Annotated in this window: 49 protein-coding genes (2 of these 49 running past the window's edge); 26 read left to right on the top strand and 23 right to left on the bottom strand. The window is 60.2% G+C overall.

Annotated features, from left to right (window positions below):
• Positions 1-300, bottom strand: partial view of a CBS domain-containing protein gene (locus ABD687_RS04650; protein WP_264269387.1) — the 5' portion only. The gene continues 117 nt to the left of window position 1, outside the view; 300 of the gene's 417 nt are visible here — the first part of the coding sequence; it begins with the start codon at positions 298-300; its stop codon lies off the left edge, out of view.
• Between the two features lie 477 nt (positions 301-777).
• Here ABD687_RS04650 and ABD687_RS04645 point away from each other — a divergent pair, with 477 nt between their 5' ends.
• Positions 778-3,204, top strand: coding sequence for an ATP-dependent DNA ligase (locus ABD687_RS04645; RefSeq protein ID WP_310293161.1), 2,427 nt, complete (start codon positions 778-780; stop codon positions 3,202-3,204).
• Positions 3,205-3,223: 19 nt separating this feature from the next.
• Here the strand turns inward: ABD687_RS04645 and ABD687_RS04640 are convergent, their stop codons facing one another.
• The 11 genes from ABD687_RS04640 to ABD687_RS04590 all read right to left on the bottom strand — a co-directional run bounded on the left by ABD687_RS04640 (position 3,224) and on the right by ABD687_RS04590 (position 12,286).
• Complete coding sequence (locus ABD687_RS04640) at positions 3,224-4,141, bottom strand: carbohydrate ABC transporter permease (RefSeq protein WP_310293163.1); 918 nt, start codon at positions 4,139-4,141, stop codon at positions 3,224-3,226.
• Positions 4,134-5,003, bottom strand: a complete 870-nt coding sequence (locus tag ABD687_RS04635) for a carbohydrate ABC transporter permease (protein WP_310293540.1) — start codon at positions 5,001-5,003, stop codon at positions 4,134-4,136. Before ABD687_RS04635 ends, ABD687_RS04640 begins: the two co-directional genes overlap by 8 nt.
• 71 nt (positions 5,004-5,074) lie before the next feature.
• The gene (locus ABD687_RS04630; RefSeq protein ID WP_344760965.1) at positions 5,075-6,139 is read right to left on the bottom strand and encodes a type 2 periplasmic-binding domain-containing protein; all 1,065 of its coding nucleotides are present in this window, start codon (positions 6,137-6,139) and stop codon (positions 5,075-5,077) included.
• A gap of 51 nt (positions 6,140-6,190) precedes the next feature.
• The gene (locus ABD687_RS04625; RefSeq protein ID WP_344760964.1) at positions 6,191-6,457 is read right to left on the bottom strand and encodes a hypothetical protein; all 267 of its coding nucleotides are present in this window, start codon (positions 6,455-6,457) and stop codon (positions 6,191-6,193) included.
• Positions 6,458-6,801: 344 nt separating this feature from the next.
• Complete coding sequence (locus tag ABD687_RS04620) at positions 6,802-7,227, bottom strand: hypothetical protein (protein WP_310293166.1); 426 nt, start codon at positions 7,225-7,227, stop codon at positions 6,802-6,804.
• Positions 7,228-7,291: 64 nt separating this feature from the next.
• On the bottom strand, positions 7,292-7,633 hold the full coding sequence (locus ABD687_RS04615) for a lipopolysaccharide assembly protein LapA domain-containing protein (protein ID WP_264269392.1): 342 nt from the start codon (positions 7,631-7,633) through the stop codon (positions 7,292-7,294).
• Between the two features lie 133 nt (positions 7,634-7,766).
• On the bottom strand, positions 7,767-8,528 hold the full coding sequence (locus ABD687_RS04610) for a glycosyltransferase family 2 protein (protein ID WP_310293169.1): 762 nt from the start codon (positions 8,526-8,528) through the stop codon (positions 7,767-7,769).
• Positions 8,521-9,894: a PIG-L family deacetylase gene (locus ABD687_RS04605; protein WP_310293171.1), complete on the bottom strand. Its 1,374-nt coding sequence runs from the start codon at positions 9,892-9,894 to the stop codon at positions 8,521-8,523. Before ABD687_RS04605 ends, ABD687_RS04610 begins: the two co-directional genes overlap by 8 nt.
• Positions 9,888-11,027: an acyl-CoA dehydrogenase gene (locus tag ABD687_RS04600; protein WP_310293173.1), complete on the bottom strand. Its 1,140-nt coding sequence runs from the start codon at positions 11,025-11,027 to the stop codon at positions 9,888-9,890. The genes ABD687_RS04605 and ABD687_RS04600 overlap by 7 nt, the downstream gene beginning before the upstream one ends.
• 5 nt (positions 11,028-11,032) lie before the next feature.
• On the bottom strand, positions 11,033-11,710 hold the full coding sequence (locus ABD687_RS04595) for a DUF6766 family protein (protein ID WP_310293174.1): 678 nt from the start codon (positions 11,708-11,710) through the stop codon (positions 11,033-11,035).
• A gap of 315 nt (positions 11,711-12,025) precedes the next feature.
• The gene (locus ABD687_RS04590; RefSeq protein WP_264269442.1) at positions 12,026-12,286 is read right to left on the bottom strand and encodes a GlsB/YeaQ/YmgE family stress response membrane protein; all 261 of its coding nucleotides are present in this window, start codon (positions 12,284-12,286) and stop codon (positions 12,026-12,028) included.
• Positions 12,287-12,773: 487 nt separating this feature from the next.
• Here ABD687_RS04590 and ABD687_RS04585 point away from each other — a divergent pair, with 487 nt between their 5' ends.
• From ABD687_RS04585 to ABD687_RS04575, 3 genes are all read left to right on the top strand, one after another.
• On the top strand, positions 12,774-13,388 hold the full coding sequence (locus ABD687_RS04585; RefSeq protein ID WP_310293176.1) for a cysteine hydrolase family protein: 615 nt from the start codon (positions 12,774-12,776) through the stop codon (positions 13,386-13,388).
• 39 nt (positions 13,389-13,427) lie between these two features.
• Complete coding sequence (locus ABD687_RS04580; protein ID WP_264269398.1) at positions 13,428-13,691, top strand: hypothetical protein; 264 nt, start codon at positions 13,428-13,430, stop codon at positions 13,689-13,691.
• A gap of 79 nt (positions 13,692-13,770) precedes the next feature.
• Positions 13,771-14,133, top strand: a complete 363-nt coding sequence (locus ABD687_RS04575; RefSeq protein ID WP_310293178.1) for a hypothetical protein — start codon at positions 13,771-13,773, stop codon at positions 14,131-14,133.
• Between the two features lie 45 nt (positions 14,134-14,178).
• On the opposite strand, the gene ABD687_RS04570 is transcribed toward ABD687_RS04575, so the two are convergent.
• Positions 14,179-14,646 (bottom strand): hypothetical protein, encoded by a 468-nt coding sequence (locus ABD687_RS04570; protein WP_264269400.1) that lies wholly within the window; start codon positions 14,644-14,646, stop codon positions 14,179-14,181.
• Between the two features lie 117 nt (positions 14,647-14,763).
• Here ABD687_RS04570 and ilvD point away from each other — a divergent pair, with 117 nt between their 5' ends.
• From ilvD to ABD687_RS04545, 5 genes are all read left to right on the top strand, one after another.
• Entirely contained in the window at positions 14,764-16,467 is a 1,704-nt protein-coding gene (gene ilvD, locus ABD687_RS04565; protein WP_264269401.1) for a dihydroxy-acid dehydratase, read from the top strand.
• A gap of 283 nt (positions 16,468-16,750) precedes the next feature.
• Positions 16,751-18,628 (top strand): acetolactate synthase large subunit, encoded by a 1,878-nt coding sequence (locus ABD687_RS04560; protein WP_310293179.1) that lies wholly within the window; start codon positions 16,751-16,753, stop codon positions 18,626-18,628.
• A gap of 6 nt (positions 18,629-18,634) precedes the next feature.
• Positions 18,635-19,153 carry an acetolactate synthase small subunit gene (gene ilvN, locus ABD687_RS04555; protein WP_264269403.1) on the top strand — a complete coding sequence of 173 codons (519 nt, stop codon included), beginning with the start codon at positions 18,635-18,637 and terminating at the stop codon, positions 19,151-19,153.
• Between the two features lie 40 nt (positions 19,154-19,193).
• Positions 19,194-20,216: a ketol-acid reductoisomerase gene (gene ilvC / locus ABD687_RS04550; RefSeq protein ID WP_310293180.1), complete on the top strand. Its 1,023-nt coding sequence runs from the start codon at positions 19,194-19,196 to the stop codon at positions 20,214-20,216.
• A 314-nt stretch (positions 20,217-20,530) separates the two neighbouring features.
• A complete protein-coding gene (locus ABD687_RS04545) occupies positions 20,531-22,360 on the top strand; it encodes a thiamine pyrophosphate-requiring protein (protein ID WP_310293181.1) in 1,830 nt (609 codons plus the stop codon).
• A 129-nt stretch (positions 22,361-22,489) separates the two neighbouring features.
• On the opposite strand, the gene ABD687_RS04540 is transcribed toward ABD687_RS04545, so the two are convergent.
• Positions 22,490-22,789: a hypothetical protein gene (locus ABD687_RS04540; protein WP_302265847.1), complete on the bottom strand. Its 300-nt coding sequence runs from the start codon at positions 22,787-22,789 to the stop codon at positions 22,490-22,492.
• A gap of 342 nt (positions 22,790-23,131) precedes the next feature.
• Here ABD687_RS04540 and ABD687_RS04535 point away from each other — a divergent pair, with 342 nt between their 5' ends.
• The gene (locus ABD687_RS04535; RefSeq protein ID WP_310293185.1) at positions 23,132-23,848 is read left to right on the top strand and encodes a GAF and ANTAR domain-containing protein; all 717 of its coding nucleotides are present in this window, start codon (positions 23,132-23,134) and stop codon (positions 23,846-23,848) included.
• A 46-nt stretch (positions 23,849-23,894) separates the two neighbouring features.
• Here ABD687_RS04535 and ABD687_RS04530 read toward each other — a convergent pair whose 3' ends face one another.
• Both ABD687_RS04530 and ABD687_RS04525 read right to left on the bottom strand, forming a co-directional pair.
• Entirely contained in the window at positions 23,895-25,319 is a 1,425-nt protein-coding gene (locus ABD687_RS04530; protein WP_310293187.1) for a phytoene desaturase family protein, read from the bottom strand.
• Between the two features lie 23 nt (positions 25,320-25,342).
• Positions 25,343-25,846, bottom strand: coding sequence for a hypothetical protein (locus tag ABD687_RS04525; RefSeq protein ID WP_310293189.1), 504 nt, complete (start codon positions 25,844-25,846; stop codon positions 25,343-25,345).
• 403 nt (positions 25,847-26,249) lie between these two features.
• On the opposite strand from ABD687_RS04525, the gene ABD687_RS04520 reads away from it, so the two are divergent.
• The 7 genes from ABD687_RS04520 to ABD687_RS04490 all read left to right on the top strand — a co-directional run bounded on the left by ABD687_RS04520 (position 26,250) and on the right by ABD687_RS04490 (position 35,450).
• Entirely contained in the window at positions 26,250-28,406 is a 2,157-nt protein-coding gene (locus ABD687_RS04520) for an amylo-alpha-1,6-glucosidase (RefSeq protein ID WP_310293190.1), read from the top strand.
• Between the two features lie 20 nt (positions 28,407-28,426).
• Positions 28,427-29,470 carry a glycosyltransferase family 4 protein gene (locus ABD687_RS04515; protein ID WP_310293192.1) on the top strand — a complete coding sequence of 348 codons (1,044 nt, stop codon included), beginning with the start codon at positions 28,427-28,429 and terminating at the stop codon, positions 29,468-29,470.
• 88 nt (positions 29,471-29,558) lie between these two features.
• Positions 29,559-30,407 carry an HAD-IIB family hydrolase gene (locus tag ABD687_RS04510; RefSeq protein ID WP_310293548.1) on the top strand — a complete coding sequence of 283 codons (849 nt, stop codon included), beginning with the start codon at positions 29,559-29,561 and terminating at the stop codon, positions 30,405-30,407.
• 246 nt (positions 30,408-30,653) lie between these two features.
• The gene (locus ABD687_RS04505) at positions 30,654-31,151 is read left to right on the top strand and encodes a universal stress protein (protein WP_302265857.1); all 498 of its coding nucleotides are present in this window, start codon (positions 30,654-30,656) and stop codon (positions 31,149-31,151) included.
• A 154-nt stretch (positions 31,152-31,305) separates the two neighbouring features.
• A complete protein-coding gene (locus ABD687_RS04500) occupies positions 31,306-32,409 on the top strand; it encodes a GTP-binding protein (RefSeq protein WP_310293194.1) in 1,104 nt (367 codons plus the stop codon).
• A gap of 53 nt (positions 32,410-32,462) precedes the next feature.
• Positions 32,463-32,585: a type B 50S ribosomal protein L36 gene (ykgO, locus tag ABD687_RS04495; RefSeq protein WP_217391085.1), complete on the top strand. Its 123-nt coding sequence runs from the start codon at positions 32,463-32,465 to the stop codon at positions 32,583-32,585.
• 306 nt (positions 32,586-32,891) lie between these two features.
• The gene (locus ABD687_RS04490; protein WP_310293196.1) at positions 32,892-35,450 is read left to right on the top strand and encodes an SH3 domain-containing protein; all 2,559 of its coding nucleotides are present in this window, start codon (positions 32,892-32,894) and stop codon (positions 35,448-35,450) included.
• A 42-nt stretch (positions 35,451-35,492) separates the two neighbouring features.
• On the opposite strand, the gene ABD687_RS04485 is transcribed toward ABD687_RS04490, so the two are convergent.
• On the bottom strand, positions 35,493-35,729 hold the full coding sequence (locus tag ABD687_RS04485) for a hypothetical protein (RefSeq protein ID WP_310293198.1): 237 nt from the start codon (positions 35,727-35,729) through the stop codon (positions 35,493-35,495).
• 211 nt (positions 35,730-35,940) lie between these two features.
• Between ABD687_RS04485 and ABD687_RS04480 the strand changes: the two genes are divergently transcribed.
• From ABD687_RS04480 to ABD687_RS04460, 6 genes are all read left to right on the top strand, one after another.
• Positions 35,941-37,503, top strand: coding sequence for an ABC-F family ATP-binding cassette domain-containing protein (locus tag ABD687_RS04480; RefSeq protein ID WP_310293200.1), 1,563 nt, complete (start codon positions 35,941-35,943; stop codon positions 37,501-37,503).
• Positions 37,388-37,891, top strand: coding sequence for an acyl-CoA reductase (locus ABD687_RS20685; RefSeq protein WP_377700413.1), 504 nt, complete (start codon positions 37,388-37,390; stop codon positions 37,889-37,891). The genes ABD687_RS04480 and ABD687_RS20685 overlap by 116 nt, the downstream gene beginning before the upstream one ends.
• 267 nt (positions 37,892-38,158) lie before the next feature.
• Positions 38,159-39,754 (top strand): phosphoglycerate dehydrogenase, encoded by a 1,596-nt coding sequence (serA, locus tag ABD687_RS04475; RefSeq protein ID WP_310293202.1) that lies wholly within the window; start codon positions 38,159-38,161, stop codon positions 39,752-39,754.
• 296 nt (positions 39,755-40,050) lie between these two features.
• Positions 40,051-41,103, top strand: coding sequence for an NYN domain-containing protein (locus ABD687_RS04470; protein ID WP_310293204.1), 1,053 nt, complete (start codon positions 40,051-40,053; stop codon positions 41,101-41,103).
• A gap of 44 nt (positions 41,104-41,147) precedes the next feature.
• Positions 41,148-42,695: a methionine--tRNA ligase gene (gene metG, locus ABD687_RS04465; RefSeq protein WP_310293206.1), complete on the top strand. Its 1,548-nt coding sequence runs from the start codon at positions 41,148-41,150 to the stop codon at positions 42,693-42,695.
• 298 nt (positions 42,696-42,993) lie between these two features.
• On the top strand, positions 42,994-44,826 hold the full coding sequence (locus ABD687_RS04460; protein WP_310293208.1) for a hypothetical protein: 1,833 nt from the start codon (positions 42,994-42,996) through the stop codon (positions 44,824-44,826).
• A gap of 139 nt (positions 44,827-44,965) precedes the next feature.
• Here ABD687_RS04460 and ABD687_RS04455 read toward each other — a convergent pair whose 3' ends face one another.
• The 4 genes from ABD687_RS04455 to ABD687_RS04440 form a co-directional block, all read right to left on the bottom strand.
• Positions 44,966-45,214: a hypothetical protein gene (locus ABD687_RS04455; protein WP_310293210.1), complete on the bottom strand. Its 249-nt coding sequence runs from the start codon at positions 45,212-45,214 to the stop codon at positions 44,966-44,968.
• 214 nt (positions 45,215-45,428) lie between these two features.
• Entirely contained in the window at positions 45,429-45,596 is a 168-nt protein-coding gene (locus ABD687_RS04450) for a hypothetical protein (protein ID WP_310293211.1), read from the bottom strand.
• Positions 45,597-46,352: 756 nt separating this feature from the next.
• A complete protein-coding gene (locus ABD687_RS04445; RefSeq protein WP_310293213.1) occupies positions 46,353-46,628 on the bottom strand; it encodes a hypothetical protein in 276 nt (91 codons plus the stop codon).
• Positions 46,629-46,714: 86 nt separating this feature from the next.
• Positions 46,715-47,581, bottom strand: coding sequence for a glycosyltransferase (locus tag ABD687_RS04440; protein WP_310293215.1), 867 nt, complete (start codon positions 47,579-47,581; stop codon positions 46,715-46,717).
• Between the two features lie 150 nt (positions 47,582-47,731).
• On the opposite strand from ABD687_RS04440, the gene ABD687_RS04435 reads away from it, so the two are divergent.
• Positions 47,732-47,893, top strand: coding sequence for a hypothetical protein (locus tag ABD687_RS04435; protein ID WP_310293216.1), 162 nt, complete (start codon positions 47,732-47,734; stop codon positions 47,891-47,893).
• A 1,514-nt stretch (positions 47,894-49,407) separates the two neighbouring features.
• Here the strand turns inward: ABD687_RS04435 and ABD687_RS04430 are convergent.
• Both ABD687_RS04430 and ABD687_RS04425 read right to left on the bottom strand, forming a co-directional pair.
• Complete coding sequence (locus tag ABD687_RS04430) at positions 49,408-50,331, bottom strand: hypothetical protein (RefSeq protein WP_310293217.1); 924 nt, start codon at positions 50,329-50,331, stop codon at positions 49,408-49,410.
• A 426-nt stretch (positions 50,332-50,757) separates the two neighbouring features.
• Positions 50,758-51,483 carry a DUF6270 domain-containing protein gene (locus tag ABD687_RS04425; RefSeq protein WP_310293218.1) on the bottom strand — a complete coding sequence of 242 codons (726 nt, stop codon included), beginning with the start codon at positions 51,481-51,483 and terminating at the stop codon, positions 50,758-50,760.
• 1,093 nt (positions 51,484-52,576) lie between these two features.
• On the opposite strand from ABD687_RS04425, the gene ABD687_RS04420 reads away from it, so the two are divergent.
• Both ABD687_RS04420 and ABD687_RS04415 read left to right on the top strand, forming a co-directional pair.
• Positions 52,577-57,079, top strand: coding sequence for a glycosyltransferase (locus tag ABD687_RS04420; protein WP_310293220.1), 4,503 nt, complete (start codon positions 52,577-52,579; stop codon positions 57,077-57,079).
• Positions 57,080-57,196: 117 nt separating this feature from the next.
• A protein-coding gene (locus ABD687_RS04415) for a glycosyltransferase family protein (RefSeq protein ID WP_310293222.1) crosses the window boundary here: on the top strand, positions 57,197-57,671 show its 5' end (the start). It continues 1,439 nt past the right edge of the window; 475 of the gene's 1,914 nt are visible here — the first part of the coding sequence; the start codon lies at positions 57,197-57,199; its stop codon lies beyond the right edge, outside the window.

The following is a 57,671-nucleotide window of genomic DNA, read 5'->3' as shown; positions in this document are numbered from 1 at the left end:
CCTGACCTGGTGGGACTGCATGGTGGAGATGGCTTCCTCAATGCTGTCGTCGGCACCGATGGTCACTGGCTTGCCCTCGCCGAGTTCTCCGGCTCGGGTAGTGCGCGGGTCTCCGCCCTGGGCCACGCATTTGGTGACAATGTCCCTGTCGGAAATGATCCCCTTCAACCGGTTGTCCTCCCCACAAATCGGCAATGATCCGACATCGAGTTGAAGCATCTTGCGTGCTGCTTCTTCCAGCGTTTCGTTTTCCCCGATGCATTCGGCCGAGCCTGTCATGATTTCTCGTGCGGTTGCCATTGTTCCTCCTACGTGTTTGATTCCGTGTGTTGGTGATTGGGGCTGGCAACGGGGGAGTATCCCCTTTGTTGCCTTCGAGGGCTCGGCGCGGATCAATGGTTCAAGCACCCACCGGATTGTGCATCTTCACCAAGTCACCGGCAACCTTTGCGGAGTTCATGCTTCGTTCGCGCAAGGCCGCCGCAGCTTGCCGGACAAGCCGCCGCGACCCGGAAAGGTGGCGGATTGATGTGGTGGGTGGCTGGGCCAGAGACGAACCAACCCTCGGTGACCGGCCTGGCGGTGCCTGAGTACGACCGGTGTTCAACAGTTTCAACGCTACGCAGCACAGCGCGGCCATGTCTAGGGAATTGCACCCTGTCGACCGGCAAATGGCTATGGCTTGCCGCGAGGGGGAAACTTGCTTTGCCGGGGTACAAAGGCTGGCCATCGGGTCAGGGTCACGGCACAGTTGAAGGCAAGGGAAAGGAATTGCCCATGGCAACGCGTGCCAAGGAACAGACTGTCTCGGTGGCGGGCAGGCGGCTAAAGGTCAGCAATCTGGACAAGGTGCTCTATCCGGAGACCGGGACCACGAAGGGCGAAGTCATGCAATACTTCGCGGATGTGGCCACCGTCTTGATTCCGCAGGCGGCGTGGCGGCCGGCAACGCGCAAGCGCTGGGTCGACGGAGTCGGGACCGGGGAGAGGCCGGGCAAGGTGTTCTTCCGCAAGGACCTGGAGGACTCTGCCCCCGAATGGACCCCGCGCGCCAACATCACCCACAAGGACCATGTGAACACCTACCCTATGGTCAACGAACCCGCGGTGCTGGCGTGGTTCGCGCAGTTGGCTGCCCTCGAGGTCCATGTTCCGCAGTGGCGCTTTGACGAACACTTGAAGCCGATGAATCCGGACCGGATGGTGTTGGACCTGGATCCGGGGCCCGGCGCGGGACTGGCCGAATGCGCCGAGGTCGCCTTCCTGTGCCGGGAACTGCTCGAGGGCATGGATCTGGTCGCCTACCCGGTGACGTCCGGGTCCAAGGGCATCCACCTCTATGCCGCACTGGATGGGAAACACACCTCCGAACAAGTCTCGCTGGTGGCCAAGGAACTGGCGTCCCAATTGCAGCGCGAGCACCCGGACCTGGTGGTCGCCGACATGAAGAAGTCCCTGCGCGAAGGCAAGGTGTTGCTGGACTGGAGCCAGAACAGCGTCGCCAAGACCACCATCTGTCCATACTCGCTGCGCGGCCGAACACATCCCACCGTGGCAGCACCGCGGACCTGGGACGAGATCGGTCAACCCAGGCTGGCCCAACTCGACTTCCATGAGGTCTTGGAGCGTGTGCAGGATTCCATCGATCCTCTCGCAGCGCTGGGCAAGATCCCCGTGGCCACCCCTGACCGACTTGCAGAATACCGATCCAAGCGCGACCCGGACCAAACCCCCGAGCCGGTTCCGGCGCCCGCACCCCACCCGGCGGGACCCGGAAGCAGCTCCACGTTTGTCATCCAGGAACACCACGCACGGGCCTTGCACTGGGATTTCAGGATTGAGCATTCTGGCGTGTTGGTCTCCTGGGCCGTGCCCAAGGGCCCGCCGCTGGAACCCAAGAAGAACCGGCTTGCTGTCATGACGGAGGACCACCCGCTTGACTACGCCGAGTTCGAGGGCGAGATCCCGCGCGGGCAATACGGCGCCGGGACCGTCAAGCTCTGGGACTCCGGGGACTGCGAGATCGAGAAATGGCGGGAGGACTCCGAAGTGATTGCCGTGCTTCATGGCCGCCCGGACGGGGGACTGGGAGGGGTGCCGCGGCGCTACGCGCTGATCAACACGCCGGGGATGGGGGATGCGAAGAACTGGCTGTTGCAGCTGATGAAGGAGCAGCCCACGTCGCAGAAACCACCCGCACCCGATTCGGAAGCCCACGACGATGTACCCGATGCCCGGTCCGCCTCCGTGCCGGGGCCAATGCTCGCCCAGGCAGGAACCGAGGAAGACATCGATGCGGACGGGGCGTGGGCGTTTGAAATGAAATGGGACGGGTACCGCGCACTGGCCACGGTTGACGGATCCACGGCGACCCTGCGCAGCCGCAATGGCCAAGCCCTGGAGGGACGTTACCCCGAACTGCAGGAAATAGCGGGGCTGGCCCCGGACGGGGCCGTGTTGGACGGGGAAATAGTTGCACTTGACGCAGCTGGCCGACCCAGTTTCGGGTTGCTGCAAAGCCGCAACTCCGGCAACGGTGGGAAGAGCGCCAAATCGGCGCCGGTGCACTTGATGCTGTTCGACGCCCTGCGTTTGCCGAGCGCCAAGACCGGGAAACTGGAAGACCTCACGGACCGGTCCTACGCCGAGCGGCGCAAGTTGTTGATCTCCCAGGTACGCACGGGCAAGCACGTGCACATCCCCGAGGCCCATGACGGTTCCCTGCAAGAGGCGTTGGAAACCAGCACGGAACTCGGATTGGAAGGAGTCGTGGCCAAGCGGCTCGATGGCCGGTACCGACCCGGAAAGCGCTCGGGGGACTGGATGAAAGTCAAACACGAGCGCCACCAGGAAGTCGTGGTCATTGGTTGGCGTCATGGGAAGGGAAACCGCGCAGACACGGTGGGATCCTTATTGCTGGCAGTTCCCAAGGGAGGCGAATTGCATTATGCCGGGCGGGTGGGCACCGGATTCACCGACCGCCAATTGGAAGCGGCCCGGACCAAGCTGGAGAAGCTGCGGCGCAAGACACCGGCGGCCAAGGACGTTCCGCCCGTCGACAGCCATGACGCGGTATGGGTGTCGCCCAAGCTCGTCGGCGAAGTGCGCTATGGCGAGACGACCGGCGGCGGTAGGCTGCGCCATCCGGTCTGGCGCGGCTGGCGCGAGGATAAGGACCCCGGCCAGGTGGTCTGGGAAGCTTGATCCTCAAGCCGTCACCGGGCTACCCTTTTACCCCGGTGGTGGCCACCCCTTCAATGAAGTGGCGCTGACCCACAAAGAACAGCACGATCATCGGCAGCGTGGTGATGACGCTGGCGGTCACAATGAGTTCCCAATGCCAGTTTCCGGCGAAACCGAACTGGTCCACCATGGCCTTGAGGCCGCGGGGGACCGTAAACGTATCGGAATCGCGCAGATAGATCAACGGCCGCATCAGGTCGGTCCAAGCCGCCTGGGCTTCAAAGAGCAGGGTTACGATCAGCGCCGGCTTGCACAAGGGCAGGGCAAAATGGCGGAATAGCTGCCAGTCGTTGGCGCCGTCGGTGCGCGCAGCCTCGAAGATCTGACGGGGAAGCCCCAGGAAGAACTGCCGCAGCAAGAAGATGTAGAACGCGGAGCCGAAGAGGTTCCCTGCCCACAGCGGGGTGAGCGTGCCGACCTGGCCCAGCGCGTTCCATATCAGGAAGGTCGGGATCAAGGTCACGGCACCGGGAAGCATCATGGTGGCAAGCACAAGAAAGAAGAGGGCGTTGCGTCCGCGGAAACGGTAGTACGCGAATCCCCACGCAACCATGGAACTGCTCAGCGTCACGGCTACGGCCGCAAGCACGGTGACCAGTACCGTGTTGCCCATCCAAAGTGCCAACGGCGCGGCATTCCAGATTTCCACGTAGTTTTGCAGTGTGGGGGACCGGGGTATCAGCCGGTTGTCGAAGACCTCCGATTGCGGCTTGAATGAGGCCGAGACCAGCCAAATCAGCGGATAGACGAACACCGCCGTCGCGGCAACCATCGTGGTCAGCAGTAGTATCCGTGCGCGTAGCCGACGTCTGCCGCGGACAGCCTGCGGCGGTGTGCCGGAGGGAACCGGTGCCACGGGCGCGTCCGGGACTTGCTTCAACGTTGGGATGCTAGCCACCGTCTTCTCCTTCGTAAAAAACGAGTTTGCGGCCCACCACGTACTGAACGGCGGTGATCACCATGATGATGCCGAACAACAGCCAAGCCATGGCGGAGGCAAAGCCCATGTTGAGGAATTCGAAAGCCTGCCGGAAAAGATAGATGACGTAAAAGAGCGCGGCATCGTTGCTGTAGGTTCCGTTTCCGGCACCGAAATACGCGGTGTAGGCCTCGGTAAAGGACTGCAGGGCAGCAATGGTGTTGACGATGACCAAGAAGAACAACGTCCCGGAGATCATCGGCACAGTGACGGTGATGAACCGGCGCCAGGCTCCGGCGCCGTCCACGAGCGCCGCGTCATACAGGTCGCGCGGCACGTTGTTGAGGGCGGCCAGGAGGATGATGGTTGACCCGCCCAGCGTCCACAGGCTCATCAAGACCAGCCCGGGCTTGATCCAGGTGCTGTCGGTGGTCCAGTCCGGCCCGGGGATCCCGAAAATCCCCAACACCGCGTTGACAAGTCCGTCATGCCCGTTGAAGAGCAATAGCAATAGGATGCCGACAGCGACCGGTGGCGTCATGTTCGGCAGGTAGAACGCGGTCCGGAAGAAGCCGGTGGCGCGCTGTGCCCGCATAAGCAGCATGGCCAGCATAAGCGAGATGCCCACATGGAGGGGAACGGAAAGCGCGGTATAGAAGAGTGTGTTGCGCAGTGAAAGTACAACACGGGGGTCCTCCGCCAACTCCCTGTAGTTCTCCAGGCCGATGTAGTTCGGGTCGCTGAGCACGTCGTAGTCGGTCAGCGATAGGTAGCCGCTGTAGAGGATCGGCCACAGGGTGAAAACCAGGAAACCCAGGATCCACGGCGAAATGAAAAGCATGGCATTTCGTGTCTGCCGTCTGTTGCGCGAACGCAACGTGTAGGTGCGGGCGGTGGCCACGATGGGACCTCCTAGCCTTCGCTGTCGGCAGAGCCGGCATTCTCCAGCGTCTGCCAAGCCTCATCGAGTGCACGTTGCGCTTCCTCCTGTGCGCGGCCCAGCGATTCGGCGGGAGTCGCCTCGCCATTGAGCACCCGATTCACCGCGTCAAGCCAAGCTTGCTTGAACTGCGCGTCCGCCGGGCTCGCCGGCAACGAGAACGAGGCATCATTTGCCTCGTAGGAAGCGGCAACGGCCTCCTTCCACGGGGAATCCAGGTCTGTGGACGAATCAACATACTTGGTCTTGATTTCCTCGTCGGCCTTCTGGTTGGCGGTGAAGAGCCCGGTGAACGGCTTCCCGTCTTTTTCGCGCTGCGTCGCCCGCGCCTCGGCGGCCGCGAGCCAGGAAGCGGTCTGCGTAATGGTCTTGATGTAACGGCAGGCGGCTTCCGGGTTCTTACCGGCTGCCGGGATGGCCCATGCCGAACCCGAGCCGAAGCTCAGCGGTTGGCCAGTGGTGGTCTTGAACGTAGCAAAAGCCATGGGGGCGTCCGGGGATACGTCGTTGAGAATGTTCACGTACCACTGTTCCATGGGCATCGCCCCCAGCACCGAGGTTGCATACTGGTTTTCCTTCCCGAAGAAGTCGGCCGAATCGCGGAACGCCTTGACCGACCCGAATCCACCCTGGTCAGCATAGATCCCCACTCCGAATTCCAGGGCCTGCACGACCTTGGGGTCATCAAGCTGTGCTGTCCGCCCGTCGGCGGAAATGAGGTCGGCACCATTGGCCTTGGCCCACAGGGGAAGGAACTCGGGAAGCTTGGAGTCAAAGCCAATGACGGAGGGCTTGGATCCTTCCTTTTTCATCAGCTTCTTATTCGCATCTGTCACCGCTTGCCAGTTTGAGCCGTCAACGTCCTCGGTCGCAAGGCCCTCCTGTTCGAGCAGTTCCCGGTTCGCCATCAGGATCTGGACCTGGTTGAATTCCGGGATGCCATAGACCTGGCCGTTGAAGGTTACCTGGGATACGGCCGGTGCGCGGAAATCACCAATAGCAATTGACTCGCCGGAGACGCACTGGTCCAAGGGCATGATGGCCTTGCGTGCGGCAAAAGTGCCTAACTGGTCGCGATTTGCGTAGATCTAATCAGGGGCATCCCCGGCTGCCACGGCGGAGAGGAACTGCTGGACGTCGAGTTCACCTTCAACAGCCTTGACGGTGGCCGGCTCGATGGCCGCTTCTGCAAGGTCCGCCCGGGTGCGGGCCACCTCATCCGCATCCGCGTTATAGCCCATGATGTTAAGTTCGCTCTCCAGCGGTGCGTCTGCGGTGAACTGGTTTTCACTGGGAGCTGCGGCATCGGGCTGGGACCCCGTGGCACACCCGGTCAGAACCAGGCCAAACGCCATCGCTGCGGCTCCGACTCGCCGTAGGTGTCCGAAGTTCTCCGTCCGGAGAGCCGGTTGACGTGAATCCGAAACTGACATGATCTCTCCTCGTAATGTCATTGGCCAGTGCGCGGTACGGGTGCGGTCTGAAGCCTTTTGTAAAAACATCGATCGCATAAGTGTCCGCCGCTAATGGATCTCACGGTAGGTGCACGTGCGGGGAGAGTCCATGTTTTCGCACACGGTGCCGGAATACTTCCAGGTTTCCGGGACGGCGAAGAGCCCCGGAACCCCCTGAACGCTCCCGCCAAGGGAGAGCAAGGGTGCTACCGGGGCTCTGTCGATAGGGTCGGCCGAGTCGGGGATTATTCCCCCAGATCGGGATCGATGCCCTCCGTCGTGTCGTCGACGTGCAACTTAACTGCTCCCAGATTGCGGTCGTGGGGTCCTGCGGCGCGGCGTAGCACGATCACGACGAGGATTCCGGTGACTGCCAAGGTGCCAAGGACCGCCAATAGCCGACCATGCCCGTTGTGCTTGCTGCCAGCCTTCCGTTGGGCCTTGCGCAAGGACTCTTCGACGGCTTTCCGGGCACGGCGGGCGGTCTTGCGGTTGCCGGTCACGGTGGCCACGACCTCCTCGGATGCCCGGGCCAGCCCGGCCGGGTCCATCCGGTCCACGGCGTGGCGCACGGAGGCCTCCAACTGGCTGGGATACTCCTGCTTTGCCTTCTCCGCCCAGTGCTTGAGCTGGGTCTGGATCGTTTTCATTTGTTTTTCGAGATCATGCATCGTTGGATCCTCTCTGACTGCTGACATGTGAAAATACGGTCGCCCACAACGGATGCGATTTTGGTCAGGCTTCCCGGCGCTTGGCCGCGGTACTTGCGCGGCTTCGCAACTGGATGATGCGTACCGCCGCGACAATGGCCACGACGACTGCCCCGCCCACGGCCGCAAGCAACATGGACACACCGAGGGCCATCTGCCCCTGGAATCCGAGGAAGTTGACGGTCGCCTGGGTCTGGTTCTGCATCATGAATATCACCAGGAGGATCAGCACCACGATGGCGACGATGGTGAATGTCCAGATAACCCCTGCACGTGTCGTCGCCGTGACGTTCTTGGTTGGCCGATGACGAATGGGTTTCCCGGACACGGAGTCCGGTTCGGCACGTTTCCCCGGGTTTTCAACCATTTGCTTCCCCATTTCTCGGTGCGGAGCCGAATTGAAGGAACTGCGGGAGGATGCCCTGAAGGCCGGGATCATGGGCCCCTGTGGCCAACATATGCGCATCACCACGAAGTGGCAAGGGGATTGCGGTGCTCCCTCAGGAACCGTGTTCTCCGGCATGCCCCACGTGGCGCTGCGCCAGGTTTCGAAGATATCCAGCGAAGCCGGACCCCACTCTTCCCTGCATTCGCCCGGAGGTGATTGCGTGGATTTTTCCGGTGGCCGTGACCCTGGCCCCGTTTTTGCGCAGCTTTTCAACCAACAGGACGTCCTCGGCCACCGGAACCGGATCAAACCCGCCCACCGCGCAATAGGCCGAGGCCCGGAAACCCAGGTTTGCCCCGTGGATGTGGCCATGGCCTTCTCCGCGGTCATGGTCTCGCGACCACAATGCAAAAAATGCCTGGTCAATGTCGGAACTGTCAGGCTCCACGGTGCCGGCGATAGCGTCTGACCCGGACTCTGCCAGCTTCACGGCGCGGGTCAACCAGTGCACCGGGACCCGGGTATCGGCATCCGTGCAGGCAATCCAGATGCGTTCGCGCGAATGACGCGCCGGGGTATCAGCTGCCAGGGATTCGAGGGCAAAATCTATTCCGGCGGCACGGGTGGCACCTACCACCCCGCATCCCACCGAGAGCACCGACAGACGCGGGTCGTTGGCAGCAAAGGATGCCGCAAGCGCTGGTGACGAATCCCGGCATTGGTCAAGGACCACCGTCAGCCGGAGCTCGAGCTCGGGCCTGGCACGGTTCAACCGGTCCATGGCCTTGCGCAGACGCAAGAGGCATGCGCCAAGCAATTCCTCCTCGTTGCGTACAGGCACCACAATGAGGATGGCCGAGAGTTTGTCATCCATTGTGCCCGCCTGGCTTTTCGAGGACCTCCAGCACAAAATCTGTTTCCCGGTGCAGCACCTTGGTCTTCAGGCCCAGACCTTGCGCGGCGGCATGCACCTGGGCGCCGTCCATCGGCCAGCCGCGCACCGGATGCAGCCAGTGGCACAGGAGCAGGTGCCCTCCTGCGGAAAGCGCTTCGAGGCAACGCGCGTACAAGAGGTCAAGTTCGTCGGCGGCCAGGAAATATCCGATTTCCGAGACCACGACCAGGTCCTGGGATCCGGGCTTCACATCGGGCCACTCGTGGGGCAGTACCGCGTGCCGGAGCACCACGTGGTTGAAGCCGGCCATGCGCTCGGCGGCTGATTCCAGGGCAACCCGGCTCGCATCCACGGCCAGCAGGGTGTCGGCACGTTGTGCAAGGTCCCGGCTCAACACCCCGATCGAACAGCCGAGCTCCATGACGGCGCCGTACCGGGACCGGGGAAGCGACGCGAGCGTGATCGCGCGCTTGCGTCGTTCGTAGGCGCTTCCCAAGTAGTCCCATGGATCGGGCCGATGCTCATATAGTCCGTCAAAGGTGGCGGATGCCGTGGCGGAATCCCGAAGTCCCGGGGGAGTGAATCGGAACGTTTCACCGGAGCGCTGGAAGTGTTGAATGAAGGTTTCCTGAAGCAGGGCAGCGTCCTGCGGTGCATCGGACAGCGGAGCCACTTGTGATCGGTGGGCTGCGGTGGCCCGTGCCTTGGCCCGCGTGGTGTCGACGTCCAGGTTCAGGGATCTCCAGTGCGCCCACTCGGGGTTCCGCTCCGGCGTGGCCCAGTGCCAGTACCAGATGGGGTATTCCAGCAGGCCGTGGCCCAGCTCCTCGGCGAGGCTTGCCGCCAGCGTACCGAGCGCGTCGTGGTCGGTATGGCCGTCGTGGCGGTACGGAGCCACCAGCATGACTCGGCCGTTTGCCGTGGCCTTCCTGATGGCTGATTCGACGTCCGGTTGGTGTTGAGCCAGCTGGCCGTCCGGCAGGCCCAGGGTTTCGAAGGTGAGGGTGCCGGCGCCGGGGGAGTGGGGAGTGAGCTCCCCGAGTGCCCGGGCCAGTTCGTCGACCCTGATGCCGGCGAGGCGTTCGGGCGAGTGGGTGGGCGAATCGGGATGGGAGGCCTCGCCGGCGGTGGCCACGATCACGTGGACTGCCGCTCCGGCGCGCAACGCCTGGTGGATCAGGCCTGCTGCGCCGAGGGTTTCGTCGTCCGGGTGCGCGGAGAGCACCACCAGTGGGCGTGACACCCCGGCAATGTCGTCCAAGACCAGCGCGGGCAACTTCGTCACACCGGCTTCCATCCAGAGGGTCTCTTCGGTGCCCGGGTCCAGATGGGTGAAGCTCACCATGGGCGCGAACCACCTTCCGCCGCTTGGGGGGCCTTCAACAGCAGCCCACCCAGTGCTGCGTCATCGCGGGAGGCGTGGTGTTGCCGGATATAGATTCCAAGATCGGCGACCCTTCGGGCGTGCTGGTGGTCAAAGCCCAGGGGACCGGGTCCCATGGCCTGTCCGGCAATGGCGATGATCCGTTCGCACAGCCCCGCCACCTGTCCACGCACCCGCTGGGCGGAAACTTCGTCGAGGCTTCCCTGGTCGGCCTCCTGCGTCGCGCGGTGAAGCATGGCGGCCCCGGAGGCCAGCATTCGGTCGGCTTCGCCAAGCCAAGCCAGGGCCAATTGGTCGGGTTCGCGAGACTGGGCGGAGCGGAAGAGGTCGCGGAAGATCCCGACTGCGCCGCCGAACCAGCAGGCGGCGACGCCGACGCCCCCGACGGCGAATCCGGGCCGGGCCAGGTACCAATCGGTGGGACCAATGGGAAAGGCGCGGGCACCGTTAAATTGCACTGCCTCGCTGTGGATCTTGTTCAGGCCGTGACTGGCCCAGTGACCATGGTGCGCGATCACGCCAGGCTGCTTCAGGTCCACCATGAAGGCTCGGCGCCCGCCGGGGACATGGGCCGTGACGACGGCACGGTCCAGTGTCGCGGCCAGCGAGCACCATGGCTTTTGTCCTTCCAGAACCCAGGGGCGTGACGGTTGTGCCGGGGCGGCGGCAACAAGCTTGGGCCGGCCCTCGGCGGCAAAGACTCCCCAGGTGCACCCGGCCGGCCAGGGGAGTCCCGCCTGCGCGAGGATTGCCGCGGCGTCCAGATGCGGCTCAACCGTTCGGGCGGCCGCGAGGTCGACGCTGGCCAGCGTGGCCAGGAACTCCCACAGGGCGACAGTTCGCCCTTGGCCCGGAGTGGGTGGCGACTCCGGGCAGGAGGCCAGTAGCCCGAGAATTGGCTCCGGATCGCCGGCGCACGTGCGAGCGGCATTGATGAGAGCAGGTGCCAGATTCCATTCCAGGTGCGAAGCCATGGCCGGTGTTGAGAAGGAGACGGCAACCGCAGATGCCTTCGGGCCCTTTGCTGCCCGGGACCGCTGTGCCGGTATTTCATGGTCGCTTCGGTGGCGTTCGGAAAGGCGTTGTTCAGCCAACGTTGTCATTCCCCTTCGGTGGCGGATTCGTCATGTGGGGTGCCCACAGGCTTGGACTCAGCCGAACCGCGCTGTCGCAGGTAGATGGAGAGGGAAACCATGCTTCCGACTGCGAGGAATTCGGATTGCCAGTTCTGCAGCGTCCGGTCCCAGAAATCGGCGCTTGTGGCGTATTCGATCCATCCGACTTCCGGCTGCCCATGGGACACCTGGTCAGCGTTGAAAACCACGGTTCCGGCGACTGACTGCAGCCACCATGAAAGCAGGAAGACCGTTCCCATGACCAAGAGCAGGGAATTGGAGTAGACGTGTCGCCGCCAGCCGTTGTCCTTTGCCCACTTGGGGGAATTGGGTTTGGCGAAACGGCCCACCATTTGGTTCTCGTCGCTGTCAAGTCCCTCATCGCCTGGCTTTTTGGATTCCGGGGACCCGCGCTGGACAAGCCACACGGTCGCCAGTATGAAGAGGAAAAACTGCAGGTACTCCGATTGCCAGTTTTCCGCGACGTCAACGACGAAATTGCTTGAGGTGACGAAGTCCCAGTACCCAACGGGGGAAGACCCATGAAGTGTTTGGTCGTCGTTGTACACCGCAAGCCCCGCAAAAGACTGACCTATGAGGGCGCCGATGAAAAGAATAGCGAAACCGATCCCGAGGGCTTGGTTTCTGATTGCCTTTGACACCAAATATCACCTCCCGGAAAAACTGACGATGGCCATCAATGTCAGCCCGCTAAGAATCATTCCAAGCCACAACGTAAATTGAGTCTTCATGACGCGAGCGTATGGCTTCTGGCGATCTGCGTAAAGGGAACAGCGCCCCGGCGTGGCGAACGCGGGCTTCGGCGAAGTCGGCTGAAATGACCGCCCCGGCGGGGAATCGCGGGATATCCCCAGCGGCAGAATGCCATCGCGGGGCCTTGGACTTGGCACAGGGACTCGGGATCATGAGGAAGGGGTTGCCCCGGCATTGGCCGAGGCAACCCCAATGTGCAGCGGTTAGGCTCTTTTGCGCGTCAGAAGGCCCCAAATGATCAGGACAAGCAACGCTCCGCCGATGGCCAGCAACCAAGTGGAGAGGGACCAGAATTCGTTGATCCCAACACCGAAGATTGCCGAACCGATCCAGCCGCCAAGAACGGCGCCGACGATTCCAAGAAGCAAGGTGGTGAGCCAGCCGCCACCTTGGTCACCCGGTTTAATTGCCTTTGCAATGGCTCCGGCAATCAGCCCTAGAACTATCCAACCAATGAAACCCATAACTTTTCTCCTTTTCGGATGAAGGTCCAGTTTCAGCATCATTGTGGCGATGCACTCTTTGACCCTACAACGAGGAAAGTGCAGATAGGAAGCTAAATGCAACCCCTGAAAATCGGAATCCCCGGATCGGTCGACGCTTGATCCGGGCACCGGGCACCAGCGTGGATCCAGTCATGCTTCTTTCTTCCGAAGCACCGCTCCCCAAGCAATTCCAAGACCGGCTGGATGCCGTTTGCATAATCCACGCGCAACGACATTTCTTCGGTAATTGTCTAATTGCTCCGAAAATTACCCCAAGCAATTCCTCGTCTGTCCTGTGTTTTGCGCGGACTAGCCGTCCCGCGAGACTCGGTGGTGGTTGGGTAACGGGTAGGCGGCACGCTCGCCAAAGCTGCCCAACCTGTCGGAAACGTTGCGCGCACCAAATGCCCGGCCTACGGTAGACGCAAGGTCCAAAACCCCGGAACCACCGAGGATGGGAGTGCCAGTGCAAGAATTTCCGCCGCTTTCCGAGCGAACAGCCCTGCTCATCGTCGACATGCAGAACGCCTTCTTCGAAGACCCGATGCTGGCCCGGCACCGCGAGTCCTTGGTGCGAAATTGCAACGAACTCTCACGGCTCGCGCGTTCGACGGGGATGCCCATCTTCAATATCAGGACCGAACATGCGCGGGACAAAACCACCTGGACACTGAGCATGCTCGATGACGACCAGGGTTTTTTGTTTGAGGGCAGTGAACAGGCGCAAAACCTGAAGGGACTCGATGTCGAGGATTCCCAGGAGATCCTCAAGCGACGAGACAGCGCCTTTTGGCGGACCGACCTGAGTGAGCAACTGGGACGGCGTGGAGTGGAGTACGTCATTGTGACTGGCGTCTCGTCCCATACATGTATTGCTTCGACCGCGGCGGATGCCTATGCCGACGATCTTCGCGTCTGGTTGGTTTCCGATGCCATTGCCTCATCCGATCCCGATTTCGAAAAATCCACCTTGGGGCTGCTTCAAGCCGAGTACCGCCAACACATCATCACCACCGAATCCCTACTTGCTGCCCACGAGGGGCATCTGGCCAAGCAAGTCCAGGGGCATGGCACCAAGTAGTCGAATCATTGGAAGCACTGAACAGGAACGGAGCATGACATGAGCACCCAGCCGGGACAACCCAGCAAGAAGTCCTTCTTCCAAAGGAGGGGAGCCCCACTCATGGTCACCGGTGTCCTCTTGGTGATTGTCTTTGGATTGTTCATCATCGCGGGCAAGCAACCTGGCGAGGGCCTTAACACCCCCATGTGGATTGGCGTCCTCATTGGCCTGGGGATGGCCGGATACGGCCTATACCGGGCGTTGAAGGGACCCGGCATGCTCGACAACCCCAGGGGCGGGACAACCAACGAACCCATGTAACCCGGCCTCGCGGGCCCGCGGCAGGCCCCGTGGCCTTTCGTATCAGGAATCAGCCATTACCCAGCACGAGGAGTTCACCATGTCTTTGAATACCCCCGAACGCGAACCGGGCCGCGATGAAGAAGCAGAAGGAAACCCCATGGACGGCCGGGACGGACAGCCGGTGCAGGAAGGCTCCTCCGACGATCCGCGAACCCTCGACACCATGGACCCGCTGCGCGATGAACATCGCGCAGCGGACGCCTTGGTCGGCAACGAGGCGCGTGCCCAAGATGCGCTTCCGTTGAATGAGGAGGACCGGGCGGCGGCGCAGGAAGACCTGGAAACTCCTGCTGGTGCACGGGTTGAGGAACCCACCGATGCCGCAGGACAGGAAGCCGGAGGTCTTGACGCCCTTGGCCGGCCCCTGCCGCCGGATGCCCCGGAGGGGGAACAGTTCTAACGAGGCGATTAACGGGTCCCTTGAGTTCCGGGCCGCGGGCCAGACCTACGGAGTGATCGCGGGATCGAGACTGTCCATGAACGCATTCATGAATTCGGCGAATTCTTGCGCGTCGTCGTCCTGGGCGAGGATGCCGGAAGTCGGCTGTCGCGTGCCTTCGTGCCCGACCGCGGGGATATTCAGGGACAGCCGGGCCGGGACATTGAAGCGGTAGACGCGTCCGGTGCTGGTGCCGACCTCGTAGCCGCCGTCGAGGACCAATGCCACGTGGGAGACGTTGGTGTTGTTGACCGATATCGCGCGCTCAGTAGGCTGCAGGTTTTCGGGATTCAGCGGGCAAAGAATGAGTTCGGCCGGCTCGCGGCGGAAGCCGATCACCTTCAGCCCCGCGGATCCGGAGCTGCCCACGGCAGCCACCAGGTTGTAGCTGCCGAAGTTGGGGATCTGGGTGTCGAAAGCCTCGTGCAAGAGCTGCTTGAGGACGTCGTCGGATCCAACATTGAGTGTCTCCATGTCTTCCACCCTATCCAATGGAGGTTTCGAACACATGTCCCGTTTACGCACGGCGAATTATGTCGGTGCACCGTCACGGGTTCGGCCTCGGTGCCTCTCAGCCATACAATCAAGGGCATGAGCCAGGACACTGCCCCAGATATCAAGCCTCGCAGCCGCGTCGTGACCGACGGCATCCATGCAGCACCGGCCCGTGGCATGTTCCGCGCCGTCGGCATGGGGGATGACGATTTCGCCAAGCCGCAGATCGGCGTCGCGAGCTCGTGGAACGAAATCACGCCCTGCAACCTTTCGCTGAACCGCTTGGCCGCCGGCGCCAAGGAGGGCGTCCACGCCGGTGGCGGATTCCCGATGCAGTTCGGCACCATCTCCGTGTCCGACGGCATTTCCATGGGCCACGAGGGCATGCACTTCTCGCTGGTTTCCCGCGAGGTCATCGCCGACTCCGTCGAGGTTGTCATGCAGGCCGAGCGCATCGACGGCTCGGTGCTGTTGGCCGGTTGCGACAAGTCCCTCCCCGGCATGCTCATGGCAGCTGCCCGCCTGGACCTGGCCTCGGTGTTCCTCTATGCCGGATCGATCATGCCCGGCTGGGTCAAGCTGGAAGACGGATCCGAAAAGGAAGTCACACTGATTGACGCCTTCGAAGCCGTGGGTGCCTGCGCCGCCGGCAAGATGAGCCTCGAGGACCTCACCCGCATCGAAAAGGCGATCTGCCCCGGCGAAGGTGCCTGTGGCGGCATGTACACCGCCAACACCATGGCCTGCATCGGCGAAGCCCTGGGCATGAGCCTTCCGGGCTCCGCCGCCCCGCCCTCGGCTGACCGCCGCCGCGATGCTTTCGCCCGCGCCTCCGGCGAGGCCGTGGTGAACCTGCTGCGCAAGGGCATCACCGCCCGCGACATCATGACCAAGAAGGCCTTCGAGAACGCGATCGCCGTGACCATGGCCTTCGGCGGTTCCACCAACGCAGTGCTGCACCTGCTGGCCATCGCCCGCGAGGCCGAGGTGGACTTGACCCTGGCTGACTTCAACCGCATCGGCGACAAGATCCCGCACCTGGGAGACCTGAAGCCCTTCGGCCGCTACGTCATGACCGACGTGGACAAGATCGGTGGCGTGCCGGTGATCATGAAGGCCCTGCTGGACGCCGGCCTGCTGCACGGGGACTGCCTCACCGTCACCGGCAAGACCGTTGCCGAGAACCTCGAGGCGATCAACCCGCCGGATGTCGACGGCAAGATCCTGCGCGCGCTGGACAACCCGATCCACAAGACCGGTGGCATCACCGTGCTGCACGGCACCATGGCACCCGAGGGGGCCGTCGTGAAGTCAGCTGGCTTCGACGCCGACGTCTTCGAGGGCACCGCACGGGTCTTCGACCGCGAGCAGGGCGCCCTGGCTGCGCTTGATGCCGGCGAGATCCACGCCGGCGACGTCGTGGTCATCCGCTACGAAGGCCCCAAGGGCGGCCCCGGCATGCGCGAGATGCTTGCCATCACCGGAGCCATCAAGGGCGCCGGCCTGGGCAAGGACGTCCTGCTGCTCACCGACGGCCGCTTCTCCGGCGGCACCACCGGCCTGTGCATCGGCCACGTGGCACCCGAGGCCGTTGACGGCGGCCCGATCGCGTTCGTCAAGGACGGCGACAAGATCCGCGTCGACATCGCCGCCCGCTCCTTCGACCTGTTGGTCGAGCCGACGGAGCTCGAGGAGCGCAAGGTCGGCTGGGAGCCGCTTCCGGCCAAGTTCACCACCGGTGTACTGGCCAAGTACGCCAAGTTGGTCAAGTCCGCTTCGACCGGGGCATACTGTGGCTAGGACATAGCCTGAACCGAAGGGCGGACGCCACCAAAGCGTCCACCCTTCGGACAACAGTCTCAAATAGTGAGATTGTGGGCGTGGGCGTTTGACTCTGGCTTTGGCGGCGACCAAACTGGACACATGCATATCCGCACCGAAGTACTACTAGTTATCAAGCGCTGAGCTTGGGCCCCTCCGAAACATGGAGGGCTTCGGTGACGCGCAAACCCCATTCGCCGCAAGGTGCCTTTGGGGTTTTTTTATGTGCAGGGTTAGAAGAGATAGAGAAGGATATATCCCCATGAGTAACGGAACCACCGCCAGCCCCTCGCTGCCGGCCAAACCCGCCAACCGTAGCAAGGATGCCGCTGTCTCTTCCGTCGTGGAAGCATCGAGCCTGGTACAGGGCCCGAACAACATCATTGCTCCCACCGAGATGCTTGGCTCACAAGCCATTGTTCGCTCACTGGAAGAATTGGGCGTCAAGGACGTCTTTGGGTTGCCGGGCGGGGCCATCATGCCCACCTACGACTCGCTCATGGACTCGACCAAGATAAACCACATCCTGGTCCGCCACGAACAGGGCTCGGGCCACGCGGCCCAGGGCTACGCCATGGTCACCGGCGAAGTCGGGGTGTGCATCGCCACCTCCGGCCCCGGGGCCACCAACCTGGTCACCGCCATTGCCGACGCGCACATGGACTCGGTCCCCATGGTTGCCATCACCGGGCAGGTGCACAGCGCCTTCATCGGCTCCGACGCCTTCCAGGAAGCCGACATCGTGGGCATCACCATGCCCATCACCAAGCACTCCTTCCTGGTCACCAAGGCCGAGGACATCCCGCGGATCCTGGCCTCCGCCTTCCACATCGCCGCCACGGGCCGTCCCGGCCCCGTGCTGGTGGACATCACCAAGGACGCCCAGCAGTCCAAGGCGATGTTCTCCTGGCCGCCGAAGATCGACCTGCCCGGCTACAAGACCGTGGTGCGCGGGCACAACAAGCAGGTCCGCGAGGCGGCCAAGCTCATTGCCGCCTCCTCCCGCCCGGTGTTCTACGTCGGCGGCGGCGTGATCAAGGGACACGCCTCGGCGGAGCTCAAGGAATTTGCCGAGCTGGTCGGCGCCCCGGTGGTCACCACCCTGCAGGCCCGCGGAGCCTTCCCGGATTCCCACGAGCTGCATGTGGGCATGCCCGGCATGCACGGCTCGGTCTCCGCCGTCACCGCGCTGCAGCAGTCGGACCTCTTGATCACCCTGGGCGCCCGCTTCGATGACCGCGTCACCGGGGTGCTGCACACCTTTGCCCCCAATGCCAAGGTCATCCACGCTGACATCGACCCGGCGGAAATCTCCAAGAACCGCACCGCCGACATCCCGATCGTCGGTTCGGTCAAGGAAATCATCCCGGAGCTCACCGAGGCCTGCCGCACGCTCTTCGCCGATGCCGGCGCCCCGGACCTGTCGACCTGGTGGAACACCATCGGCCGGCTGCGCGAGACCTACCCGATCGGCTTCACCGAAACCAACGACGGTCTCTCGGCGCCGCAGAACGTGATCCAGCGCATCGGCGAACTGACCGGCCCGGAGGCCGTGTACGTCGCGGGCGTGGGACAGCACCAGATGTGGGCGGCGCAGTTCATCAAGTACGAGCGCCCGCATGCCTGGCTGAACTCGGGGGGTCTGGGCACCATGGGCTACTCCGTTCCGGCGGCCATGGGCGCGAAGGTCGGCAACCCCGACCGCGTGGTCTGGGCCATTGACGGCGACGGCTGCTTCCAGATGACCAACCAGGAACTTGCGACCTGCGTCATCAACAACATCCCGATCAAGGTCGCGATCATCAACAACTCGTCGCTGGGCATGGTCCGCCAGTGGCAGACCCTGTTCTACGATTCCCGCTACTCCAACACCGACCTGAACACCGGCCACGGCACCGCGCGAGTCCCGGACTTCGTCAAGCTCGCCGACGCCTATGGTTGCGTGGGGCTGCGTTGCGAACGCGACGAGGACATCGACGCGACCATCAAGCAGGCATTGGAAATCAATGACCGCCCGGTGATCATCGACTTCGTGGTCTCCCGCGATTCCATGGTCTGGCCCATGGTGCCCTCCGGCGTGAGCAACGACCAGATCCAGATTGCTCGCGGCATGACGCCCGAGTGGGAAGAAGAGGACTAGAAACCCATGGCACGTCACACTCTTTCCGTGCTCGTCGAGGACGTACCGGGCGTATTGACCCGCGTGGCAAGTCTTTTTGCCCGCCGCGCGTTCAACATCCACTCGCTGGCAGTGGGCCCCACGGAGATCAAGGGAATTTCCCGGATCACCGTGGTCGTCGACGCCGAAGGCGACCTGCTCGAGCAGGTCACCAAGCAACTCAACAAACTCATCAACGTCATCAAGATCGTTGAGCTGATGCCCGAGGCTTCGGTGCAGCGTGACCATATCCTGGTCAAGGTGCGAGCCGATGCGGCCACCCGACTGCAGGTTACCCAGGCCGCAGACCTCTTCCGTGCCTCCGTGGTGGACGTGTCCACCGATTCACTCATCATTGAGGCCACCGGCAACGCCGAAAAGATCAACGCACTGCTCGCTGTGCTTGAACCGTTCGGCATCCGCGAGATCGTCCAGGCGGGCACCCTTGCCGTCGGACGCGGCTCCAAATCGATGTCGGACCGCGCCCTGCGTTCCGTCTCTGCCTAAAACGCAATAATCTTCACACTGATACCAAGGAGAAACCACAGTGACTGAAATGTTCTACGACGATGATGCAGACCTTTCGATCATCCAGGGACGCACCGTCGCCATCATCGGCTATGGTTCCCAGGGCCACGCCCACGCACTGAACCTCCGCGACTCCGGCGTTGACGTCCGCGTCGGCCTGAAGGCCGGCTCCAAGTCGATCGCCAAGGCCGAGGCCGAGGGCCTGCGCGTGGTCTCCGTTGCCGAGGCAGCAGCCGAAGCCGACGTCATCATGATCCTCACCCCGGACCAGGTCCAGCGCTTCGTCTACGCCGAGGAAATCGCACCGAACCTGCAGGCAGGCAACGCCCTGTTCTTCGGCCACGGCTTCAACATCCGCTACGGCTACATCGCCCCGCCGGCTGACGTCGACGTTGCCCTGGTTGCCCCGAAGGCACCGGGACACACCGTGCGCCGCGAGTTCGAAGCCGGCCGTGGCATCCCGGACCTGATCGCCGTCGAGCAGGACTTCACCGGCGGCGCCAAGGAACTGGCACTGTCCTACGCCAAGGCCATCGGCGGCACCCGCGCCGGCGTCATCGAGACCACCTTCACCGAAGAGACCGAGACCGACCTCTTCGGCGAGCAGGCTGTCCTCTGCGGTGGCGCATCGCAGCTGGTCCAGTACGGCTTCGAGACCCTGACCGAAGCCGGCTACAAGCCGGAAATCGCCTACTTCGAGGTCCTGCACGAGCTCAAGCTCATCGTTGACCTGATGTGGGAAGGTGGCATTGCCAAGCAGCGCTGGAGCGTTTCCGACACCGCCGAGTACGGCGACTACGTTTCGGGCCCGCGCGTGATCACCCCGGAGGTCAAGGAGAACATGAAGGCCGTTCTCGCCGACATCCAGAACGGTGCCTTCGCCAAGCGCTTCATCGAAGACCAGGAAGCCGGAGCGCCGGAGTTCCTGGCACTGCGCGCCAAGGGCGAGGCCCACCCGATCGAGGCCACCGGCCGCGAACTGCGTAACCTCTTCTCCTGGAAGACCACCGATGACTACACCGAAGGTTCCGTCGCCCGCTAAGGCACGCTGAATCACTTGGTGACCGCGGCCTCGAGCCGCTGGTTGTCGACATGACGATGCCCGTCCCGACGTTTGTCGGGGCGGGCATTGTCGTTGATGGAAGGCTGCTTCACGAAGGAGGATTCCCTACGAGGGCACGGCCGGTACCGGACCATGATGCTGCTCTTTCCTCCTGTGTGCCTGCCGAATCGTTGTGGCGCCTGCAACGTCCATGGTAGGCAGGAGATGGCACGGATTGTTGAAGGAACGATCCTGCCTGCGCCACCTGGGAAGCCGGCGTCCAGGAGCGAATCGACACGCAAGGAGGAATGCCCATGGCTGAACGACTGGTGGCAGATGAGATGGTTGACAGGCTCAATGCCTGGGGCGTCAGGCGAATCTTTGGCTACAGCGGGGACGGGATCAATACCTTCCTGGGGGCGCTGCGCCGTCATGACAACGCTCCCGAATTTGTCCAGGCACGCCACGAGGAAAATGCCGCATTCATGGCCGTGGCACATTCCAAATACGGGGTGGGCCAGTATGGTGCCGATTTCGACGGAGGGCCGGGCATCGGGGTCATGGTTTCCACCCAGGGACCCGGCGCAGTCCACTTGCTCAACGGACTCTACGACGCAAAGCTCGATGGCATTCCGGTGGTTGCCATCGTCGGACAGCAGGACCTCAAGGCGCTGGGATCCGGGTATCAACAGGAAATCGACCTCCCCGCGCTTTTCAAGGACGTGGCCGGGTATTGCGAACAAATTTCCACGCCTGAGCAGGTTTCCGGTGTATTGGACCGCGCCTTCCGCACGGCCCTGGCCACATCCACACCGTGTGTGGTGATCATTCCCCACAATGTGCAGCAACAGCCCGCGTCGCAGCCATCGGGTGACCATGCCGAGATTGCCACGGCACCGGTGTGGGAGTCCCCGCAGGTGCTGCCGCGGGATGCCGAGTTGGACGCGGCTGCAGACCTGCTTCGATCCGGCAAGCGCATCGTGATGTTAGTGGGCCAAGGGGCCCGCAATGCCCGTACCGAGGTGGCCGGAATGGCCGAACGGCTCGGTGCCGCGGTTGTTACGAGCCTGCTGGGCAAACCATATGTCGATGAAACGCTGCCGAACGCCGCCGGTGTCATGGGTCACCTTGGCACTTCCGCCAGCGCTGCACTGCTGGGGCGCTGCGATTCGCTGCTGATCGTGGGATCAAACGATCCCTGGACCGAGTTCTACCCGGCCCCGGGAAACGCCCGTGCAGTGCAGATCGACATTTCCGCCCAACGGCCCGGCAATCGCTACCCCGTCGAGGTGGCGCTCGTGGGGGATGCGGCGCAAACGCTGCAGGCCCTAGCCGGGCGCCTTGCCCCTGACCAAGGTGAACGGGAACCCTGGCGCACCGAAGTCCGCGAACGGGTGTCTGCCTGGCGGGACCTGTCGCGGCAGCGTGCCCTGACAGCGGCAGATCCGGTCAACCCCGAACGGGTTTTCAGCGAGCTCTCCGCGGTCTTTCCCGACGACGCGCAGGTGGCTCTTGACGTGGGCAGTTGCGTATATTGGTATGCCCGACAGCTGGTGCTGCCACCGACGGTTCCAGCGCACCTCTGCAGCACATTGGCTTCGATGGGTTGCGGGGTTCCGTATGGGCTTGCAGCAAAGCTGTTGAATCCGGAGCGGCCAGTGGTGGTGCTGGCCGGTGACGGCGGCATGCAGATGAGCGGAGTGGCGGAACTCATCACCGTGGCCGCGCGCTGGAAGGACTGGACGGATCCCCGGTTTGTGGTGTGCGTCCTGAACAACGGCGATCTTGCGGAAGTGACGTGGGAACAACGGGAAACAGAAGGGGATCCGCGCTACGGTGCCACACAGCATCTGCCACATTTTCCCTTCGCAGGCTACTCGGAACTTCTGGGCATGCGGGGGATCGAGGTCAAGGATCCTGGGGATCTTGGCGGGGCCTGGAGCCAGGCGTTGTCGGCCGACCGCCCGGTGGTCATCGATGTCCACACCGATGCCTCGGTGCCGTTGCTGCCGCCCTTCCCGCAAGGTGCCAAGAAGTTGCCCACCATGCGGGCGGCATTGGGCCAGGAAGGGAAAGCCGGGCAGAGGGCACTGCGACTGCTCGACGAATACGCTTCGCAAGAAGAGGCACTCTTCGGATCGTGATGTCACATTGTCGGACGAGTCCCGGGACGAATGGCAGGGAACCGGCGGGAGTTGTGCCCGAATCCTCCTAGGTTCCCGCCCCGCCCATGGCTGGCACCGATCCAGTGCGGACGTGTAGCCGCCGCGGCCCTATTCCTTTGCGTGGTGCAGCGGCACGCGCCGGTAATTTTGCTCCGTTGAGTCCTCGTTGCGCCACGATATTTCCAGAAAGGGTGGGGCGGTTGCCCAACCGACGTCGTCCTTGACCCGGTTGAGGCCAATGAATTCCCCGTCCGGCAATTGCTCGGCCGAGAAGCTCCAGTCCGCTTCCCCCTCCACCGTGACTTTTCCCGTGGTGCGGAGATCAACGTCAAACACCGGGCTACCGGTTCGGTTGGTCACGTGCGCGGTCAGCGAATCAATCCAATCCAGTTCCAGGTTCCGTGTCATGGATTAAGCGTAGACCGATTCGGCAGTGCGGTCTTGGTTTTTGCAACGCGCAGGACCAACGAATTTTGGGGCTCGCCCGGGCCCGGGAAAGCAACCTGGAATGACCAATGTCCGTTCTCCGCTTGCCACGGGTGGGCACCGGTGTCTGCAATGACGTGCCTCGGCCGAGGAAGCTATTGTTTGTGGGGGAAATGGAAGTAGTCTTTAGATTGATGGTGACGGGAAAACAGATCGTTATTCCCGCTCTGATTTAGACGATCGTCAGTTTGGTACCGTGCTTTTCTGAATCTGCGGTAGCCTCAACCTGGATCGGTGGGGGGACACCGCTAGAAAGGTTGAACGATGATTGCCGTAAACGAATACATGCGAGATCTCCTTCTTGAAACCCATGATCTCGAATCATTTCTCAATGCGCTGACACATGTCAGTGCCCAGGCCTTGTCCGAGTCCGGAGAGCCGGTCCATTGCGGCATTACCCTGCGGCGGCACAAGCGGGCGGGCACGGTGGCCAGCAACAGCGCCTTGGCCCAGGAACTCGACGAGATCCAGTACAGCTTTGGCGAAGGACCGTGCCTCTCTGCGTGCAAGGAGCAACGGACCATTCTGATCAACGACATTGAACGAGACGGCCGCTGGCCCGCGTACTTCGAGGCCATCTCCTCCGCAGGGGTCCGATCCATGCTGGCCGTTCCGTTCAGCCTGGATTCCGAGGACACCGCTGCGATCAATATCTACTCGATGAGTAAGAACGCCTTTGATCAACAGGACGTGACACAGGTGGAAGGTTACGCCGAGCAGGCCTCGGCACTGTTGAACCTGGCCGTTCGGTTGGCCAGGCACCGCGACAACGAAGAAAACCTCAGGCTCGCCATGGAATCCCGAACCACCATTGACCTGGCGGTGGGCATCATCATGGGCCAGAACAAGTGCAGCCAGGAACGGGCGGTCGAGATCCTGAAGTCGGCTTCCAGCTCCAGGAACATCAAACTGCGCCATGTTGCGGAGGCGGTCATCGCCTCCACCACCAACCAGCCGATCGGCACCCATTTTGATGCGTAGGCCGCCGGGACGGTAAGTGTTCCACGGCCACGGCCAGGGGGATGCGTCAGCCGATGCCCAGATCCCGCAGCACGGCATCGGCCGCATGCCAGCCGGCCATGCCGTGCACGCCACCGCCCGGGGGAGTCGAGGACGAACAGATGTAGAGCCCGGGTGCCCCTGTATGGTAGGGCCGCAACGTGGGCGCCGGACGCAGCACTTGCTGGGTTCCCCGCAACGAGCCGCCGCCGATGTCCCCGCCCACCAGGTTCGGGTTCCAGTCCTCCAGAGCACGCGGCGGAGTCTCGACCCGTCCGATGACCCGGTCCCCGAAACCCGGGGCAAAACGCTCGATTTGGCGGTCAACCAGCGGCCCGACGTCGGCGTCGCAGCCATTTGGCACGTGGGCGTAACTCCAGATGACTTGTTGCCCCGCCGGCGCCCGGGATTCGTCCGCCGCGGAAGGCTGGGCCAGCATGACAAAGGGCCTCGCGGGAACCTTGCCCCTGCCCACATCCCGCTCGGCCTGAATCACATCGGCCAGGGAACCGCCCACGTGCACTGTCCCGGCGTGCGATGTGCGTTCGTCCCGCCAGGGGACTGGCCCGTCCAGCAGGTAGTCGACCTTGAAGGCCCCCGGCCCGTACTTCCAGCGTCGCAGGTGGGAGGCGTAGCGTCCACCGATCCCGGTCCCTGCCAGTTCCAGGACCTGCCGCGGTGTCAAGTCCAGCAACACTGCATCGCTGGCAGGCAGCTCGCGCAGGTCGCCCACCGGGCTGTTGGTGTGGATGACCACGTTGTCCAGGGCCAGCTGCTGCACCAGCGCGTGGATGATCGCGTTGGTTCCGCCCCGTGCCACCGGCCAACCCAACGACTGGCCCAGCCCGCCGAAGAGCACTGCGAAGCCTGAGGTGAACACGTGGTTGAGTGGAAGCATCGAGTGGGCCGCCGAACCCGCAAACAGGGCCCGTGCGGCCTCGGTTCGGAAGGCCAGGCGCGCCAGGCCATCGGCGGGCCACAGTGCCCGCGCCCCGAAGCCGGCCATGAGCAATGGATGCGGCGGGATGCGCAACAGCGGTCCGGTGGCGTTTTCCAGGGATTCGAGCGGGTGGCCTGCCACCGCGCGGTGCAGCGTCCGCCATGCGGCCGCGTCAACGCCAAGCTCTGCCGCAGTCGTCTCGAGGTCGGGATGCAGCACGGCGCTGCGTCCGTTATCCAGCGGGTGGGCCATCGGATAGCGGTGGCGTAGCCAGCGCAGCCCGTGCCTCTCCAGGCCAAGATGCAAGAAGGCGGGGCTTCCCACGCCGAAGGGGTGGGCGGCAGCACCCAGGTCGACAGTGGTGCCCGGACCCAGCGTGTCGGCCGAACGCGCGGCCCCGCCGACCTTTCCCGCTTGCTCGTAAACGGTCACCTGAACCCCGTGTTCGGCCAACCGGGCGGCCGCGGCAAGGCCATTGGGACCGGCGCCGACGACGATCGCGGTTCGTGTCATGGTGGTGGCTTCCTTTCTGGTGGCTATCCTGCGAAGAAGCGTTCCTCCCAGGTGGCCTCGATGATCCCGCGCACCTGGTTGATCTGGTCGGTGGCGCGGGCCTGCAGGTCGCGCAGCAATGCGGCGTCGAAGCGGGGATCCTTGGTGGCCACCAGGAGCAGGGTTTCCCACATGGCAAGCTTGGCGCTCAACATCCCGGTCAGCACGTCCAATTCGACCTGTGCCAGGCCGGCCTGCCGCCGACGCAGCAGGTTCACCGGGTTGACCCGACCCACCAGGCGCACCACATGGGTGAAGGTGATCTTCAGCGGGTGCCCCTCATAGCCCAGCCGGTCGATGAGGCTCCGCAGGTCCTCCCGATCCGCCATGACCTGTCGGCAGAGGGAGAGCAACGCCGCCTCGTGCGCGGTTCCCTTCCAGGTGTCGGCAGCCGCGCGAAAGGCATTGACGCCTCCCTCGGATCCCAGGAAGTGCTCGTTGAGGTAGTTGGACAAGGTCTGGTGGCTGACGCCCCGGAAATCATTCATGATTGCTCCTCGGATTCGACATGGGTGGGACTTGTCCCGGCGAGCCGGGCACCGGAGGGAATGCTGGCCGCGCACTCGTGACGGCAACCTTTCTCCACACTACGGCCAAGGCACGGAGCGCGGAAGGAAATTGCGGCCTCGCCGCGCCGAATCCCGACGTCAGCCCGCACACCTCCGTGGAGGAGGGGATCGAAACTGTTCCTCCGGCAGGGGCACCGGCCTATGCTGGGGAGTGTGGTCAAGCAGTGGGCCGCAAGATGCACTATTGCCGGAAATTGATCATGCCAGATCCACGCCACAGCACTACATTGGGCCCAGCGTCGGGTGCCCCGCGCCGTGCAGCCCTCTTCGCGCCGTCATATCCCACGCCTGTGCCATGCACCGAATCCGGCGGCGCGCCATCATGGTGAGCGCCTGGACCTCAGGGGTTGGCGCCCAGCTGGCGGGACCGGGGGCGGTCACCATCCTGCACGGAACGACGTTCGCCCTGGCGGCCGCCAACGGCGACATGGACGGAACCCGCCCGCATGGGTTCTTCTTCCGCGACACCCGCTTCATCTCCGGCTGGCGGCTGCGGATCAACGGCAAGGACATGGAGCCCCTGGTGGGGACCGCCATCGAACCCTACAAGGCCATGTTCGTCGGCCGGGTGGCCGGAAGCAGCCTGGAGAATGAAAGCCACGTGCTGGTGGAACGCCACCGAAGCCTCAACGGCGGCCTGAAAGAACGAATCGTGATCCACAACTATTCGAAGGCCGAGTTTGCCGCCACGATCTTTCTGGAAGTGGCAGCCGACTTCGCGGACCTCTTTGACGTCAAGGCGGGGATCCGCCGCTCCACGAACGGATCGTTGTCGCATACCGGCCACGGAGGTCTTGAATTCACCGGCACCGTTGGCGGGCACCGGCTGGCCGTTGGCATCCGGGACGAACATGCCATGCCTTCCGCCGGCGGCCTCGAGTACGACATGGTGTTGGCGCCCCAGGGCGAGTGGTCGACGGAGGTGGTCGTGGACCCGTCCATCGACGGCCAAGGCCCCGGGGACGATGCCCCCATGGGCCAGGCAGCGGGCGCCGTCGATCTCCCGGCCATGCGCCAACAGGCGTGGAAGGAACGCGTTCCCACGGCGGAAATACAGGACCGCGGGGTGGGCGAAGCCCTGCAGACCGGCCGCGGGGACCTTGGATCGCTGCGCATCTTCGACCCCGAAGACGAGGAGCGGGTGGTGGTTGCCGCGGGGGCCCCATGGTTCATGGCGCTTTTCGGGCGGGATTCGCTGCTGGCCTCGTTCCTGTCGCTGAGCGTCGACCCCTCCCTGGCGCTGGGAACCATACAAACCCTCGCCGAACGCCAGGGCAGGGAAACCAATCCACCCACCGAGGAAGAACCGGGCAAGATCCTCCACGAGGTGCGCATGGGGTCCTCGCCGTCAAAGGAGCTCGGCGGCACCGGGGCCTACTTCGGCTCCGTCGACTCCACGCCGTTGTTTGTCACGATGGCCGGGGAAATGACCAGGTGGGGCGTGGGCGGGCAAACCCTGGAGCGCTTGATGCCGTCGATGGACAAGGCCCTGGGTTGGATCGAACGCACCACCGCGAAGGATCCCCACGGCTTCCTGACCTACCAGCGCTCGACGCCCACGGGCCTTGCCAACCAGGGGTGGAAGGATTCCTGGGACGGCGTCACCTTCGCCGACGGCAGCATTGCCGAGGCGCCCCTGGCCCTGTGCGAGGTGCAGGGCTACGTGTACACCGCCTACCTCGCGCGGGCCTTGATTGCCCAGCAATCCAACGACACGACATTGATGCTGAAGTATGCGGCCAAGGCCCAACGCCTCAAGGAAGCCTTCAACGAAAAATTCTGGCTTTCCGACCGCGGCTACCTTGCCCTGGCCATTGACGGCGACCAGCGACAGGTGGACTCATGCGCATCGAACATGGGCCACAGCCTGTGGAGCGGGATCGTTGACAGTGCCTTGGCCCCGCAGGTGGCCAAGGCACTGATGACCCGGGACATGTTCACCGGCTGGGGCGTGCGGACGCTCTCGAGCAAGATGAAGGCGTACAACCCGGCCAGCTACCACAATGGTTCGGTGTGGCCCCACGACAACGCACTGATAGCCGGTGGCCTGATGCGCTATGGCTTTGTCGAGGAATCCCAGCGCATCGCCACGGCCCTGATGCAAGCGGCCGGATTCCTCAACGGCAGGCTGCCGGAACTCTTCTGCGGACTGGACCGCGGCAGCCATCCGGTCCCCGTGCCCTACCCAACCTCCTGCTCGCCGCAGGCCTGGGCGGCTGCGGCACCCATGCACCTGCTGCGGATCATGCTGCGTTTCGACCCGGTCCTGACCGAGGGGAAGCTCTTCATCGACCCGGTGCTGCCGGCCGAATGGGGCGAGGTGCACCTGCGAAACATCTCCGTGGGCAAGGACAAGATCAACATCACCGCCAACGGCACGCGGTTCCGCATCGAGGGGGCGCCGGCAGGGTTGGAAGTGGTGCACGGTCTGCGCGGTCCGCTGGCCGACATGCTCGATGTCACGGCGGCCCGCCCATGAAACCGGGACGGAGGCCATAGGTGCGTATCGGGATCATTGCCTCTCCGTGGCTCACCGTGCCGCCGGAGGGCTACGGCGGCACCGAAACCGTCATCGATGTGCTGGCCCGCGGGCTGGCGGCACTGGGCCACGAGGTGCTGCTGGCAGCCGCCTCGGGCAGCGCCAGCCCGGTGGCCCTGGCAGCGGGCAGCTTTCCGCCGGATCCCCGGCACCTGGGCCGTACCCAGGATGAGCTGCGGCATGTCATCAACGCCTATCGACGGCTGGACGGGATGGAGATCATCCACGACAACACGCTCGCCGGTCCGCTGTTGATGCGCGCGTCCGGGGCGATCCCCGTGGTGTCCACCGCCCACAATCCCATGGACGCCCTCACCTTGCCGATCTATCGCGCGATCGCCGGGCACGCCTCGCTGCTGGCCATCTCCAGGCACCAGGCCACCAGCGCGCGGGGGGTGGACATCTGCCGGGTGATCCACCACGGCATCGATGCGGACAGCATTCCCCTTGGCACCGGCAGCGGCGGCTATGCCTGCTTCCTGGGCCGGATGCACCCGAACAAGGGCGTGCTCACGGCCATTGAGGTGGCCAGGAGGTCCGGGGTGCCGTTGCGGATCGCGGCGAAGATGGCCAGCACCGGGGAACACGAATATTTCACCCAGGTGATCCGCCCGAAGTTGGGAGGGGACATCGAATACGTTGGGGAATTGCGGGCCGGGGAAAAGTTCCGGCTGCTCGGGGAATCCCTGGCCCTGTTGAACCCCCTCCAGTGGGCCGAGCCCTTTGGCATGGTCATGATCGAGGCCATGGCCACAGGCACCCCGGTGCTGTGCACTTCCCGCGGCTCCGCCCCGGAGATCGTTGACGACGGAGTCACCGGATTCATCAGGGACACACCCCGGGCACTCGCAGCGGCACTGCCCGAATGCGCCCACCTGAAGCGGGAGGACTGTCGCGCCTCGACGGAAACAATATTCAGTGCAAGGCGGATGGCGCTCGAGCACGTGGACTTCTATGAGAGGTGCCTGGCCCGGGAGCCCGATCCCTGTCCCGTGCCGGTCTAGCGGAAACGGCCGGGCGACGTGGGGGACCGGCGTCATCCCGGTGGCCCGGATGCGACAGCGTCATCGCGCGCCGGTAGACTCCGTGACTATGCACGCCGAACCGCACGCGCCCACCAAGACCATCCATGCCGTCTTCCTTGACGTCGACGGCACCTATGCGGATTACGGGGTGGTTCCCCAGTCCCATGCCCGGGCCGTCCGGGCTGCCCGGACAGCCGGTCACAAGGTCTTGCTGTGTACCGGCCGGCCGGTTGCCATGCTCCCCGAGCACATCCTCGAAGCCGGATTCGACGGACTGGTGGCCAGTGCCGGCGCCTACGTCGAGGTGGACGGCGAGGTGCTCATGGACCGGCGGTTCCCCGCAGAAATGGCGGCCCGGACCCTTGCCGCCCTCGATGTGCACGATGCCATCTATGTCCTTGAATCCCCGGAGGCACTCCACGTCCGTGCATCTGCCGAACCACGCCTGAGGGAAATCATCGAATCGCACTTCAGCCAGCGCCCCGATGGCCGGAAGACCGGTTCCTCGGCCATCCTGGGTTCCCTGACCACCATCCCGGCAGATCCCTCCTTCGCAAAGATTTCCGTGTTCGAGGCCCCGGTTTCGGTGGGCAGCATTGCCGCGGAGATCGGGGCGGACGTGGCAGTGGTCGAAAACTCCATCGCCGACGAGGGCCGCCATACCGGGGAGCTGTTCCGGCGCGGGATTTCCAAGGCCGACGGCGTCGCCGTGGCGATTGAACGCCTGGGTATTGACAGGGCTGACACCATCGCCTTCGGCGACGGGGAAAACGATTTGGAAATGATCGCCTACGCGGGGCTCGGCGTGGCCATCGAGGGATCGCATCCCGGGCTGCTGGTCCTGGCCGACCGCACTGCGCTCCCGCCCAGCCGCGACGGGATCGCCGCCGCCTTCGCCGAGCTGGGACTGATCTGATCCCGAGCCCGCCGCCAAAACCAAAGGAACGCCCGACCTGTAGGTCGGGCGTTTTCTGTTGTTAGGAGGATGTTCCGGTTCGCGCTGCCGGAGCGGGCGTCGCGGAAATTCTTGCGCAGAAGGCGAGAGTCTGTTGGGTGCGGTCGGACATGGAAGACGGCAGATGCCGGTATTCCCCTTCCGCTGATATGAGCGGAAAATGACGAGTAGAGCGCGCTGGCATAGCACGCAATCCGGGAGGTCATGATGAACAAGGAAGCCCCACATGTCGGGGGAATGGGCCCGATCGTCGTGGGCGTCTTGCCCAAACAGCCCAGGCGCGTGGTGCTCGAGGCGCGGACACTTGGCGAGGCACTCGGCGCACCCCTGGTCTTCGCCTATGTGGAGATCAACAGCTACCTGGTCGAGTGGGAACTCAAGGAGGAGATCCGCGGCAATTCCCTGCATCCGCGAGAGATCGACGACGACATGACCGAGGATGCCCGCGACGTCCTGCGGATCCTGGACAGTGCCATGGCGGGGACCAAGATCGAATGGTCATTGCGGGTCATGGCGGGGGATCCCGGCAAGGCACTGGCCCGGCTGGGCAATGAACTGCACGCGCGGATGATCGTGGTGGGCACCCGGCACAAGGGTGTCGGGGCCCGGGTGTCGGAACTGCTCAACGGGACTACCGCACACCACGTTATTGCGCACCAGCAGCTGCCCGTGGTTGTGGTCCCCGTCCATCACGAAGCCTCCTGACGGCGCTGGTTGTCGGCAGCGATGCCATGCACTTTTAGGTGATCCGGGTGGATTCCCCTGGCCGAGGGCCAATGCATAATCGTCTGTGAGCGCGATGGTGGGGGAGAAGCGAACGATTTGCTAATGAGAATCATTCTTAGCTATTGTGTTGGTCGTGACTCTCATACTTGTAACATCGCTCGAATCCCACATCCGCGACAAGGCACTCGACTCCTTGGTGGCGTCGATGCCCAACGCGATGGTGGTTCGCCACGATTTGCTGGAAGGCGAACGCGTGCTGCGTCGCGTGTCCAGGGGAACGGCAAGCCTGGAACGCTATGAAATCCCCTTGGAACACGGCTGCCTGACCTGCACGGTGAGGCTTGACGTCTTGCCCACGGTGACCCGTATCCTCGATTCCCTGCCCGAGGACGTGATCGTCGGATTGCCGCCCAGCGTCAACGCGGACATGGTCCTGGAATACCTTCAACCGCAGCTGGCATTGCGCGGGAAAGTACTTGACTCGATCTGTCTTGCACTGGACCCGGCCGCGCTCGAGGACCAGATGTGGGACTCTCGCACGCTCTGGCAGGCCGGTCTGAGCAGCGTGGAGGAAGACGACAGGACCGCAGGGGAATTCCTCGTCAAGGAGATCGCCTGGGCGGACACGTCCCTGATGCTTGAGGGCCTCTTTGCCCACCTATTTGAATCGGAGGCGCCAGGTTGCCAATCCGGGGGAGGACTCTTCCTGCGCGGGACGCAGCTGCTCACTGAGATGGGACCGCACCTGGCGGTAACCCATCCGGACGAGGATCTGGTTCTCGCGACCTATGAGCCGGACTCTGCGCGCCGACGCGCATCGCCTGGCGCCATCATTCTCCGTGATGCCGCCGAGACCAGCGACGGCGTGGAAGACACGGCGCAGGGCCGGGAATTCACCACGGTGCAACTTCATGCGGAGCGCCCGTTGCATCCGGGACGGCTCAAGGACGCGTTGCACCGGATGGCTGAAGGCTGCGTGTGGTTGCGAGGCACCTTCTGGATCGGGAGCGCGCCGGAAACCAAAATGGTGCTCGGCGGTGCCGGTCCATTCGTCTGGCTGGAGAGCCAAGGCAAGTGGGGTGCCGAGACGGCTCGCACCCACATTGCACTGACCAGCGACAGCAACGATGCATCGGAGCTCGCGGAGATCCTGGGCTCCTGCGAATTGTCAGATGCCGAAATCCTCAGGTCGCCCCATACGTTCGAGGACGCATTGCGCCTCACTGACTTGAGCTGAAATTCGCGTCCGACGACGACTATTTTTACTGCAATAACTACCGAAGGAAAATGATGAAAGTACGCAACTCCATCCGAGCACTCAAGAAGATTCCGGGCGCCCAGGTTGTCCGGCGCCGCGGGAAGGTCTTCGTGATTAACAAGAAGAATCCGCGCATGAAGGCCCGTCAGGGTTAAGGCCGCCATTCGGGGGCGCGATGGCCGTTTGTGGCTGGACCACGTGCGGTCATCACGCCCGTGCGGCCGTGCGGCCGTGCGCGAAGGTGCTTCTTGAAGCGGATCCGACCGTGAAAGGTGCCTCTATCGGCGCCGGTTCGGGACGGGACCTTCGCTGGCCCAGTCAATGGCGAGAATCCACCCGTGACCACCTTCAGTGAACATCACGCGAACTCATATCAGAAAGCGCCGCAAATCCACTGGTCCGCGTGGTGATTGTGGGTAATATTGTGCATTGTTCGTCATTCGCTTGGCCAGGAGCCCGCATTGCAAAGTAAATACCTTGGAGTAGTGCTGGCCCTTGCCGTGGCACTGATCGGCGGGCCGACTACCGTGGCCACCGCCCAGCCTTTGGCACCGACGGCCGCGGTGAGCATAAGCACTGCCAAGGTGAAGGCGGTCAAGCAAACCACCGCGAACCTGAACCTTCGCAAGAACGCGACCGTGAAGTCGGCTTCATTGGTGCTCATTCCCAAGAACACGAAGCTCACCATCCTCAGGGTCAGCGGCACCTGGCACCAAGTTACCTTCAAGTCGAAAACCGGTTGGGTTTCCGGCGACTATCTGACATCCGTTTCAGTGGCGAAGTCCAAGGTCTACAACTACACGAAGGTGTTCACCGCGGTGAAGGCCAAGGCGTCGGGTTCCTCGGCGAGTGTTCTTTCGCTGCACCGCCAGACGAAGGTGGAGGTGCTGGGCAGGAGCGGTTCCTGGACGCGGATTATTTTCTCGGGGAAGGCGGGATTTGTGCCGGCGAGCAGCCTGGGCACGTCCAATCCCTCGAACGTCTATCGCTGGGTGAAGGGCAAGCAGCCCGTTTATCAAGCCGCCAGGACCTCGGGCAAGAGGATCGGCACGCTTTCGAACAACACGAGGATCCAGTGGCTGCGGACCTCGGGCTCGTGGCAGCAGGTGCGTACCGGTGCGGGCATTGGCTGGATCCAGTCCAGCAAGCTGTCCACTGCCGCGATCAAGCCTCCGGCCAAGGTCTACAACTACACGAAGGTATTCACCACGGTGAAGGCCAAGGCGTCGGGTTCCTCGGCGAGTGTTCTTTCGCTGCACCGCCAGACTCAGGTGGAGGTGCTGGGCAGGAGCGGTTCCTGGACCAGGGTCCTTGCCGCGGGGAAGGCGGGATTTGTGCCGGCGAGCAGCCTGGGCACGTCCAATCCCTCGAACGTCTATCGCTGGGTGAAGGGCAAGCAGCCCGTTTATCAAGCCGCCAGGACCTCGGGCAAGAGGATCGGCACGCTTTCGAACAACACGAGGATCCAGTGGCTGCGGACCTCGGGCTCGTGGCAGCAGGTGCGTACCGGTGCGGGCATTGGCTGGATCCAGTCCAGCAAGCTGTCCACTGCCGCGATCAAGCCTCCGGCCAAGGTCTACAACTACACGAAGGTATTCACCACGGTGAAGGCCAAGGCGTCGAGTTCCTCGGCGAGTGTTCTTTCGCTGCACCGCCAGACTCAGGTGGAGGTGCTGGGCAGGAGCGGTTCCTGGACCAGGGTCCTTGCCGCGGGGAAGGCGGGATTTGTGCCGGCGAGCAGCCTGGGCACGTCCAATCCCTCGAACGTCTATCGCTGGGTGAAGGGCAAGCAGCCCGTTTATCAAGCCGCCAAGTCCTCGGGCAAGAGGATCGGCACGCTTTCGAACAACACGAGGATCCAGTGGCTGCGGACCTCGGGTTCGTGGCAGCAGGTGCGTACCGGTGCGGGCATTGGCTGGATCCAGTCCAGCAAGCTGTCCACCACCGCGATCAAGGTTATCCCTCCAACGACGACAGTCACTTTTAGTACCCCGCGCTGGACCACTGCGAATCTCAACCTTCGCTCTGGTGCAGGAACCGGCTATGGTTCCGTGGCTGTGGTTCCCAAGGGTGAACGGGTCCTCCTTGGCCGTTCCTCGGGTGGCTGGGCCAATGTCAAGACCAGCAAGGGCACGGGCTGGATAAGCGCTGGCTATCTTTCGACCGTGGCGCCAAAGCCTCCGGTAGTGAAGCCGAATCCACCGAAGCCCGATCTAGTCACCTTCAGCGCCCCGCGCTGGACCACTGCGAATCTGAATCTCCGCTCGGGTGCAGGAACCCGCTATGGTTCCGTGGCTGTGGTTCCCAAGGGCGAGCGGGTCCTCCTTGGCCGTTCCTCGGGTGGCTGGGCCAATGTCAAGACCAGCAAGGGCACGGGGTGGGTGAGCGTAATTTATCTGTCCACCGTGGCGCCACCGCCTCCGGTAACCACCCAGTACCGTTGGGCAGCCGGCAACGTTAACCTGCGCGCCGGCAATTCGACGGTGTACCCGATTATGGGCTTGGTTCCCGCCGGGGAACGTGTCACCTACCTGCAGTCCAAGAGTGGATGGGCACGCGTGGTGACTAGCCGAGGCACCGGATGGATGAGCGAGGATTACCTTTCCACGAAAGCAGTGGCAACGCTCCAGCCGGATACCATTGCCGTCAATGCAGCAGTGAAGCAAAGGTATGCGGGCTACGTTTCAGCCTATGGCGGTGTCCGCGCGGGTTCCGTCGGCCACAGCAGCGGCGTGGCCACGGACCTCATGATCAAGGACTACAAGAGCGCCCAAGGTATCAGGAACGGCGATGAGATTGCCCGGTTCCTCATTGCAAACCGCGATTCGCTCGGCATCTATTACTTGATTTGGAAAGACAAGATCTGGTTGGGCCCGGCAAAGGGGTGGGAAGAGTACTCCAAATCCGGCAAGTACGGCAATCAGTTCGTCAACAACTGGAACGATACGACGCGACATCTGGACCACATCCATGCGGAGACGTATGGAAATTCCGGGACCGGGGCACCGCTGGTGAAATAGTGCCCGCACGATGGTCCCAAGGATGGGCGTGCATCCCGGATGTCATCCAGCGCGGGTATTTAGTTCTCGCAGGATGGCCGCCTGAATCAGCCGGTCGCGGATCTTTGGCTCGAGAGGCCGTCCGGCCATCGACATGCCATGGGCGATTTTTTCAACCTTGCGCTCTGCGCGTGCGAGGATGCCGTCGATCTCATTCTCGGGCAACGACTCGATGTATTCCCAGATCAGTTGTTCGTGGGCAGAGCTGTCACGTGAACCGGTGAATTCGTTTCCAGCCACGGCTCGCCTCCTCACCCCCAGTCTGGCATTGGAAGGTGAAAGGCACCACCGGGCCCCGCCTTGTAGAATTGATAGTGGTGTTTCGCGGTATTGGCTCGTGTCCATGTCACCGAGCAAACCTCCATATGGGGAAATATGCCCGTCGTTCCACCCCCGATTCTCTTGATAGGACCACACCACCATGAGCTTGATCCGGCTAAACGATGTCAGCGTGCGATTTGAAAACAACCAGATCCTGCGCGAGGCATTCTTCAAGCTCGAAGCGGGGGACAGGGTCGGGCTTATCGGCAGGAACGGTTCGGGCAAGTCCACCTTGCTGAAACTGATCCTTGACCAAGTGGAGCCGGACGCCGGCACCGTGGCGGTGGAACATGGAACAAAGATCGGCTACTTCTCCCAGTTCTCGGAGCTCAACGGGGCGTCCACCATCTCCGAGGTGCTTGACGAACTCTTTGCCGAGGTCAAGGCGATTGAAGCGGAACTCGCCGAGATCGACGTGGCCATTGCTGCCGACCCCAAGGCCGATGAAATGGATCGGTTGATTCACCGCCAGTCCGAACTGTTTGAATCCATGGATCGAATGGATGGATGGGACTACCCCCGCTCCATCGACACCGTGCTCACCAAGTTGGGCTTCGACGAGGCCCATCGGGTTTGCCCCATCGATTCCTTGTCCGGCGGTTGGCGGAACCGTGCTGCACTGGCAAAGATCCTGCTCGAGGACCCGGATGTGCTGCTGTTGGATGAACCAACCAACTTCCTCGATGTTGCGGGTGTTGAATGGCTGGAGAACTGGTTCAAGTCCTTCAAGGGCGCGGCAATCATCGTTTCGCACGACAGGAAGTTCCTGGACTCGGTGGTTACCAGGATCATCGAGGTCGAGAATTTCCACCTCCACGAATACCCGGGAAACTTCGCCGAGTACGTGGTGGCCAAGCAGTTCAAGCTCAAGTCCCTTGAGTCCCAGTTCGTTCACGAGTCGGAGCTCCTCGCCTTTGAAGCCGAAGGCATCTCCGACCGCCGGGAAGCAGCCAAGGCTGCAAGCAAGGGCCTGGAGAACAAGCTTTCCAAAATCAAGAAGTCACGCGCCCCGCGGCCCGTGGACAAGATCATCACCGAAATCTACGGTGGCCTGCACATCAAGGACACCCTTTGTCGAGTTGAGGGCTTGTCGAAGTCCTATGGGGAGAAGACCCTTTTCACTGACCTCAGCTTCGAGGTCCGCCGTGGCAACCGCATGGTGATCCTCGGTGCCAACGGCAGTGGCAAGTCCACACTGCTCCGTGTGCTGACCGAACAGGAAAAGCAGGATTCGGGATACGTCACCTGGACCAAGGGCGCCGCGGTCGTTTCCTACAACGAGATCCTTGACGAATTGGATCCAAACGACACCGTCACTCACGCGGTCAATGCCATGCCGAATTCCCTGGCGTTCAGTGCGACAAAAAAGTCGGTGAACCGGTTCCTGGCCATGTTCCAGTTCTCCGAGGCCGACTTGAAGAACCGCATCGGAAATCTGTCCGGCGGCCAACGTGCCCGTGTGGCCATGGCAATGTGTCTGCTCTCTGGAGCCTCGGTGCTGATTCTGGATGAGCCCACGAACCACCTGGACATGTCCAGCACCCAAGTGATGGAACGAGCGCTGCTGCATTTCCCGGGTGCCGTGGTGGTGGTCAGCCACGACCGATTCTTCACCGAGAAGATCGCCAACCGCTATCTCGTGTTCGGAACGGAGCACGCGAAGTCGGGCGAAGTCGCGGTGCGCGGCGCCTGAGCGCTCTTTGGCCCTCGTTCGGGGTTGCGTCAAGTCCCGGACGTCCCAAAGGACAGCGACACGTAGCCAGCTACGTGTCGTTGTCCGTAGATCTTGGTTGGGCCGCTGGACATCACCGCTCCAGTGGGCAACCCGAAACCCGTGGTCCTTCACCCTTGGCCGTATCCTCCGGAATCACTCCTTCGACGCGATCAACGAGGTGCTGCGCCTGGTGGAACCGTTGCGCCGTGAACTGCAGACGGTGGGCGTTGCCTGTTGGCCCCAATCGCTTGAAGCGTGGCCCCCGGGGCATGGCGCGTGCGGACTCTACCGCGCCAGCGTCGTGGGCAGGATGCCTGAGCCTGCCGCCGGGTGGCACCACGATGGTGTCGCCAACCCGCCGGCCTAATTCGGTGGGCGGATTTCAAAACGATGGGCGGATCCCGGGCCGGGCGATAGCCGCGTTTGGAGACTGGGAGCATGGCTGGGATGGTCCAAGCCACGTATTGCCCCGTAAGCCAAGTGTCTGTGACTATGCGCACAGTGGCCCGGATTTGTGCCGTAACATCGCCCTATCGAGCCGGGATTATGACGGGGCGGACGATATTCTGGTATCTGGCCCGTCTCAATCCGGTCCAAGCATCCAGCCCACTGAAATAGCAAAGGTGCCACCCCTGTGTCTGTAAACAAGCCAGTCGTCCTATTGGCCGAAGAACTCTCGCCCGCAACCGTTGCGGCCCTGGGTCCCGATTTCGAAATTCGCCAGACCGACGGTGCGGACCGCTCCCAGTTGCTGTCCGCGATTGCAGATGTTGACGCCATCCTCGTGCGCTCCGCAACCCAGGTCGACGCAGAAGCCATTGCGGCCGCCAAGAACCTGAAGATCATCGCCCGCGCGGGTGTGGGTCTGGACAATGTGGACATCAAGGCAGCCACCCAGGCCGGCGTCATGGTCGTGAATGCCCCGACCTCCAACATCATTTCGGCAGCCGAGCTGACCGTGGGCCACATCGTGTCCCTGGCCCGTCGCATTCCCGCTGCCAACGCATCGCTGAAGAGCGGCGCCTGGAAGCGCAGCTCCTACACTGGCGTGGAGCTCTTCGAGAAGAAGGCCGGCATTATTGGCCTGGGCCGCATTGGTGCGCTGGTCGCTGCCCGCCTGCAGGGTTTCGGTATGGAAATCCTTGCCTACGACCCCTACATCACCCCGGCACGCGCACAGCAGCTTGGTGTCACCCTGGTGGATCTGGACGAGCTCCTGGCCGAGTCCGACTTCGTGACCATCCACATGCCCAAGACTCCTGAAACCGTGGGCATGCTCGGCAAGGAGGCCTTCGCCAAGATGAAGAACTCCGCCTACGTCATCAACGTGGCCCGCGGCGGCCTGGTTGACCAGGACGCGCTCTACACTGCACTGAAGAACGAGGAAATTGCCGGTGCCGGCATTGACGTCTTCGTCCAGGAGCCGAGCACGGACCTTCCCTTCTTTGAATTCGAAAACGTCACCGTCACCCCGCACCTGGGAGCCTCCACGGATGAGGCCCAGGAAAAGGCAGGCGTTTCCGTGGCCAAGTCCGTTCGCTTGGCCTTGGCCGGCGAACTGGTCCCGGACGCGGTCAACGTTGCCGGAGGCATCATTGACGAGAACGTCCGCCCGGGCATCCCGCTGATGGAGAAGCTGGGACGCATCTTCAACGCGTTGACCGTTGGATCCCTCACCAGCATCGATGTGGTTGTTGCCGGCGAAATCGCCTCCCTGGATGTGAAGGCGCTGGAGCTTTCGGCCCTCAAGGGCGTCTTCATGGACGTTGTCTCCGACCAGGTTTCCTACGTCAACGCCCCGGTGCTCGCCGAACAGCGTGGTGTGGCCACTCGTTTGGTCACCACCCCGGATTCCCCGGAGTACCGCAACCTGCTCACGGTCGCGGGCGCTTCGACCGAAGGCACCCAGCTTTCGGTGGCCGGCACGCTGACCGGCCCGAAGCAGATCGAAAAGCTGGTCGGCATCAACGGCTACGAAATCGAGATCCCGATCATCGACCACATGATCGTCCTGCGCTACGCAGACCGTCCCGGTGTCATTGGCACCTTGGGCAACGTGTTGGGCGAGCAAGGCGTGAACATTGCCGGCATGCAGGTGGCCCGCAAGGAAGAGCGCGGCGAGGCTGTCGCCGTGTTGGCCATCGACTCGGCCCTCCCCGCCGGCGTCCTGGACATCGTGCGTGCCGCCATTGGCGCCACGGTTGCCCGCGAAATCAACCTCGCGGACTAACGTCCCGTAATCGTAAATAATTAGCGTGCCCTGCACGCCTCCCGGGTACCTCTTGGAACGTCTTTGAAGAGGATGCGGGTTGGCGTGCAGGGCACGTTTTTTTGCTGCTGGCAGCGAGCAGGTCGTGGTGGCCGAGGATCCACGACTTTGGGACGACGGCTGCTAGGTAGTCCAGACCAAGTGCACGCGCCGCTTGAATGCGTCAGGACCTGGGTCAATCTGGCAAGTGACCAGAAAAGGCGCAGGTGGGCCGCGCGTTTCCCAAGGGCATCCTTCGCACCGCATAGGATTGAAGGATGATGTCTCAAAGCGCCATATTCGTCGATGCCAGTTTTCTGCTAGCCATTGGGGGACACCGTGCCTCGGGAACAACATTGCGTGCCGCTTTTACGGTTAACTACGAAGCCCTCATCGAAGGGATCCTCAAAACAGCCAAGGATTCCAGCGGGTTGGAGAACCTGAGGATCTATTGGTACGACGCAGCCAAGGATGCCATCTTTACGGATCAGCACAAGCGCATCGGATTGATACCCGGCGTCAAGGTACGATTGGGCCGCATTTCGTTCAATGGCGAACAAAAGGGGGTCGACCTCAAACTGGGCCTCGACCTGGTTGGGATTGCCCGGAACCGCGCCGCCTCGGTTGCTTTTCTTGTTTCCGGTGACGATGACCTCGCCGAAGCCGTCGAGGAGGCCCAAGACCTGGGTATGAAGGTTGTTCTCATCGGCGTGGAGAAGGCCGATCACCGACTGGGTGTGGCATCCGTTGCCGAACATCTTGCCTTGCGGGTAGACAGCATCATTACCCTGCCCGAAGAACTCATCAAATCTTCCTTTGTGAAGGCAGTGTCATGGGATCCGGAACATGCGATGCATTCGGCTGCTATCGCGAGTGCTGCCGCTGCCTCCAAGGAAGCTCCTACCGATTCGGCGTCAGCACCGATGGCCCCGAAGCCAGGCATGCCGAAGGTTCCCACACCCGCATTGCTGAGCCAGCGACCCAAGTTTCAATCGACCACCCAAGCCCCCGCCCCGGCACCGGCGGACTACCAACTGGTTTACAGCTCGACAAACCAATCTTCGGGGTTTGCGGGGGCAACTAGTGCCGACCGTAGCGCAATGGAGGTAGCCACGGAAGTGGGCAGCAGCGTGGCGACCAATTGGCGGGCAAGCACGACTGAAACCGAGCTAAAAGACCTTCTTGCAGACCGTCCGCTCCTTCCCCCGGAAATCGACAGGGTTCTACTCAAGGACTGCGCACAGCGACTCGGCGAATGGAAGACCGATTTGCAGGATATCCGCCGTGCCTTGCGGGTGGCCTTCTGGGAGCAGCTCGATCAGCTCACATAGGGGTCCCCGATGGGCGTATTCGGGCCAAAATGCGATAGATTTCTATGGTGACTTCTGAGCAGACTCCGTTTTATATCACCACGGCCATTTCCTACCCGAACGGCGTTCCCCACATTGGGCACGCCTACGAGGTAATCGCCACCGACGCCATGGCACGCTTCAAGCGGCTTGACGGCCATGACGTATTTTTCATGACGGGTACCGACGAGCATGGACAGAAGATGCTTCAGACGGCCGAACGCGAGGGAATCACCCCGCGTGAGCTGGCACAGCGCAACTCGGATGCATTCCAAGCCATGAACGACGAGCTGGGAATCAGCTACGACCGATTCATCCGCACCACGGACACGGACCACTATGCGGCAGCTCAGGCCATCTGGAAGCGCATGGAGGACAATGGCGACATCTATTTGGACAAGTACGCGGGTTGGTACTCCGTGCGCGACGAGGCGTTCCACCACGAGGATGACACCGAAGTTCGTGAGGACGGCCTACGCTACTCCAAGGAGACCGACACCGAGGTGACCTGGACCGAGGAAGAATCGTACTTCTTCCGCCTGTCCTCGTACCAAGACAAGCTGTTGGAACTCTACAAATCGCAGCCGGATTTTGGGGCTCCACATACCCGATTCAACGAAGTGATTCGCTTCGTTGAGCGCGGTCTGGAAGATTTGTCGATTTCGCGCACCACCTTCGACTGGGGCGTTCCGGTTCCCGGAAACAAGGACCACGTCATGTACGTGTGGGTTGACGCGCTGACTAATTACCTCACCGGAACGGGATTCCCCGACGTTGAGTCCGAGTCATTCAAGAAGTACTGGCCTGCGGACGTCCATGTGATTGGCAAGGACATTTCCAGGTTCCATGCGATCTACTGGCCGGCATTCCTAATGTCAGCAAAGTTGCCATTGCCCAAGCGTGTGATGATTCATGGCTTCCTTCACAACAATGGCGTGAAGATGTCCAAGTCTCTAGGCAACGTCGTGGCTCCCGCGGACTTCGTTGCCCAGTACGGACTTGACCAGGTCCGCTACTTCTTCCTGCGCGAGGTACCGTTCGGTGCCGACGGAAGCTACAGCCACGAAACCATTGTGGGACGCATGAACTCGGACCTTGCCAACAACCTGGGTAACTTGGCCCAGCGTTCGTTGTCCATGGTGGCGAAGAACTGCGGGGGAGCGGTACCGACTCCGGGTGAGTTCACCGAGGCGGACGAACAGATCCTGGCTGCTGCCGGCAAACTGCTCGAGATCAGCCGCGACGCATTCTCGCGCCAGGAATTCAACAAAGCTCTCGAAGCCATCTGGACGGTTCTGGGCGACACCAACGCCTACTTCGCCGATCAAGCGCCTTGGGTGCTTCGCAAGACGGACGTGGCGCGCATGGAGACAGTCCTCTATGTGACACTCGAAGTTGTCCGGCGGGTGGCGCTGCTCGTGCAGCCTGTTATGCCTGCAGCAGCGGCCTCGTTACTTGAGGTGCTGGGCCAGGCAGAGGGGTCTGTACGAGAGTTTGGGTCGTTCGACACTGTACTTCTAGCAGGAACGAGATTGCCGGCCCCGAGACCGATTTTCCCGAAGTACGATGAGTAGGCCGAACGAACACTATTTCCTGCAGACAATTTCGTAGGGAAGAATATTTATATACTGCATTATGTAAAGTAGATGCGCGCCCATGCCATTCTATGTCAATAAGAGTGCTAGATCCTGAAGATAAAATTAGGGTTTTAGAAAATGATCCATTCGGTCATCAGCAATCGTGAAACGTCGAGGATTCGACCTTCCCTAGACGCGCAGCTTGAAGGGGAATCAAGTACGGCTATACAGAGTCTGTCGCTAAAAGACGCAAAGCGTCCCAAAAATATGGTTTCAAAAAGTGTAGGATAGAACAATGCGCAACATGATTCGAATTGCTCCAGCATTCTTACTAGATAAGGGGAGTCGATCCACCGGTTATCCCTGCACAACCGTCCCACCTGAGAACGGCACAGAGCAACCATTTCGATTAGGTAATCGTTTATTTTGGCTCGACGGTGCCGGCATCATAAGTGGGGTAGCGATATTGGAATCGTCTGAGCTTTCTTTGGTCATACCAAATCGATTCTCTGTGGCGCCATTTGATGAGATCGCCGCATGGTGGGGCAAAAATGCAAAGAATCCATGCGCATTGTATGTGCTTGACGAGTTTTCCGATGAAGCCTTATGTCTACAAGATCCCCTCGGTGGCGCCATCGTCTTCTATGCATCCTTCGATACAAAATCGGTTATTTCGACGGATATAAACAGGCTGCGCGAGACCGCGTCGAAAAATGGTCATTCTCTCACGAAAAGCGTGGAATTTCAGATAGAAAGATTACTCTTGGGAAACGGCGGGCTTACGCCTGCTAGCTTCAATGGAGTCAATAAACTAAACCCATTTGAATATATTCAAATAAAACACGGTTCCTTTGAAATAAAAAGATACGATTTAGATAGATTTTATGAGAATCTTGATTACGCAGCACTCGTAAAGATAGTTGCTGAAGACATAACGGCAGCAGTATCTGCAGTATCTCAAAGTTCCTCAATTCAGAAGATTAGTCATCTAACGGGTGGTTTTGACTCGCGTCTAGTCTTGGGCGCTTCAATCGCATCTGGATCAGCTGCTGATTTCCTATTCTTCTGTTCCGGCCCCGATGGTACGACGGACAGAGTTGTAGCTGATGGCATAACGCGGCACTACGGATTGCGCCGATCGAACGGTGCAGGCCTCACGGCCTCTCCGAGCCTCTCTATGCCTGAGCGGTTGATGGCGCCATTGTTCCACAGCGGAGGGTTGACCAGTACCGGACCCCTAGGTCGTGAGCAGGCAGTGTCGGTGAGCGCGGCAGGTGGCGGGTATGGTGAGGTCTATCGCACCTTCTTCGGCAACCGACTATCTGAGTACGGCTCCAAGGTGCCTTCCGAAGGTGAACTGCTTTCAAAATTTGTACCAATGGGTATGGATGGTCACCCTTACATATCCGCCTCTTCGATCAATAGTTTATCGAAGAGACTTCACCAGAACTTCGACTATCTATCTGGCATTTATTCCGAGAAGGATTTCCTCGGAGATGCTTTCTATACTTACACTCGTAATAGATATCATATTGGTCAGTCCTCGCTACTTTGGAGCCGAGTCGGTTCACGTTTTGACCCTCTCTACTCTGTCGCGGGATACTATTTGGCAAAGTCAGTTCCTCAATCTGCAAGAAATGCCAACGTGATCGGTTTCGATTTGATGGGAACTTTTGATCCGAGTCTTCTCCAGCTTCCCTTCGACTACGACCGATTCAACTCTGACCTGCTGCGTAGTCGACGTCGGCCTGCACCTAGAGCATTCGAAACGTCAGATTCGGCGATCATCCATGAATCTTCTATTGCTCCGAACAATTCAACGGATAGTCGTTTTTTAAGTGTGCTGGGTGATATCGATATCAAGGAACCGGAATTCTCCGCTTCAGATCGCCGAAATGGTGTCGTTCGGGCAAACAAACTTGGCGTAAATTTCTGGCAAATACTGCATCTTGAATCGGGTAAAAAGATTCTAGCGTCATCTGTTGATAAAGTTAGCGACTCTGACATTTTCGACTTTATTGATAAAAAATACGTCACAAGTCTTATAGGGTCTAAAGAACCAACGAAAAAAGAATTACGCGACATATATAGCCTTAGTGGCATATTGTCATGGTATGCTTTTGGTTAAGTTTTAATTTGAAAACGGCAACATGGTGGGGACTCGCTGTAACACCGCTTTCGAATTCGGGGTGGGAGCGTCAAAATCCACCACCTCGGACTTTCCTGACCATCACTGATGCGCAAGCTTCTGCTCACCGATAAGAACGCTATGGCCCATGGACTTTCGTTTGGTACACCGGCACGGCAGCGATGAGATTGGCTTTTAATGTTTTGTTGGAGGGGAATCCCGCCCAAGATGATGGCAGCCGGGGTCCGTTGTGTTTACCCATCAGGATACTGTCCAAGACCGGAGTCTTGAGCAGGGTCACCTGGACCGGGTCGGTAGTCGGGTGCGGAACCGACGTCAGGAACTCAATGGCTCCCTGAGCTGCAATGAAATCCGGATCGCTATCCACGTCTGAAGCGCTCCTCGACCCGGCCCGTGCTTACGTTTGATGGAGTCATGTGCTGCCGCCTGGGTCCATGAGCAAAGGCTCATCGCTTGATGAGCCTTTGGGGAGAAGCGAGAGTGAACCATTTGCGGTGTTGTTCTCGGAAGATCGACCAGTCAAGTCAGCCAAAGATGCCGACCAGCCCGGTGTACAGCCACATATACACCCATGCCCGGCCCTAGAAGGATGGGTAAAAGCTGGACGCGGTGGCAAGGATGTGGATGGCGCCCATGACGGCCAGCAGGCCCATGAATACGCGTCCGGCAGGGAACGTCGTCCACAGGCCGTGGGTCCTGAAGCGCCAGCCGATCATCCCGGCAAGTATTTCATCGAGCGCCGCGGCCATCAGGGTCCCGGTCAGGGGGCCGGATCGTCATAGTGGCTTCTATCGGAACGCTCGCGTAAGGTTTTCGCTGACGTGGTTGCGCATGTTGATTTGCTCGAGCTTCGCAGACTGGTCCTTGGCTTCGGCGTACCGGTCCAATATGGCCGTGTGCCAGATAGCTGTGATGGTAGTGCCGTTCTGGCGACCGGGTAGCGGGTCCTCCGGGTGGGCGGTAATCGAATTCCGGTGACGCGGTAGTGATTCCAGGCTTGACCCGGCCCCGTCGTAACCCGGTCTACCCCGAGTTCTCCAAGTCCACGATGATCGGGCTCAGATGCCAGCCTGCGAGGGATCGGCGGCCGGCATCTGAGCCCGTCGCGTCATTGTTGCTCGATGCTGAGGCCGCCGGTGCACCTCAGCGTTTGGTAGCGCTGCCAACCGCGGGAATGGCCTTCTTCGCGGCCGAGAAATTGCGTAACGGTCCTGACCGGAGCGAAGGTTGCCGTGGAGGCTCGTTACCGAGCCATCGCCTGCCTGAGGTGATCGCCGCACCGTGTTGCGGGGCGATCGGACCGGGAATGGCCGCGAAGGGACCCGGACATTACCGCGTAGTCGGAACGACACTACCAACAAGCCGGAACAGGACTACCTACTGAGGCTATTTGGCAGCCGTGCGTTCGACACCGGCTTCGATCTTGGCGGCGAGGGCTTCGTTCGTGTCGCCGGTGTTCGGTCGGAAGCGGTAGGCCCACGGCTTGGCTCGGGCTCGGAAGGTTTTCAATGGGAGTCGCCGTCCCGGGCGTCCTGCACCGCGTCAATCACATTGATGACGGATTTGCCGACGGTGATTTTTTTGATGATTCGTGCTTGCATGGTGTTGGTGTCATTGAGCGTTTCCGCTGCGCTGAGCCAGTGATTATTGGCTCTACCATCACGTCGCAGAGGCTCCTGGCGACGAGCCTGCCGGTAAGGCTCAGTCAGATGGCCCACCCGAGCAGACCTGACGTGGTTAGGACGCCGACGAGGGCTTGCCAGGTGGACTTCATCGAGCATGGGTCACCGCCTTGGGGTTGGATTTGGTTGCCTTTCGGATACGAGGAAGGCCCCCACCATGGCGAGTTCCTTGCTGTTGGTTTGGTCTAGCAGAAAAGGTTACCGGTGGAATCCCGGATCTGCGAACTGATATTCCGCAGCGCACGAACATGTGCCGAGGCTTCATTGTTTAGCTCATGAGACCGGCTCCAGGTCTTCTCTCCGCCCGTTGCAGGTGCTGCAGCAGCGTGCTGCCGCCATTGCTCGAACAGAAGTTCATCGAATCCGAAATGGTCCCGAGCGTACCTGGTCAACGTTTCCTTCTTAGGGTCCTTGTTGATGCTGCTTCGGACGGCACCGAAGGTAGAATCGGATTGCTTGTGGCGGGAATAGATGTAAGCCTTGTGCGGCGTGTTCACTTCAGTAACTGGCAGCCCTTGGATGTCGGCCCATTCCTTCATGCGGTGGTGTCCCATACGGGAGAAGTCCTCGGTGAGGGCAGAGTCCCCGTGAAACACGGTATTCAGCGAGAGGAAAGGACGACGAGTAACGCGCATGACTCGCTCGGCTATAGCCGCTTCGTACCCGAGCGGCAATGTGTGCAGGCCAGGGGAGGCCGGGATGAGATCGAAGTAGTTCGACGCAACCGCGTCGTCATCGTCGATTCTGACGATGCGAACTTCTCGGTGGGCTCTTGCAACAAGGTGCAAGCGGTAGGGTGCCTCGCTCAATACGGTGACTGGTTCCACTCGAATATGGCGGGACTTGCTAGTGCTTTCTATGATTTGGGCGAGCCAATCCCGGTATGCCCGATCCATACTCGCATCCACCGCTATGACCCATTCGGTAGTCGGGGAAAGATGTCGTTCAATGGAGGGAAACGTGACGCTCTGGAAGAGCCGGAGGCGGTACTGCCACCATTGCGGGTCGGCCACGCCGATACCAAATCGGGTGTAGAAAAAGGTCTGAGGCATGAGGGAAGGCTACCGCCGATGCATTGTTGCTGATATCTAAAAGTGAACTGTTTTGGTTTAAGTTACAACAACGTTATGGAAACCGGACGGTAACGAGATTTTATGGGACTATCGTGAACAAGGAATATTCATAAAATCTTGGGGGAAATCGTGTCAAAGACACCACGAGAAATACTGTTGAACACCGCAGAAGTCCTGCGCGTGCAGGCCGGAGTCATCCGGGAATGCTTCGACTCAGAAGACCTCGCCACCTCCCTCGCAGAGGTACAGCGCGCCATCGATGAGCTCAGAGCTGCAGCACTTAGCGTTTAGCCATGGCGGTAGCTCGCGTCGGTTCTAATTGCACAAACTCGGCGCGGTGCCCCGAGCATTGGTTCATCGGCACGGCATTCCTAGGGTGACACCACCATGAGTTCGTATGGTGACAGGACTGCCAGATCCCCAGCGGTCCGGCGTGTGACGATGTAGTTCAGCACATCGGTGAGCTGGGCTGTGCTTAGGTATCCGGCAGTGTCAATTAGTGACGGGTACATCGTCAATCGGTCGCCCGTCATGTCGGGACCGCCTCATCGACTCCAAGTTTGATAGCCGCGCAACGGGTCAAGGGTGTCGCGACGCTGATCCAGGGTCTGAAGCCCTCGGACTGGGCCTGGAGCCAATCAGAGTGGGCCTTGCCGCTGTGTCCCGGCACCAGGTCCAGGAGACGGGCCCAAATCCGGCTCTCCGCGTCTCCGGTGGGGTTCACGAAACCGGTTAGGATCCGATAGTTGGCAATTCCCCGGTGCCGCCAGATGTGTTCGTTGACGCTCATGGTGGTGACGCCCTCCAGGCGAGCGGTGTCGAGCTCCAGCTGGGCCAGTGTCTTGACGTTGTCCCAGACAGACAGTATGCCAGTCCACGCCGAGTTGCTGGGCTATCGCAGAGACCGCGATGTTCTGCTCCTTCATCTGATCGTGCGCTCAGTGGACAGGCCCGTTCTGTGAGTTTCTCTCGCGGCCCAATGTGGTGGTGTTCCTCGGCGAAGGTGACCATGCGGCATGGTTTTCGTGGCACCGGTAAACCCACTTCCTCCAGTGGAGAACCACGGGCGAGCCGAGGGCGGGATTGTCGTGGATGGGCACGTTGCGCCGGGCGTGGGACCAGGACTGGGCAACGCATCCGCGGCACCACGCAATGCGCCCCAGGGTTTCGACGACCACCACGACGAACCGGGCCGTGTCCGGCGGTTCACCGCGAGCACGTGCAGTCCTTCCAGCCTCGGGAAGGCGTCGGCGAGGCTGCACTGGTGCCCGGTTCCCAAGGAACCGGGCACCGGATTCGCGGTGGCGTCCGGGCACGGTGGTTCTTTGGGTTTTCTTGGGGCTGCGGGCAGCACGCAGGCAGAGCTAGGACGGTTCACTGTCAGGGCCTTCTCGCGTTTTTCTTGGTCGATAACCATTCAAGAAGGCCCTGACTTCTATCCGGGAGACGGCACGCAGGACGCTCCGAGGTCTAGCGGCTTTGCAAGAACCTGAAGAAAAGGCAGACGGAGATCTGCGCCTACTCCGCCACCAAGGGGGCTCTCCAACTGACCCGCCGAGGCGATCAACGGCGTCATCGAAATCACCGGGAGGGGACCCGCGGATTCCGCAACTTCGAGAACTACAGTATCCGCTCACTGCTCTCCGCCGGCGGCCACCGCAGCTACCGAACTTGGGGGTGGCTCACCACGCCAGAATCCGTAGCAGTTTGGGACGCCTGCAGCTTGCCTCGCTTGACATAGAAATGAAACTGTCTCTACCTGCCTGCTTGAAATAGTAGTCAGAGACAAATTCCCGATTTTCTGCTCAGTTCAATTGCAAGTTCACGTCCGCAGGGTCGACCGTTGGATCGATCATTTGTTTGAGGATCATCGTTATGAGTGCGGTAGGTGGAGGCGCGTGGCCAAGGGCGAAATCCTCGATAACTACCAACTTTCTTGCGGCCAAAACATGCGAGCCTTTTTGGGCCGCCAAACTGTCTTTAGAAAATGTACTGAGAAGAGGTAATAGATGACCTTCAGTATGCCAGTCTGAATGATTTTGCAAATATAGTATCCTATGAGGATTTTGGATGGTTGATTCAACGGCTACGCTACTTATTACGTGTTGATTGATCCGCCCGCGGCAAAAGGCTTTCCAGTCGGGTCTGGCCAGGCTGCTGTGCGCAAAACCGAAAACTTCGCGTAAGTATGATTTAACGAAGACTTCGTTGTATTCAAATATATCTGTTTGTGGATTCCAGACAAATGCCGAAGCAACGTCTCCGAGCAAGCTGGAAAAATGCAGTGCTGCAAAGCCTCCGCCAGATCCGCCCGACATTAGAAGTTCACGATTTGTAGCTCTAACGAGTGCCCGGAGAAGTAGTTCGACGTTCTTTTGGAAGTTCTGCTTGGCGCCACCGGTGTACCATGCGAGGTTTACAGAATCGAAGTTGTCAACACTGGGATCTGAGATCGCCACTAGTGGAAACTTGCAGCCGTTTGAGAGTCCAACTCCCGAAAAGAACGGACCGCTCTTGGCCTCTCGCCGCGCAACTGCCGCTCCAAAGAAGACCAATAACGAGAGACGCGCATCAGCGGTATCGACATGTTCATTGGCCAGAATATCCAGTACGTAGCCTTCTGGCATTGTGATGCTGTGAACGCCAGCGGATCTATTCCATTGATTTTCGAATTCCTCGACGCTGGACCAAGTACAGTGTGGCAGATTCCACTGTTCGTAGTTCTTCATAGAAACTCCAAGTAATTTTAGCGATTATCCGAATAGTAAATGATAAGAAATTCGTAATAATAGTATATGGTTTATTGTAGCGCAAATACTGATTGTGTTAGAGTTAAATATTAATCCGACTGATTCGGATTCCCGAGAATTTGACTTCTATTTTTGGACCATTGAGGGCGCCGACGATAGGCGGTTTATATGCTGCGTACATGTTTGATGACGAATTACTACTAGAAAACTCTGTTCACATTCACGTCCGGTTTTTGTTTCGTCAGACCGTTTAGTATTGTAAAAACTTCTGTGCATAATTCATGTCAGTGTGGTTTGAAACGGCATCAAATTCCGGGACAAATTAAATTTACCCTCTGGTTTGCGTTGCCTGTAATCAAGGCGTCGCCTTGTTTCTATACTTACAGATCCATAGGTTTAGACTCATTAGGAGGCGAGTTCTGCTTCTATGTGGTCTCGTATCCACATGTATGCTGGCTCCCCATAGTGGTAAGGCGCAATACCCCACTGATGTTTTGCGGAGGACACTGCCAGGGCTGCTGGCATACTAATTACCTTGTAGCCGAGGTCGCGGATGAAGTTCCCACAGTTCTCGAGATGAAGATTCATATCAAACGTAGTGAAGTCTCGGAAGGATGGAACTGGTTCACCCTCGAATGACTCGGTTGCCCACGGGGTGTTTATCACGAGTGTCTTTTCTCGCAGTCCTAGTTGATCGAGCCTGGCATAGAACTTTCGGGCGGCATTTCGCCAAAAGATCGTATGCCGTTCCGTACCGATTTGGACGACTCCCGGTATGGGAGACAGGTTCCTAAGTCGCTCTGACTTAACGAGTTCAACGGAATGCGTAACAAATGAATTATCCGGAAGCTTGTGGACGCCGAGCCTCTCGTCAGTAAGGTCAATAATGAGTAGATCGATGTCCTGTGCGCGCTCTTGAATGGCCGGGACAAGATTGGAACGGAGGTCACCTTCCACCATTCGTGACTGAAACGCTGAATCCAGCGCAACACCAGGCAGTAGTTTGGTTGGCTTGGACATGGCACTGATGATCGATTGCCGGGCAACGTAGCCAACGAGATCATGTTCGTCATCTAAGAAGTTGAAGGTGTCTCGGCTGACGCAGCTACCGTAAATGAAAATTCTGGACATTGAACAAGATTACATTGCCGTGCCGTGCCGTTGCATAGACGGAGCTTTCGATGGCGGGTGTGGGACGACCTGGTAGCCAATCGCGTACGTACCGGGAAGCACTTCACCAACCAGGGCCGCCCCGCCCCACTTGTTGGCCCCGCAGCGATCCTTAGCCATTCGTGCACTACAATACGGCGCCCACCAAGCACGTCGCATTCCGCAGGGCCGGCACGGCAGCAACAAGCCTGCCGGCGGACAGATCTGGATTGCGGATGTAGACCTGCCCGGTCGCCACGTCACGATTGTAAGCAGCAGTCCCAGCCGATGCCACACACTCATGCTGAATTAGACACCTGTCGGTGCACCGAGCCGCCCGGCGTGTCAGTTTCAAATACCGGCCGAGGCGGCTTGAAGGAGGCAGGCGTCAACAAGCGAATCGGCAATCGTTCCTGCGTCTACGGGCTCGTCCACTCTGGAATCATCAAAGTCGCAGCAAGCCTAGGGTCCAAGACGCCGTCCGATCCGCTCACTGCCGCTACCCGATCGTCCCACAACTACTACCGAAGCTTCGTCCGAACAGCCGTGCTCATGTGGTGAGAGTTGACCCCTGCAGTCCTTCAAATGCCAATGAAAGGTGCTGAGGTTCCGCTCCGCAGTACCTTCGATGATAGGGCTTCGCCTAGTACTCCATAACCTCGTTTAGGGAACAGATAGCCTGCATTACCCAAGGGCAACCGACCAGCATGCCAGCAACTATGTTGTTTCCAACCGGCGATGAAACGCCCAAACGTTATCCGGACCCGATGATCGTGTCGCTATATGCTCCAACTCGTTTCAAGTGGATCTCGGCATAAGGATCCGAGGCAGAATTTGAAATGACTGCACTTCTCGAGGTCCTGCAACAGGACGGCCCAAGTCGTTTCCTTGTTCCGTGATTTATAGCGAACCCGGACGGTGGAGTGAACGCGCCACTTTTGGAAGTTCGTAGCCGTGGGTGACGTATGTGTGTGAATACGCACGTCAATAGTCTGGCGCGTGTGTCATCCTAGCGACCGTCTACCTCCGTTAGAATTGTTCTCAGTAATGACGATTTGCGGATGGAGTTCATTAGGTGCGACAGTCAACGAAAATGGGGACAGGGGCCATCGTTTCTCGTGCCCAAAGTTTCAAACTTCGGGAGAGTTACAGCAAGCATGAGGGCCATATAGAAGATTTGCTTCTCGACGATGTACTGGCGTTGAAAGTCGAGAACGACAAGCTCAAGGCAGCAAACGGAGTTTTCAAAAAGCAGGCGGTCAAGGATAAAGGTCTTCTTGCCCGTCAGATGACGTCCTTGAAAAAGCTTGAACGGGAGAAAGCCGAGAATCGAAAGAGCCTCAATGTACTGGGGGAAGAACTCCGAATCGCACGAATCAAACTCCAGAACGAAAAGGCGCGTTCGGAGAAATTCAAGAAGGCATACGACAACTTACGTGCACATCCTGTAGTTCGAGCTGTCAGAAGCTTGAAGTCCCCATTCTCGAAGCCGCTGACCGCACCGGCCTCGGGTACTAATACACTTGAAATTGACGGACCCTTATCAGCTGGTATCCAGGTGAATCAGACAAGGTCTAGCCCAACCCCGCATGAGGCTAGACCTGTAAACTACCCGTCAATGCAACCCCAGGAACGCAACCTAGAGAAGTCAACTGAGGAACTGGCGGCTACAGTTGTTGCTGTCAAGAACGAACTTTTGAAGTTCCGTGATTTAGGTGAAATCCGGGGTCCCCTGAACACGATTCGTGAGCTTGTCTCAGGTATCGACGGTTTACCGAACTTTGGATCCATGGCCGACCAACTCGCGGGCTGGGGTCGCCTTCAGGAAAGACTTCCAGATGTGCCGCCTAAGGTTGGTACGGCCGCCTATGTTCCACTCGCCGATAAGGTTATGTACTGTGCCCACAGCACAGGCGAATACAACAGCAACGGTTATTCAACTCGCACCACCGGGCTAACGTCCGCAGTGACTGAAGCTGGACTTGAGCTTTTCATCGTTGCCCGCCCTGGTTACCCTTGGGATTCAAATATCAACGGGAAAATGCCGCCGAGCAAGCGCCTGGTCCGTCGCTTCCAAGGCGTAGATACGCATTTCAATCCCGGCGTCTCGTTGAGAAACGATCCGTTGGATAAGTTTATTCAGCTCTCTGTTGATATGTTCATGCGTGAAGCGATGCTGAACCGGCCTTCAGTGATCGTATCCGCATCGAATCACATTACTGCGTTGCCTGCCTTGATCGCGGCACGACGTCTCGGGATTCCTTTCATCTATGAAGTGCGCGGCTTGTGGGAAGTCACTGCAGCCGCCTCGAACGAGACGTGGGCCAAGTCGGAGAGATTCACTTTGGCAGTTGAGCTCGAACGCTTGGTCGCGAACAACGCTGACCGGGTCTTCGCCATCACCGAAGAGGTCAAAAAAGAACTCGTACTCCGGGGTACCGCTGCGGATCGTATCGATATCCTTCCCAACGCAGCAAACATATTCCAGTATGTTCCGCTGCCTTCAGAACGATCCGCCGTAAAGAACTTGAAGAAAAAAGGTGAGTTCCTGCTCGGCTATGCGGGTAGTCTCGTCGGATACGAGGGCTTGGATCTCCTGGTTGACGCCATTTCGAAGCTTCCATCCGAACTGGCCCATGTTGGGGTGTTGGTAGTTGGGGATGGCGCGGAACTCGCTTCGCTCAAGAGCAAAGCTGAACGACTTGGCGTCTCGGATCGAGTACGGTTCACGGGGCGCGTACCCAACGAAGACATAAACGACTACCTGGCCTTGTTTGACGCAGTAGTTTGTCCGCGTAAATCGAACATCGTGACGGAATTGGTTTCGCCGTTGAAGCCGATCGAGGCCATGGCAGCTGGCCGGCCCGTAATCGGCTCGAACGTGGGCCCAATTGCAACGCTGTTGGGTTCGGACGGTTCTCGAGGCGTGATCTTTGACGCAGATGATGTTGACTCACTAATCGAAAAAATCAGGCTTCTAGCGAATGACCCGAAGTTGAGCCAAAGCATTGGACGACGCGCTCGCAAATGGACTGTTGAAGAGCGCACGTGGCCTATCATTGCAAAGACATTTGTGAGTTCGGTTCGCGTCGTGCAAAGACGGACACGTGTTGGCAAGGACTTGCGCGCGGTCAATATCGCACTGATTGCTGATACGTTCACGGCGTCTACGCTCAGCCGAGAAGTACACGTGGTTTCGCCGACGCCGAGCGATTGGCGTGAGTTGTTGTCCGAGTCCAACGTAGATGCCCTATTCGTTGAATCCGCGTGGGCAGGCAACAACGGCGCGTGGACCCGCAAGGTCGGATATTACGATGATGAGGAGTGCAGCCATCTTTCGGAATTGATTGATTTCTGCCGAACTCGTGGAATCCCGACAATATTCTGGAACAAGGAAGATCCGGTCCACTTCAATCGATTCAAATCGACTGCAGAACTTTTTGATGTTGTGCTGTCCACTGACGCAAACTGTCTCGAAGGGTACTGGGAAAATCGCGGACCCCACTTGAAGGCATTGGGTAGCATGTCCTTTTGGGCGCAACCTGATATCCACAACCCAAAGGGTACATCGCGTCCGTACTCGCACTCCGTCGCTTACGGCGGTTCTTACTACGGCGAGCGATATGCGGAACGCTCTAGCGAGCTTAAGTTCATTCTTCAGGGAGCAAAAACGCAAGGGTTGACGATCTACGATCGACAGGCAGACATGGCGGAGTCTGTTTACAAGTTCCCATCGAGTCTTCAAGAATTCGTCCGAGGTGGATTGGCGTATGAGGAAATGGTTGAGGCCTACAAGTCCCATCCTGTGCATGTCAATGTAAACTCAGTCAACAATTCTCCGACCATGTTTTCGCGTCGAGTATTTGAGCTGGCAGCGTGCGGCACCGCAACGATAAGCGGAAAGAGCTTCGGTGTATCTTGGCTCTTCAACGATATGATTCCGGTTGTTCGCACGAAAACGGAAGCCCAGCTGATTTCCGAGCTCTGGATGAATAGTGAAAAGGACCGCGTCCAGGATGCGTGGGGCCCGCTAAGGATTACCTTCGAAAAACATTTGGCGTGTCATCGTCTCGCGAGCGCGCTACGCATGGCGGGTATACAGGTAGAGATTCCCGAGCTTCCAAGCTTCCAACTAGAGCTTGCAAGTCTGACGGTCTCGAACGCCAATTCGATTTTGGCAAGCAGCGTCCGTCCTGCACTTGTTATCGTACGAATGGCAGATTGCCAGCCTCATGCCGGCGACTTGTTGCGAGATGCCGGTATTGAAGTTACCGATGTGGCTAATCTGCGTATGGACATGCTGCGAATAAACAATGCAGATTCTTACCTCGATGACTCAAATCTTTTCCAGGATTTGCTCACTGCCTACTTCTATAGTGATGCCGCACGCGTAGTTGCATCTGATGCCTCGGTGGACGAGCGAGGCCTGCCGCTTTGGTGGAAGCCCGATTATCTTGTCGACGGCCCCACACTGTCCTCCGAGTTGGTTACTTCGGTTCGTGAAGGATCCCTCACACTTCGTCGTCCATTCACGTTGCGTAGAGACCTGGTGGAGCCAGCCGTGACCGAATCCGACAGAGGCGGCATTGCAGAACGTGTTCTTATTGCCGGACACGATTTGAAGTTTGCGGGCGCTGTCATGGACGCCATCGAGGGCCAAGGCCACAAGTTGCTTGTCGACAAGTGGAAGGGGCACGCGCAACACGATGTGGAGCGAAGCAGGGCCCTGCTCGAAGAAGCAACAACGATATTTTGCGAGTGGTCTCTGGGCAACTTGGCGTGGTATTCCAAAAACAAGCGTCCTGAGCAACGGCTGATTACGCGATTCCATTCCCAAGAGCTGTTTACGGACTACCCTCGTGCCGTGGACTTCAAATCTGTTGACCGAGTAATCTTTGTCAGCGAACTGATCCGAGGCATGGCCATAAAGAAGTTTGGTATTCCTTCTGAGAAGACCATGGTCATACCTAACGCAGTGGACACTCGTAAACTGGACCTTCCGAAAAATGAGGACTCAAATTTCGTTCTTGGGTTTGTTGGGATGGTTCCGCAGATGAAGCGATTCGACTTGGTACTCGATCTGCTCGAACACCTTCGTCAAGTTGATGATCGATACACCCTCCGAATCAAGGGAAAACGGCCGGAACAATATCCCTGGATGGCCGCCCGCGAAGACGAGATGGCTTTTTACAATGCCCAGTATGAACGCATTGAAACCTCGCCATTGCTCAAAAATTCGGTGATCTTCGACCCCGAAGGCAACGACATGGCCGAATGGTATCGTGGAATTGGTATCGCGATCTCTACAAGTGATTTCGAATCTTTCCACTTCACGCTTGCCGACGGTGCCGCTTCTAGGGCGCTTCCTGTAGGCCTAGCTTGGCCTGGTGCAGAGTGGATCTATCCCGAGTCTTGGATCTTTACAGATACCAAAGAAATGTCAGACTACATTGTTGCCACACGTGAAGAATCAGTACACTTCGAAGAGCAAACGGCGGCGGCGCGTCAGTTCGTCGTTCAAAATTTTAATTCAGAAGATGTATTGGCGAATTTACTTCATTCGATGAATGGGATCTAATAGAATAATCTGAAGAATTTTTTAGATGGGAGAGTGTTATTGAAAAAGTTTTCGATCACACTCTCCCATTGTTTATGTTAAAAAAGTTTGTATATTAAAAAAACGATGGGGAAATTAGTGAAATTGGATGTTTCTGATCTTCGCAAGGCCATCTGGCACCTACGGCACGGTGGTGCCGGTCAAGTTAGGGATTGGTACCGGCGCCATTCCTATTCCCAGCGAACGGTTGTCTCCGGGGGCGGGGGAAACTCGGAGGTAGAGAAGCGGCTAAAGATTGCCTTTCCTGCGGTTTCGATGGTAGTCGATCGCTCCAAGAGTACGCCGTTGAAAGTTGCAGTAATCCTTGATGATTTCAGCGCACGCGCGTGGGGGCCCGAATGGGATTGCACCTTCATAAAGCCAGGCACCTGGCAGCATGAGCTCGACTCAAATAGCTATGACCTGCTGTTCGTAGAGTCGGCGTGGGCTGGGAATTCCAAAACCTGGCAGTACCACTTGACTGGTCCCACTGCACCGCGTCCTGCGTTCGTTGAAATGGTTAGCACTTTCCGAGCCAAGGGTATACCTGCGGTTTTCTGGAACAAGGAGGATC

This window comes from Paeniglutamicibacter sulfureus, from assembly GCF_039535115.1.
Lineage (GTDB): Bacteria > Actinomycetota > Actinomycetes > Actinomycetales > Micrococcaceae > Paeniglutamicibacter > Paeniglutamicibacter sulfureus.
Note: the sequence above shows the minus strand (reverse complement) of the source record. Positions and strands in the feature narration are given on the sequence as shown.

Coding starts and splice junctions, on each gene's coding strand:
- ABD687_RS04645 (WP_310293161.1), top strand. CDS start 778: ATGGCAACGCGTGCCAAGGAACAGACTGTCTCGGTGGCGGGCAGGCGG.
- ABD687_RS04635 (WP_310293540.1), bottom strand. CDS start 5,003: ATGCTTTTCATTTCGCCGTGGATCCTGGGTTTCCTGGTTTTCACCCTG.
- ABD687_RS04630 (WP_344760965.1), bottom strand. CDS start 6,139: ATGCCCTTGGACCAGTGCGTCTCCGGCGAGTCAATTGCTATTGGTGAT.
- ABD687_RS04625 (WP_344760964.1), bottom strand. CDS start 6,457: ATGGCGTTTGGCCTGGTTCTGACCGGGTGTGCCACGGGGTCCCAGCCC.
- ABD687_RS04620 (WP_310293166.1), bottom strand. CDS start 7,227: ATGCATGATCTCGAAAAACAAATGAAAACGATCCAGACCCAGCTCAAG.
- ABD687_RS04615 (WP_264269392.1), bottom strand. CDS start 7,633: ATGGTTGAAAACCCGGGGAAACGTGCCGAACCGGACTCCGTGTCCGGG.
- ABD687_RS04610 (WP_310293169.1), bottom strand. CDS start 8,528: ATGGATGACAAACTCTCGGCCATCCTCATTGTGGTGCCTGTACGCAAC.
- ABD687_RS04605 (WP_310293171.1), bottom strand. CDS start 9,894: ATGGTGAGCTTCACCCATCTGGACCCGGGCACCGAAGAGACCCTCTGG.
- ABD687_RS04590 (WP_264269442.1), bottom strand. CDS start 12,286: ATGGGTTTCATTGGTTGGATAGTTCTAGGGCTGATTGCCGGAGCCATT.
- ABD687_RS04580 (WP_264269398.1), top strand. CDS start 13,428: ATGAGCACCCAGCCGGGACAACCCAGCAAGAAGTCCTTCTTCCAAAGG.
- ABD687_RS04575 (WP_310293178.1), top strand. CDS start 13,771: ATGTCTTTGAATACCCCCGAACGCGAACCGGGCCGCGATGAAGAAGCA.
- ABD687_RS04570 (WP_264269400.1), bottom strand. CDS start 14,646: ATGGAGACACTCAATGTTGGATCCGACGACGTCCTCAAGCAGCTCTTG.
- ilvD (WP_264269401.1), top strand. CDS start 14,764: ATGAGCCAGGACACTGCCCCAGATATCAAGCCTCGCAGCCGCGTCGTG.
- ABD687_RS04560 (WP_310293179.1), top strand. CDS start 16,751: ATGAGTAACGGAACCACCGCCAGCCCCTCGCTGCCGGCCAAACCCGCC.
- ilvN (WP_264269403.1), top strand. CDS start 18,635: ATGGCACGTCACACTCTTTCCGTGCTCGTCGAGGACGTACCGGGCGTA.
- ABD687_RS04545 (WP_310293181.1), top strand. CDS start 20,531: ATGGCTGAACGACTGGTGGCAGATGAGATGGTTGACAGGCTCAATGCC.
- ABD687_RS04540 (WP_302265847.1), bottom strand. CDS start 22,789: ATGACACGGAACCTGGAACTGGATTGGATTGATTCGCTGACCGCGCAC.
- ABD687_RS04535 (WP_310293185.1), top strand. CDS start 23,132: ATGATTGCCGTAAACGAATACATGCGAGATCTCCTTCTTGAAACCCAT.
- ABD687_RS04530 (WP_310293187.1), bottom strand. CDS start 25,319: ATGACACGAACCGCGATCGTCGTCGGCGCCGGTCCCAATGGCCTTGCC.
- ABD687_RS04525 (WP_310293189.1), bottom strand. CDS start 25,846: ATGAATGATTTCCGGGGCGTCAGCCACCAGACCTTGTCCAACTACCTC.
- ABD687_RS04520 (WP_310293190.1), top strand. CDS start 26,250: ATGGTGAGCGCCTGGACCTCAGGGGTTGGCGCCCAGCTGGCGGGACCG.
- ABD687_RS04510 (WP_310293548.1), top strand. CDS start 29,559: ATGCACGCCGAACCGCACGCGCCCACCAAGACCATCCATGCCGTCTTC.
- ABD687_RS04505 (WP_302265857.1), top strand. CDS start 30,654: ATGAACAAGGAAGCCCCACATGTCGGGGGAATGGGCCCGATCGTCGTG.
- ykgO (WP_217391085.1), top strand. CDS start 32,463: ATGAAAGTACGCAACTCCATCCGAGCACTCAAGAAGATTCCGGGCGCC.
- ABD687_RS04470 (WP_310293204.1), top strand. CDS start 40,051: ATGATGTCTCAAAGCGCCATATTCGTCGATGCCAGTTTTCTGCTAGCC.
- metG (WP_310293206.1), top strand. CDS start 41,148: ATGGTGACTTCTGAGCAGACTCCGTTTTATATCACCACGGCCATTTCC.
- ABD687_RS04460 (WP_310293208.1), top strand. CDS start 42,994: ATGCGCAACATGATTCGAATTGCTCCAGCATTCTTACTAGATAAGGGG.
- ABD687_RS04450 (WP_310293211.1), bottom strand. CDS start 45,596: ATGGCCGCGGCGCTCGATGAAATACTTGCCGGGATGATCGGCTGGCGC.
- ABD687_RS04445 (WP_310293213.1), bottom strand. CDS start 46,628: ATGCTCGATGAAGTCCACCTGGCAAGCCCTCGTCGGCGTCCTAACCAC.
- ABD687_RS04440 (WP_310293215.1), bottom strand. CDS start 47,581: ATGCCTCAGACCTTTTTCTACACCCGATTTGGTATCGGCGTGGCCGAC.
- ABD687_RS04430 (WP_310293217.1), bottom strand. CDS start 50,331: ATGAAGAACTACGAACAGTGGAATCTGCCACACTGTACTTGGTCCAGC.
- ABD687_RS04425 (WP_310293218.1), bottom strand. CDS start 51,483: ATGTCCAGAATTTTCATTTACGGTAGCTGCGTCAGCCGAGACACCTTC.